At 73.3% G+C, this 55,442-nt stretch carries 52 protein-coding genes, 1 tRNA gene and 1 pseudogene (2 of these 54 only partly in view); 37 read left to right on the plus strand and 17 right to left on the minus strand.

Annotated features, from left to right (window positions below; translation table 11 throughout):
• Together DMP15_RS05800 and DMP15_RS05805 are read left to right on the plus strand one after the other, a co-directional pair.
• A protein-coding gene (locus DMP15_RS05800; protein WP_073576549.1) for an aldo/keto reductase crosses the window boundary here: on the plus strand, positions 1 to 206 show its 3' end. Its footprint begins 619 nt before the window's first position; only the last 206 of its 825 coding nucleotides appear in the window; its start codon lies beyond the left edge, outside the window; it ends in the stop codon at positions 204 to 206.
• A 187-nt stretch (positions 207 to 393) separates the two neighbouring features.
• On the plus strand, positions 394 to 711 hold the full coding sequence (locus DMP15_RS05805) for an adhesin (protein ID WP_073576881.1): 318 nt from the start codon (positions 394 to 396) through the stop codon (positions 709 to 711).
• Positions 712 to 765: 54 nt separating this feature from the next.
• On the opposite strand, the gene DMP15_RS05810 is transcribed toward DMP15_RS05805, so the two are convergent.
• The 3 genes from DMP15_RS05810 to DMP15_RS05820 form a co-directional block, all read right to left on the minus strand.
• Positions 766 to 2,412 (minus strand): ABC-F family ATP-binding cassette domain-containing protein, encoded by a 1,647-nt coding sequence (locus DMP15_RS05810; RefSeq protein ID WP_062398000.1) that lies wholly within the window; start codon positions 2,410 to 2,412, stop codon positions 766 to 768.
• Positions 2,413 to 2,432: 20 nt separating this feature from the next.
• Complete coding sequence (locus tag DMP15_RS05815; protein WP_073576548.1) at positions 2,433 to 3,167, minus strand: dienelactone hydrolase family protein; 735 nt, start codon at positions 3,165 to 3,167, stop codon at positions 2,433 to 2,435.
• Positions 3,168 to 3,268: 101 nt separating this feature from the next.
• Positions 3,269 to 4,546 (minus strand): MFS transporter, encoded by a 1,278-nt coding sequence (locus tag DMP15_RS05820; protein WP_167379090.1) that lies wholly within the window; start codon positions 4,544 to 4,546, stop codon positions 3,269 to 3,271.
• Positions 4,547 to 4,878: 332 nt separating this feature from the next.
• Between DMP15_RS05820 and menD the strand changes: the two genes are divergently transcribed.
• Entirely contained in the window at positions 4,879 to 6,567 is a 1,689-nt protein-coding gene (gene menD, locus DMP15_RS05825; RefSeq protein ID WP_073576546.1) for a 2-succinyl-5-enolpyruvyl-6-hydroxy-3-cyclohexene-1-carboxylic-acid synthase, read from the plus strand.
• Positions 6,568 to 6,648: 81 nt separating this feature from the next.
• Here menD and DMP15_RS05830 read toward each other — a convergent pair whose 3' ends face one another.
• Positions 6,649 to 7,905 (minus strand): isochorismate synthase, encoded by a 1,257-nt coding sequence (locus tag DMP15_RS05830; RefSeq protein ID WP_073576545.1) that lies wholly within the window; start codon positions 7,903 to 7,905, stop codon positions 6,649 to 6,651.
• Positions 7,906 to 8,001: 96 nt separating this feature from the next.
• On the opposite strand from DMP15_RS05830, the gene DMP15_RS05835 reads away from it, so the two are divergent.
• A complete protein-coding gene (locus tag DMP15_RS05835) occupies positions 8,002 to 8,496 on the plus strand; it encodes a DUF3592 domain-containing protein (RefSeq protein ID WP_139282884.1) in 495 nt (164 codons plus the stop codon).
• Between the two features lie 47 nt (positions 8,497 to 8,543).
• Here the strand turns inward: DMP15_RS05835 and DMP15_RS05840 are convergent, their stop codons facing one another.
• Positions 8,544 to 9,386 carry an inositol monophosphatase family protein gene (locus DMP15_RS05840; RefSeq protein ID WP_073576544.1) on the minus strand — a complete coding sequence of 281 codons (843 nt, stop codon included), beginning with the start codon at positions 9,384 to 9,386 and terminating at the stop codon, positions 8,544 to 8,546.
• A gap of 167 nt (positions 9,387 to 9,553) precedes the next feature.
• On the opposite strand from DMP15_RS05840, the gene DMP15_RS05845 reads away from it, so the two are divergent.
• The 18 genes from DMP15_RS05845 to DMP15_RS05930 all read left to right on the plus strand — a co-directional run bounded on the left by DMP15_RS05845 (position 9,554) and on the right by DMP15_RS05930 (position 29,948).
• Complete coding sequence (locus tag DMP15_RS05845; protein WP_073576543.1) at positions 9,554 to 10,714, plus strand: glycosyltransferase family 4 protein; 1,161 nt, start codon at positions 9,554 to 9,556, stop codon at positions 10,712 to 10,714.
• Between the two features lie 193 nt (positions 10,715 to 10,907).
• Entirely contained in the window at positions 10,908 to 11,483 is a 576-nt protein-coding gene (locus DMP15_RS05850) for a hypothetical protein (RefSeq protein WP_073576542.1), read from the plus strand.
• A 29-nt stretch (positions 11,484 to 11,512) separates the two neighbouring features.
• Positions 11,513 to 12,205 (plus strand): demethylmenaquinone methyltransferase, encoded by a 693-nt coding sequence (locus DMP15_RS05855; RefSeq protein ID WP_062403809.1) that lies wholly within the window; start codon positions 11,513 to 11,515, stop codon positions 12,203 to 12,205.
• Positions 12,206 to 12,890: 685 nt separating this feature from the next.
• Positions 12,891 to 13,256 carry an NADH-quinone oxidoreductase subunit A gene (locus tag DMP15_RS05860; protein WP_062397987.1) on the plus strand — a complete coding sequence of 122 codons (366 nt, stop codon included), beginning with the start codon at positions 12,891 to 12,893 and terminating at the stop codon, positions 13,254 to 13,256.
• A 7-nt stretch (positions 13,257 to 13,263) separates the two neighbouring features.
• Positions 13,264 to 13,971 (plus strand): NuoB/complex I 20 kDa subunit family protein, encoded by a 708-nt coding sequence (locus DMP15_RS05865; RefSeq protein ID WP_100878769.1) that lies wholly within the window; start codon positions 13,264 to 13,266, stop codon positions 13,969 to 13,971.
• On the plus strand, positions 13,968 to 14,828 hold the full coding sequence (locus tag DMP15_RS05870; RefSeq protein WP_374210206.1) for an NADH-quinone oxidoreductase subunit C: 861 nt from the start codon (positions 13,968 to 13,970) through the stop codon (positions 14,826 to 14,828). The genes DMP15_RS05865 and DMP15_RS05870 overlap by 4 nt, the downstream gene beginning before the upstream one ends.
• Entirely contained in the window at positions 14,825 to 16,180 is a 1,356-nt protein-coding gene (locus tag DMP15_RS05875) for an NADH-quinone oxidoreductase subunit D (RefSeq protein ID WP_073576541.1), read from the plus strand. Before DMP15_RS05870 ends, DMP15_RS05875 begins: the two co-directional genes overlap by 4 nt.
• Entirely contained in the window at positions 16,177 to 16,944 is a 768-nt protein-coding gene (nuoE, locus tag DMP15_RS05880; protein WP_073576540.1) for an NADH-quinone oxidoreductase subunit NuoE, read from the plus strand. The genes DMP15_RS05875 and nuoE overlap by 4 nt, the downstream gene beginning before the upstream one ends.
• A gap of 4 nt (positions 16,945 to 16,948) precedes the next feature.
• Entirely contained in the window at positions 16,949 to 18,298 is a 1,350-nt protein-coding gene (gene nuoF, locus DMP15_RS05885; RefSeq protein WP_073576539.1) for an NADH-quinone oxidoreductase subunit NuoF, read from the plus strand.
• Complete coding sequence (locus DMP15_RS05890) at positions 18,295 to 20,736, plus strand: NADH-quinone oxidoreductase subunit G (RefSeq protein WP_073576538.1); 2,442 nt, start codon at positions 18,295 to 18,297, stop codon at positions 20,734 to 20,736. The genes nuoF and DMP15_RS05890 overlap by 4 nt, the downstream gene beginning before the upstream one ends.
• Positions 20,737 to 20,771: 35 nt before the next feature.
• Complete coding sequence (nuoH, locus tag DMP15_RS05895; RefSeq protein WP_073576878.1) at positions 20,772 to 22,016, plus strand: NADH-quinone oxidoreductase subunit NuoH; 1,245 nt, start codon at positions 20,772 to 20,774, stop codon at positions 22,014 to 22,016.
• Positions 22,017 to 22,556: an NADH-quinone oxidoreductase subunit NuoI gene (gene nuoI, locus DMP15_RS05900; protein ID WP_020623091.1), complete on the plus strand. Its 540-nt coding sequence runs from the start codon at positions 22,017 to 22,019 to the stop codon at positions 22,554 to 22,556.
• Positions 22,553 to 23,404, plus strand: coding sequence for an NADH-quinone oxidoreductase subunit J (locus tag DMP15_RS05905; RefSeq protein ID WP_062397973.1), 852 nt, complete (start codon positions 22,553 to 22,555; stop codon positions 23,402 to 23,404). The genes nuoI and DMP15_RS05905 overlap by 4 nt, the downstream gene beginning before the upstream one ends.
• Entirely contained in the window at positions 23,401 to 23,700 is a 300-nt protein-coding gene (gene nuoK, locus DMP15_RS05910) for an NADH-quinone oxidoreductase subunit NuoK (protein ID WP_060710483.1), read from the plus strand. Before DMP15_RS05905 ends, nuoK begins: the two co-directional genes overlap by 4 nt.
• A gap of 7 nt (positions 23,701 to 23,707) precedes the next feature.
• Positions 23,708 to 25,660: an NADH-quinone oxidoreductase subunit L gene (gene nuoL / locus DMP15_RS05915; protein ID WP_202417482.1), complete on the plus strand. Its 1,953-nt coding sequence runs from the start codon at positions 23,708 to 23,710 to the stop codon at positions 25,658 to 25,660.
• Positions 25,657 to 27,312 carry an NADH-quinone oxidoreductase subunit M gene (locus DMP15_RS05920; RefSeq protein ID WP_073576536.1) on the plus strand — a complete coding sequence of 552 codons (1,656 nt, stop codon included), beginning with the start codon at positions 25,657 to 25,659 and terminating at the stop codon, positions 27,310 to 27,312. Before nuoL ends, DMP15_RS05920 begins: the two co-directional genes overlap by 4 nt.
• Complete coding sequence (gene nuoN, locus DMP15_RS05925) at positions 27,309 to 28,922, plus strand: NADH-quinone oxidoreductase subunit NuoN (RefSeq protein WP_073576535.1); 1,614 nt, start codon at positions 27,309 to 27,311, stop codon at positions 28,920 to 28,922. Before DMP15_RS05920 ends, nuoN begins: the two co-directional genes overlap by 4 nt.
• A 48-nt stretch (positions 28,923 to 28,970) precedes the next feature.
• Positions 28,971 to 29,948 (plus strand): polyprenyl synthetase family protein, encoded by a 978-nt coding sequence (locus tag DMP15_RS05930; RefSeq protein ID WP_073576877.1) that lies wholly within the window; start codon positions 28,971 to 28,973, stop codon positions 29,946 to 29,948.
• Here DMP15_RS05930 and rarD read toward each other — a convergent pair.
• Complete coding sequence (rarD, locus tag DMP15_RS05935; RefSeq protein WP_179761778.1) at positions 29,924 to 30,865, minus strand: EamA family transporter RarD; 942 nt, start codon at positions 30,863 to 30,865, stop codon at positions 29,924 to 29,926. The genes DMP15_RS05930 and rarD overlap by 25 nt on opposite strands.
• 143 nt (positions 30,866 to 31,008) lie before the next feature.
• Here rarD and DMP15_RS05940 point away from each other — a divergent pair, with 143 nt between their 5' ends.
• Positions 31,009 to 32,205, plus strand: a complete 1,197-nt coding sequence (locus DMP15_RS05940) for a sunset domain-containing protein (RefSeq protein WP_073576533.1) — start codon at positions 31,009 to 31,011, stop codon at positions 32,203 to 32,205.
• Positions 32,206 to 32,282: 77 nt separating this feature from the next.
• On the opposite strand, the gene DMP15_RS05945 is transcribed toward DMP15_RS05940, so the two are convergent.
• From DMP15_RS05945 to DMP15_RS05955, 3 genes are all read right to left on the minus strand, one after another.
• Positions 32,283 to 33,338 carry a 2-oxoacid:ferredoxin oxidoreductase subunit beta gene (locus DMP15_RS05945; RefSeq protein ID WP_073576532.1) on the minus strand — a complete coding sequence of 352 codons (1,056 nt, stop codon included), beginning with the start codon at positions 33,336 to 33,338 and terminating at the stop codon, positions 32,283 to 32,285.
• Positions 33,335 to 35,266, minus strand: a complete 1,932-nt coding sequence (locus DMP15_RS05950; protein ID WP_073576531.1) for a 2-oxoacid:acceptor oxidoreductase subunit alpha — start codon at positions 35,264 to 35,266, stop codon at positions 33,335 to 33,337. The genes DMP15_RS05945 and DMP15_RS05950 overlap by 4 nt, the downstream gene beginning before the upstream one ends.
• Positions 35,267 to 35,391: 125 nt before the next feature.
• Positions 35,392 to 36,165, minus strand: coding sequence for an enoyl-CoA hydratase (locus DMP15_RS05955; RefSeq protein ID WP_073576530.1), 774 nt, complete (start codon positions 36,163 to 36,165; stop codon positions 35,392 to 35,394).
• A gap of 37 nt (positions 36,166 to 36,202) precedes the next feature.
• On the opposite strand from DMP15_RS05955, the gene DMP15_RS05960 reads away from it, so the two are divergent.
• From DMP15_RS05960 to DMP15_RS05975, 4 genes are all read left to right on the plus strand, one after another.
• Positions 36,203 to 36,706 carry a PaaI family thioesterase gene (locus DMP15_RS05960; protein ID WP_161152418.1) on the plus strand — a complete coding sequence of 168 codons (504 nt, stop codon included), beginning with the start codon at positions 36,203 to 36,205 and terminating at the stop codon, positions 36,704 to 36,706.
• A gap of 97 nt (positions 36,707 to 36,803) precedes the next feature.
• Positions 36,804 to 37,664, plus strand: a complete 861-nt coding sequence (gene htpX, locus DMP15_RS05965; RefSeq protein ID WP_073576528.1) for a zinc metalloprotease HtpX — start codon at positions 36,804 to 36,806, stop codon at positions 37,662 to 37,664.
• Positions 37,665 to 37,776: 112 nt separating this feature from the next.
• Positions 37,777 to 38,604: a hypothetical protein gene (locus tag DMP15_RS05970; RefSeq protein WP_337825526.1), complete on the plus strand. Its 828-nt coding sequence runs from the start codon at positions 37,777 to 37,779 to the stop codon at positions 38,602 to 38,604.
• Positions 38,605 to 38,632: 28 nt separating this feature from the next.
• Complete coding sequence (locus tag DMP15_RS05975; RefSeq protein ID WP_073576876.1) at positions 38,633 to 40,120, plus strand: amidase; 1,488 nt, start codon at positions 38,633 to 38,635, stop codon at positions 40,118 to 40,120.
• 10 nt (positions 40,121 to 40,130) lie between these two features.
• Here the strand turns inward: DMP15_RS05975 and DMP15_RS05980 are convergent, their stop codons facing one another.
• The gene (locus DMP15_RS05980) at positions 40,131 to 40,622 is read right to left on the minus strand and encodes a YajQ family cyclic di-GMP-binding protein (protein ID WP_062397949.1); all 492 of its coding nucleotides are present in this window, start codon (positions 40,620 to 40,622) and stop codon (positions 40,131 to 40,133) included.
• 96 nt (positions 40,623 to 40,718) lie between these two features.
• Between DMP15_RS05980 and DMP15_RS05985 the strand changes: the two genes are divergently transcribed.
• Positions 40,719 to 40,800: transfer RNA gene (locus tag DMP15_RS05985), tRNA-Tyr, on the plus strand.
• Positions 40,801 to 41,083: 283 nt separating this feature from the next.
• Here DMP15_RS05985 and DMP15_RS05990 read toward each other — a convergent pair.
• On the minus strand, positions 41,084 to 43,024 hold the full coding sequence (locus DMP15_RS05990; RefSeq protein ID WP_073576517.1) for a GAF domain-containing SpoIIE family protein phosphatase: 1,941 nt from the start codon (positions 43,022 to 43,024) through the stop codon (positions 41,084 to 41,086).
• Positions 43,025 to 43,248: 224 nt separating this feature from the next.
• Here DMP15_RS05990 and DMP15_RS05995 point away from each other — a divergent pair, with 224 nt between their 5' ends.
• The 3 genes from DMP15_RS05995 to DMP15_RS06005 all read left to right on the plus strand — a co-directional run bounded on the left by DMP15_RS05995 (position 43,249) and on the right by DMP15_RS06005 (position 45,314).
• Positions 43,249 to 43,521 carry an ATP-binding protein gene (locus tag DMP15_RS05995; protein WP_139282882.1) on the plus strand — a complete coding sequence of 91 codons (273 nt, stop codon included), beginning with the start codon at positions 43,249 to 43,251 and terminating at the stop codon, positions 43,519 to 43,521.
• 510 nt (positions 43,522 to 44,031) lie between these two features.
• On the plus strand, positions 44,032 to 44,496 hold the full coding sequence (locus DMP15_RS06000) for an STAS domain-containing protein (protein ID WP_073576516.1): 465 nt from the start codon (positions 44,032 to 44,034) through the stop codon (positions 44,494 to 44,496).
• A gap of 215 nt (positions 44,497 to 44,711) precedes the next feature.
• Positions 44,712 to 45,314: a LuxR C-terminal-related transcriptional regulator gene (locus tag DMP15_RS06005; RefSeq protein WP_217266912.1), complete on the plus strand. Its 603-nt coding sequence runs from the start codon at positions 44,712 to 44,714 to the stop codon at positions 45,312 to 45,314.
• 62 nt (positions 45,315 to 45,376) lie between these two features.
• Here the strand turns inward: DMP15_RS06005 and DMP15_RS06010 are convergent, their stop codons facing one another.
• Together DMP15_RS06010 and DMP15_RS06015 are read right to left on the minus strand one after the other, a co-directional pair.
• Positions 45,377 to 45,898, minus strand: coding sequence for an ArsR/SmtB family transcription factor (locus DMP15_RS06010; protein ID WP_337825527.1), 522 nt, complete (start codon positions 45,896 to 45,898; stop codon positions 45,377 to 45,379).
• Positions 45,899 to 45,988: 90 nt separating this feature from the next.
• Positions 45,989 to 46,601: pseudogene (locus DMP15_RS06015) on the minus strand (FMN-binding negative transcriptional regulator).
• 734 nt (positions 46,602 to 47,335) lie between these two features.
• Between DMP15_RS06015 and DMP15_RS06025 the strand changes: the two are divergent.
• Complete coding sequence (locus tag DMP15_RS06025) at positions 47,336 to 47,701, plus strand: hypothetical protein (RefSeq protein ID WP_073576513.1); 366 nt, start codon at positions 47,336 to 47,338, stop codon at positions 47,699 to 47,701.
• Between the two features lie 149 nt (positions 47,702 to 47,850).
• On the opposite strand, the gene DMP15_RS06030 is transcribed toward DMP15_RS06025, so the two are convergent.
• Complete coding sequence (locus DMP15_RS06030) at positions 47,851 to 49,488, minus strand: CocE/NonD family hydrolase (protein ID WP_337825529.1); 1,638 nt, start codon at positions 49,486 to 49,488, stop codon at positions 47,851 to 47,853.
• Between the two features lie 91 nt (positions 49,489 to 49,579).
• Between DMP15_RS06030 and DMP15_RS06035 the strand changes: the two genes are divergently transcribed.
• Positions 49,580 to 50,746, plus strand: coding sequence for a GNAT family N-acetyltransferase (locus DMP15_RS06035; protein WP_337825530.1), 1,167 nt, complete (start codon positions 49,580 to 49,582; stop codon positions 50,744 to 50,746).
• A gap of 19 nt (positions 50,747 to 50,765) precedes the next feature.
• Positions 50,766 to 50,975 carry an FDXHR family putative zinc-binding protein gene (locus tag DMP15_RS06040; protein ID WP_202417011.1) on the plus strand — a complete coding sequence of 70 codons (210 nt, stop codon included), beginning with the start codon at positions 50,766 to 50,768 and terminating at the stop codon, positions 50,973 to 50,975.
• A gap of 63 nt (positions 50,976 to 51,038) precedes the next feature.
• Here DMP15_RS06040 and DMP15_RS06045 read toward each other — a convergent pair whose 3' ends face one another.
• Together DMP15_RS06045 and DMP15_RS06050 are read right to left on the minus strand one after the other, a co-directional pair.
• Entirely contained in the window at positions 51,039 to 51,302 is a 264-nt protein-coding gene (locus DMP15_RS06045; RefSeq protein WP_161151855.1) for a hypothetical protein, read from the minus strand.
• Positions 51,303 to 51,396: 94 nt separating this feature from the next.
• The gene (locus tag DMP15_RS06050) at positions 51,397 to 52,392 is read right to left on the minus strand and encodes a patatin-like phospholipase family protein (RefSeq protein ID WP_100878752.1); all 996 of its coding nucleotides are present in this window, start codon (positions 52,390 to 52,392) and stop codon (positions 51,397 to 51,399) included.
• Between the two features lie 209 nt (positions 52,393 to 52,601).
• On the opposite strand from DMP15_RS06050, the gene DMP15_RS06055 reads away from it, so the two are divergent.
• From DMP15_RS06055 to DMP15_RS06065, 3 genes are all read left to right on the plus strand, one after another.
• The gene (locus tag DMP15_RS06055; protein WP_157818348.1) at positions 52,602 to 53,402 is read left to right on the plus strand and encodes a class I SAM-dependent methyltransferase; all 801 of its coding nucleotides are present in this window, start codon (positions 52,602 to 52,604) and stop codon (positions 53,400 to 53,402) included.
• Between the two features lie 217 nt (positions 53,403 to 53,619).
• Positions 53,620 to 54,870, plus strand: coding sequence for a serine hydrolase domain-containing protein (locus DMP15_RS06060; protein ID WP_100880685.1), 1,251 nt, complete (start codon positions 53,620 to 53,622; stop codon positions 54,868 to 54,870).
• On the plus strand, positions 54,867 to 55,271 hold the full coding sequence (locus DMP15_RS06065; RefSeq protein ID WP_073576508.1) for a phage holin family protein: 405 nt from the start codon (positions 54,867 to 54,869) through the stop codon (positions 55,269 to 55,271). Before DMP15_RS06060 ends, DMP15_RS06065 begins: the two co-directional genes overlap by 4 nt.
• Before the next feature lie 15 nt (positions 55,272 to 55,286).
• On the opposite strand, the gene tenA is transcribed toward DMP15_RS06065, so the two are convergent.
• A protein-coding gene (gene tenA, locus DMP15_RS06070) for a thiaminase II (protein WP_100878750.1) crosses the window boundary here: on the minus strand, positions 55,287 to 55,442 show its 3' portion. It continues 513 nt past the right edge of the window; 156 of the gene's 669 nt are visible here — the last part of the coding sequence; the start codon falls outside the window, past its right edge; its stop codon occupies positions 55,287 to 55,289.

The raw sequence follows: 55,442 nt of genomic DNA on the forward strand, positions 1-55,442 counted from the left end.
AGCGGGTCGGAAAGTCCGCCGCGCAGGTCGTGCTCCGCTGGCACATCCAGCTCGGGAACATCGTGTTCCCCAAGTCGAACAACCCGGAGCGGATCAAGGAGAACTCCGAGATCTTCGACTTCGCCCTGAGCGAGGACGACATCGCCGCCGTCGAGAAGCTCCACACCGGCGAGCGCATCGGCCCGGACCCCGACGACTTCGGCTGATCCGCATCCCGCGCGCCACGGCCCGGCACCCCTTTCCGTGAGGGGCGCCGGGCCGTCGTCGTCGGTGGGAGTGACGGGTGTCACCGTGCGGCATGTGCGGAGGGCACAGCGCCACGGATCACCCGACAGGGGACGCGGACGGGCCGGCGCGGTGGACGTCCGCGCGTGCGTCCGTACGGTGGGGACGATGTTGGCGATCACCGAGAACGCCGCCGAGGCGATCAAGACCCTGAGCACCGACGCGGAGCTGCCCGACGACGGCGGCCTGCGCATCTCCGCGACCGACCCGGCGCAGGGCCTCGAACTGGCCCTCGCGCAGGAGGCCGACGCGCAGGACACCGTGCTGCGCGGGGAGGGCATCACCGTCTTCCTCGAGCCGGCCGCGGCGGAGCTCCTGGACGACAAGGTCCTCGACGTCCAGCCCGTGGCGACCGAGCAGGGCGAGCAGGAGCTGCGCTTCGCGATCGTCGAGCAGCCCGAGGCCCCGGACACCGTCCAGGCCTGACCCACCCGACGCACTGCGTGGCCCCGCCGGACACCCGGTGGGGCCACGGCCGTCTCAGAGCTCGGTGACGGTCCCGTCGCGGACGTCCCAGCGGCGGGTGGCGCGCACCGTGTCGAGCATCCGCCGGTCGTGGGTCACCAGCAGGACGGTCCCGTCGAAGTCCTCGACCGCCTGCTCCAGCTGCTCGATGGCGGGCAGGTCGAGGTGGTTGGTCGGCTCGTCGAGCACCAGCAGGTTCACCCCGCGCGCCTGCAGCAGCGCCAGCGCGGCGCGGGTCCGCTCGCCCGGCGAGAGCGACGACGCCGTCCGCAGCACCTGGTCCGCGCCGAGGGAGAACTTCGCGAGCAGCGTCCGCACCTCGGACTCGGGCCAGTCCGGCACCTGCTCGCCGAACGCGCGCAACAGCGTCGCGTCCCCGAGGAAGGCGCCGCGGGCCTGGTCGATCTCGCCGACCAGGACCCCCGACCCGAGCCCCGCCGAGCCCGAGTCCGGGGCGATCCGGCCGAGCAGCAGCCCGAGCAGCGTCGACTTGCCCGCCCCGTTCGCGCCGGTGACGACGACCCGGTCCGCCCAGCCCACCTGCACCGTGGCCGGGCCGAACGCGAAGTCCCCGCGCCGCACGGCGGCGGCGTCGGCCCGCGCGACGACCGACCCGGACCGGGGTGCGGAGGCGATCTCCATCCGCAGCTCCCACTCCTTGCGGGGCTCCTCCACGACCTCCAGCCGCTCGATCGCCCGCTCGGTCTGCCGGGCCTTCGCGGCCTGCTTCTCGCTGGACTCCTGGCGCTGCGCGCGGACGTTCTTGTCCGGGTCCTTCGTCTTGCGCCGGGCGTTGCGCACGCCCTGGGCCATCCAGTTGCGCTGCATGACGGCGCGCTGCTTGAGGCCACCCAGCTTGTCGGCGTACTCCTCGTAGTCCTCGCGGGCGTGCCGGCGGGCGACCTCGCGCTCGGCGAGGTAGGACTCGTAGCCGCCGTCGTATACGTCGATCCGCTGCTGGACCAGGTCCAGCTCGACGATCCGGTTCACCGTGCGTGCGAGGAACTCCCGGTCGTGGCTGACCAGCACCGTCGGCGTGCCCTGCCGGGCGAGGCCGCCCACGAACCGCTCCAGCCGCTCCAGGCCGTCGAGGTCGAGGTCGTTGGTGGGCTCGTCGAGCAGCAGCAGGTCGTAGCGGGACAGCAGCAGCGCCGCGAGGTTGGCCCGGGCTGCCTGCCCGCCGGACAGCCCGGTCATCGGGGCGTCCGGGCCGACCGCCAGCCCGACCTCGCGCAGCACCTCGCCGGAGCGCTCGTCGAGGTCGGCGCCGCCGAGGGCCAGCCAGCGGTCGAGCGCGGCGGCGTAGCGGTCGTCAGCGCCCGGGGTGCCCGACGCGAGCCCCTCCGCCTCGGCGTCCATCGTCGCCTGCGCGTCGGCGACGCCGGTCCGGCGCGCCAGGAACCCGGCGACCGTCTCCCCGGGACGCCGGTCGGGCTCCTGCGGCAGGTGCCCGACGGTCGCGTCGGGCGGGGCGAGGGTCAGCGACCCGTCGTCCGGGGGCCGCGAGCCGGCCAGCACCGTCAGCAGGGTGGACTTGCCGGCGCCGTTGGCACCGACCAGCCCGATGACGTCGCCGGGCGCGACGACGAGGTCCAGCCCGGAGAACAGGGGTCGGTCGCCGTGGCCGGCGGCCAGGCCCGTCACGTGAAGGGTCGCGCTCATCTCGAGCGCAGACGCTACCCCTACAGGTTCGCCCCGAAGAGCCGGTGCAGGGCGTCCCAGTGCCGCTGCTCGGCGTCGTCGTCGTGGGTGGGGGCGTCCGGCACCGCGAAACCGTGCGCCGCCGGGTAGGTCTCCAGGGTCGCCGACACCCCGGCCGCGGACAGCGCGTCGCCGAGGCGCTGCTTCTGCTCGTCGGGGAAGGAGTCGTCGTCGGTGGCACCGGCCACGTACACCTCGGCCCGGATGCGGTCGGCGAGCCGGTGCACGCTGGCCGGGTCGTCGGTGGCGAGGTTGCCCCCGTGGAACGACGCCGCGGCCGCGACCCGCTCCGGCTGCGTCGCGGCGGTGCGCAGGCTCATCACCCCGCCCATGCAGTAGCCGGTGGTGCCGACCGTGCTGCCGCCGACCTCGGGCCGTTCCAGCAGTGCGGTCACCCACGCCTCGGCGTCGACGGCGACGAACTCGGGCGTCAGCGAGCCCACCATCCCCATCAGCCGGGCCCGCTCGGGCCGGTCGGAGAACACGGTGGCGAAGTCGAACGGGGACCAGTCGCCGTGCCGGTGGTAGACGTCGGGCAGCAGCACCGCGTAGCCGAGCGACGCCAGGTGCGCGGCCATGTCGTGGATGGCCGTCCGGACACCGCCGGCGTCGGGGTAGAGGAGCACACCCGGCCACGGGCCGTCGCCGTCCGGGGTGTGCAGGGTGGCGGCGGCGTCGCCGTCGGGGGTGCTGATCGTGAAGTCGGTGCGCGGCACGGGTCCGGCCTCCCGGGGGTGATCGACGGGTCGCACCCGTTCTACGCCCCCGGGAGGCGTTCCGCCGGACCGCCGGCGCGGTTCGGGTGGTACGTACCGGATCAGGTCCTGGTCAGCGCGCCGTCGTCGTCGAGGCGCCGGGTGCGGGTCTCCGAGTAGCTCGCCACGGCGATGATCGTGACCACCGACGCGACCGCGATGTACACCGCGATCGAGTAGCCGGTACCCGTCGCGACCAGCAGCGACGCCGCGATCAGCGGGGCCAGGCCGCCCGCGAACACCGACGCCAGCTGGTAGCCGATCGAGATGCCCGAGTAGCGCACCCTGGTACCGAACAGCTCGGACAGGAACGCCGCCTGCGGGCCGTACATCGCGCCGTGCAGCACCAGCCCGACCGTCACCGCGACGGCGGTGAGGGCGAAGCTCTGCGTGTCCACCAGGAGGAAGAACACGAACGCCCAGATGCCGACGCCGGCGGCGCCGAACAGGTAGACCGGCTTGCGGCCGACCCGGTCGGAGACCGCACCCCACATCGGGGTGGTCACCAGGTGCACCGCGGCACCGATCAGCACCGCGCCCAGCACGAACGACGACGGCAGCCCGAACTGCTCCTTCACGTACGTCGAGATGACGATCGTGAAGATGTAGTACGAGACGTTCTCCGCGAACCGGGCGCCCATCGCGGTGAGGACCTCGCGTGGGTAGAGCCGCAGGACGTCCAGGATCGGCATGGTGTCCTTCTCGCCGGCCGCGGCCCGCGCGGCGGCCCTGGCCTGCGCCTCCCGGAAGACCGGCGACTCCTCGACGGCGAGGCGGACGTAGAGGCCGATCAGGACCAGCACCGCGGACAGCAGGAACGGGATCCGCCAGCCCCAGGCCAGGAACGCCTCCTCGGACTGCACCAGCGCCATGATCGCGAGCAGGCCGTTGGCCAGCAGCTGCCCGGCCGGGGCACCGGCCTGCGGCCAGCTCGCCCAGAACCCACGGTGCTCGGGCTTCCCGTGCTCGGACACGATGAGGACCGCGCCGCCCCACTCACCGCCCAGCGCGAAGCCCTGGACCAGCCGCAGCACGACGAGCAGCAGCGGCGCGGCGATCCCGATCGTGGCGTAGGCCGGCAGCAGGCCGATCGCGAACGTCGAGGCGCCCATCATCATCAGCGACAGGACCAGCAGCTTCTTGCGGCCGATCTTGTCGCCGTAGTGGCCGAAGACCAGGCCGCCCACCGGGCGCGCGATGAACCCGACCGCGAACGTGCCGAGCGAGAGCAGGGTCCCGGTCGCGCCGTCGGACTCGGGGAAGAACACCGCCGGGAACACCAGGGCGGCGGCGACGCCGTAGAGGAAGTAGTCGTACCACTCGACGGTCGTGCCCAGCATGCTCCCCGCGACGACCTTCGCGATCGGCGTGCGCGGCTGGTCGGACGCCGGTGGCGTCGGTGATCCCGGCGCGGTGGCGCCGGCGTGCGTGTCGGACACGGTCCCTCCCCGTCGACGGACATCTGCGGTGGCGTCACGGTAGGGCCGTGGTGCGCCGTTTTCACCGGTTCCGGCCACATCGGTACCCCGACCGTGACGTGCCCCGGCCACACCCGGTCGCGACTGCGCGGCAGACTGGGCCACATGGCGGACCTGCTGCCCCTGCCGGAGGACTTCGCCCGGGCGGGGATCGCGGGCAGTACGCCGGTACCGTCGTCGTGAGGGGTGATGGGGTGAACGGCTCGACCGCGCAGGCGCGCGTACTCGTCGACGAGCTGGCGCGGGCCGGTGTCACCGACGCGGTCCTGTGCCCCGGCTCCCGCAACGCGCCACCCGCGTTCGCGCTGGCCCGGGCCGACGAGCGGGGCACGGTCCGGCTGCACGTGCGCATCGACGAACGTGCCGCGGGCTTCCTCGCGCTCGGCCTGTCGCTGGCGTCGGGGCGCCCGGTCCCGGTCGTCGTCACGTCCGGGACGGCCGCGGCGAACCTGCACCCCGCGGTGCTGGAGGCGTCGCACTCGGGGGTCCCGCTGCTGGTCCTGACCGCGGACCGGCCGCCGGAGCTGGTCGGCACCGGCGCCAGCCAGACCGTCGACCAGGCCGGTCTGTACGGCGGCGCCGTGCGCTGGGCGGGCGCGCTGCCGGTGCCCGTGGGCACCACCGAGCCGGAGGCGCGGCGCTGGCGGGCGGTCGTCGCGCGGATGTTCGCCGCGGCCGCCGGTGCCGGCGCGGGCGCGCCCGGTCCGGTGCACCTGGACCTGCCCTACACCGACCCGCTCGTGCCCGACGACGACCCGGCCGGGCCGGACACCGGGCACCACGACGCCGGTCTCCCGGGCGCGGACCTCCCCGCCGGACGGCCCGGCGGTGCGCCGTGGACCGCGGTGTCCCGCCCGGTCCGCGCGCTGCCCCCGCTGGAGCTCGACCCGGGGGCGCGCACGCTCGTCGTCGCCGGGGCGGGCGGGCCCGCCGCGGACCCCGGCCTGCTCGGCGGGGCCCCACTGGTCGCGGAGCCGTCGTCGTGCTGGTGGGCGCACGCGCTGCGCACCGGGCCGTGGCTGCTCGACCGGCCGGAGCTGCGCCCCACCCAGGTCGTCGTGCTCGGCAGGCCCACCCTGCACCGGGGCGTCGCCGCGCTGCTCGCCGACCCGTCGGTGGCGGTGTTCGCCGACCCCGGTCCGGACGGCGCCCCGTGGACCGACGTCGCCGGCACGGTCCGGGCCGTCGGTGCGCTGCCCGCGCTGTCCCCGCCCGAGGACTGGGTGCGGTCCTGGCGCGACGCGGACCGGGCCGCGGCCACGTCCCTCGACACCGCGCTCGACGACGGCACCGCCGCCGGCGCACCCGGCCTGCGGCTGGCCCGCGACCTCGTCGCCGCCCAGCCCGACGGCGGCCAGCTCGTCCTCGGCTCGTCGAACCCGGTACGCGACGTCGCGCTGGCCGCCGTGCCCCGCTCCGGGCTCACCGTGCGGTCGAACCGCGGGGTCGCGGGCATCGACGGGACGGTGTCGACCGCCCTCGGCGCCGCGCTCGCCCACCCGGGCCCGACGGCGCTGCTGCTCGGCGACCTCACGCTGCTGCACGACACCACCGGACTGGTCGTCGGCCCGGGGGAGCCGTCCCCGGACCTGACCGTCACCGTCCTCGACGACGACGGCGGCGGCATCTTCCACCTGCTCGAACAGGGCGGTCCGTCGCACGCCCACGCCTTCGAGCGCATCTTCGGCACGCCGACCGGCGTCGACCTCGTGGCCCTGGCCCGGGCGGCGGGCTGGCGGGCGACCGACTGGGGCGGCGACGCGGGCGAACTCGCGGCCCGCCCCGGCTCGGGACGTCGGCTGGTCCGGGTCGCGGCTCACCGTGCCGGGCTGCGCGACGCGCACGCCGAGCTCCGCCGGGTGGTCGTCGCGGCGCTGGACTGAGCCGGTCCCGCCCGCGTCCGCGCCGCGGCAGGTGGTGCGGACGCCCCGGCGGACACGGCGTCCGTCCGGACCGTGCCGGGCTCAGCCCTCCAGGGACTCGCGGACCGCGCGCATCTTGGCGGCGGCCTCGCGCACCTCGCCGTCGGGCTCGGAGTCGGCGACGATCCCGCATCCGGCGAACAGCCGCGCCGTGCGTCCCTGCAGCTCGGCGCAGCGCAGCGCGATGCCCATCTCGCCCGCGCCCTCGGCGTCGACCCAGCCGACCGGGCCCGCGTAGCGGCCGCGGTCGAGACCCTCGATCTCGGAGATCAGCGCCGTCGCGTCCGGGGTCGGGGTGCCGCCCACGGCGGCCGTCGGGTGCACCGCCCCGATCAGCGTCAGCAGCGACGCGGGCCGGGCCGGGTCGAGGCGGGCGTGCACGTCGCTGGACAGGTGCGACACGTTCGGCAGGGTCAGCACCGACGGCGCGTCCGGCACGTGCAGCTCGGCCACCAGCGGGCGCAGCGACGCAGCGAGGGAGTCCACGGCGTAGGCGTGCTCGCGGCGGTCCTTCGACGAGCCGATCAGCGCGCCCGCGGTGTCGCCGTCCGGTCCGGAGCCGGGCCACATCGTGCCCGCCAGCACCCGCGACTCCACGGTCCGCCCACGCAGCCGCAACAGCAGCTCGGGGGTGGCGCCGACCAGGCCGTCGACGGCGTAGCTCCAGCACGTCGGGTAGCGCCGGGCGAGCCCGCGGAGCAGGAACCGGGGGTCCAGCGGGCGGTCGGCGACGGCGAGCAGGTCGTGCGCGAGCACCACCTTCTCCAGCTCCCCGTCGCGCATCCGCCCGACCGCCGCTGCGACGGCGGCCCGGTACCGGTGCGCGGACACCTGGCCGTCGGCGTAGCGCAGCCGTCCGCTCGGGCGCACCGGCGACGGGACCGGCAGCCTGCCCGGGGTCTCCGGGGCGTCGGCGGGGGTGATCTCGGTGATCCAGGCGCGGTGCCCGCGCCGCCCGACGATCACCTGCGGCACGACGAGCACCGAGCCCGGGCAGCCGTCGGCGAAGGTGAACGAGGCGAACGCGAGGGCGCCGGTACCGGGGAGGCGGACGTCGTCGTAGCCGGCGCCGGCGTCGAGCCGGTCGACCACGCGGCGCCACCAGCGGTCGGCCTCGGCGAAGCGCTCGGGTCCCGACGCGGTGAACCGCGCGACCTCGCCCCAGCCGACCACGCCCTCGCCGTCGCGCACCCAGGACAGCGCCCCGGCGTCGGCGGGCAGCACGTCCAGCAGCCGCCCGTCGAGCCGCAGCGGGCGTGTCCGGACGCGCAACGCGGTGCTGGCCGGTGCGACGGTCACCCTTCGAGAGTAGGCAACTTCCTCGGCCGGGGCGGGCGCCAGGGTGGGAGGCACCGGACACACCCGGGTGCCGGAGCGCTCCTAGAATCGGGTCCCGTGACCAGTCCGAGCGGCCGTCCCACCGGCGATGTGCTGACCGAGACCTCGGCCGTCGCGGCCCGTCTCATCGGCCGGACGCGGTACCACCTGCCCGAGATCGTCCTGGCCGTCGCACTGGCGTGGACGCTGGTCGCGCTGGTGGCCCTGGGCGGTGCGTTCCTGGAGGACGCGGCGATCGACGGCAACCGCGGCACCACCGCCGCGACCGTCCTCGACGGCTCGGACTACTGGCGCACCCTGGTCAGGTTCGTCGACGACGAGGGCCGGCTGCAGACCCCGGCCGCGGGCATCTCCTACCCGGTCGGGCTCACCCCGGGCGAGAACATCTACGTCGAGTACGACACCGCCGACCCGACGCACGTGCGCGTCGCGGGCCGCACCGCCGTCGACGGGATCCTCCCGGTCGCCGGGCTGATCGCGGGCGGCTGGGTGCTCCTCGGGCCGCTGTACGTGTGGCTGCGCCGCCGCCGGGCCCGCACCGGCACCGTCTGACGGCGCCCGGGCCGGACCGCACCGGACCGCGCCGCCCCGCACCGGGCTCAGCCCCGCCAGAGCGCCCCGACCTCGGCGGCGACCTGCGGTGCGGCGACGAGCAGCCCGCCCTCGGGCAGCGGCGTCGACCGGCCGTCGCGGCCCAGCACCAGCGCGCCGGCCTCGGTGGCCAGGCAGAGCGCCCCGGCGACGTCCCACTCGTGGTAACGGGTCAGCACCGCGGCGACGGCGTTGCCCAGCGCGACCTGGGTGATCGCCAGCGCGGCCGAGCCGAGCACCCGCACGCCGACGTGCGCGGCGCGGGCGCGTTCGACGAACCCGGGGTCGGGGTCCTCGGCGCAGATCAGCGACCCGGCAACCCGGGCGGTGCGCCGCGACGGCACCGGCACGCCGTTGGCCCGGAAGCCGCGCCCGCGGGCGGCGGCGTAGATCTGCCCACGGCCCGGGTCGGCGACGACACCCACGGCCGGGCCGTCGCCGTCGACCAGGGCCAGGCTGTAGGCGCACCACGGCAGGCCCGCGACGTAGTTCGCGGTCCCGTCGACCGGGTCGACGACCCAGCGCAGCGGTGCGGTGTCGGCACCGGCGTCGGCGCCGAACTCCTCGCCGACGACCGGGCAGCCGGGGAACTCCGCGGCCAGTACCCGGCGGGTGTGCCGCTCCAGGGTGCGGTCGGTGTCGGTGACCCAGTCGAACGGGTTGGCCTTGGCCGACGCGTCGAGCGATCCGGTGTGCTCGCGACCCAGCGTCGCGGTGATCACCTCGGCGGCGTCGTTGGCCAGCCGGCCCGCGGTCTCGAGCGCGCGGGAGAGCAGCGCCGGGTCCACCGGCCGGGGGGACGGCACCGGGGGTGGCGCCGTGTGTGGCGGGGTGTGGGGCACGGCCGTCATGCGACCCGAGTGTCCGGGCGGGTGATGTCCCGGCGACGACGTGCGGGTGTCCACCTTGTGCCGGACGTGCCAACTCGTGATCCGCCCACCCGATGTTCGCCCAGGGTTGGGTGGTTGATCACGCCAGGGACCCGGCCCGCTGTCCCGCCCCCGTCACCGTTCCGGCCGTGCGCGTCGCAATCGTCTCGGAATGCTTCCTGCCGGTGGTCAACGGCGTCACCAACTCGGTGCTGCGGGTGTGCGAGCACCTGCGGGCAGGGGGTCACGACGTCGTGGTGATCGCGCCGGGCACCGGGGAGCCGGACTCCCACGAGGGGATCCCGGTCGTGCGGATCCCGGCCGTCGAGCTGCCGGTGGTGAACTCGATGCCGGTCGGGGTGCCCAGCAGGCGGATCCTGACCGCGCTGCGCCGGTTCCGGCCGGACGTGGTGCACCTGGCGGCGCCGTTCGTCGTCGGGGCGCGGGGGCTGGCGGCGGCGCGGCGCCTCGGCGTGCCGACGGTCGCGATCTACCAGACCGACGTCGCCGGGTTCGCCTCCGCGTACGGGCTCGGGCTGACCGCGCGGGCCGCGTGGCGCTGGACCTGCCGGCTGCACGGCCTGGCCGACCGGACCCTCGCGCCGTCGAGCTGGGCGACCGGGGCCCTGCGCGAGCGCGGCGTCCCGCGGGTGCACCAGTGGGCGCGCGGCGTCGACACCCGCCGGTTCACCCCGTCCAGGCGCAGCGACGCACTGCGCGGCCGGCTCGCCCCGAACGGCGAGCGGCTCGTCGGCTTCGTCGGCCGCCTCGCCCCGGAGAAGCAGGTCGAGCGGCTCGCCGTGCTGGGGGAGCTGCCCGGGACACGGCTGGTCGTCGTCGGCGACGGCCCCAGCGCCGACGGGCTGCGCGAGCGGCTGCCCTCGGCGGCGTTCCTCGGGCACCGCGGCGGCGACGAGCTCGCGCAGATCTACGCCAGCCTCGACGTGTTCGTCCACACCGGCCAGGCCGAGACGTTCTGCCAGGCCGTGCAGGAGGCACTCGCCTCGGGCGTCCCGGTGGTCGCGCCCGACGCGGGCGGCCCGCGCGACCTCGTGCTGCCCGACCGCACCGGTTACCTCGTGGCACCCCGCCCCGACGGCGGGGAGCCCGGCGACCCGGCCACCGACGCCGCCGACCGCGAGCTGGTCGGGGCGGTCGCCGCACTGTGCGAGCCGCAGCGCAACCGGGAGTTCGGCCTGGCCGCCCGCCAGTCGGTGCTGCGCCGCACCTGGACCGCGGTCGGCGACGAGCTGCTCGCTCACTACGGCGACGTGCTCCGCGCCGCGGCCCCGGAGCGCCTCGCGGCCTGACCGGCCCGCCGCCGCCCTGCCGGACCCCCGCCCTGCCGGACCCCCGCCCTGCCGGACCTCCGCCCGACCGGACCTCCGCCCGACCGGACCCCCGCCTGGTCGGGCCGGTGCCCGGCCGGGCCGACGCGGCCGGGGAGGGTGCCTGCGTAGTCGTGCGGATCCGTGACCGCGGCCCGGCGGCGACGGTGGTCCCATGAGCCGCACCGTCGTCGTCGCGCCCCGTGGTGAGCTCGCCACGGTCGACACCTCCGCCACCGTCCGCCTGATGTCCCGGCTGCTCGACCCCGCGCCCGCGGCCCGTGCCGCCGCCCGTGCCGAGGTCCTCGACGCCCCGCACCGGCAGATGCCGCCGGTGCTGTTCGCGCTGTCGGAGAACCTCGTCGCCGACGGCGCGATGCCCGACGCCGCCCGCTGGTTCTACGCGGGCCAGCTGCGGGCCCGCTACGACGCCTGCCGCTGCACCGACACCACCGCCGCCCAGGCGCTGGCCGTGCTGCGCGACCGGTTCGGCGAGCCGGTGAACCGGTGGGCCTTCGCCGACCCGGCCCGGGTCCGCCGGGCCGCGGTCCGCGCCGTCGCCTGGGACCGGGCGGCGCCGTACGACTACGACCACCGCTGGATCGCCCTGCACGGCATGGGCGCCTTCACCGGCGACGGCAACGGCGTCAGCACGCCGTCGGCCGAGTGGGCGGGCGTCGCCGCCCGGGTCCGCGCCGACTACCTGAGCGGCCTGCGTGAGGTGCTGCGCGAGCAGTTCGGACAGCGGTGAGCCGGCCGCCGGGTCGGTAGGCTGTGCCCGTGTCCCGCGCCGAGCTCGACAAGAACCCGACCGACGTCGCCCGCATGTTCGACGGCGTCGCCCGGCGCTACGACCTGACCAACACCGCGCTGTCGGGCGGGCAGGACCGCTACTGGCGGATCCAGACCCGCCGGGCCCTCGGCCTGCGCCCGGGCGAGAAGGTCCTCGACCTCGCCGCGGGGACCGCGGTCTCGACCGTCGAGCTGGCGAAGGACGGCGCCTGGTGCGTCGCTGCGGACTTCTCCCTCGGCATGCTGCGTGCGGGCGCCCGCCGCGACGTCCCGAAGGCCGCCGCCGACGCGCTGCACCTGCCCTTCGCCGACGGCAGCTTCGACGCCGTCACCATCTCCTTCGGCCTGCGCAACGTGAACGACACCGTCGCCGGCCTGCGTGAGATGGCCCGCGTGACCCGCCCCGGCGGCCGCCTGGTGGTCTGCGAGTTCTCGACGCCGACTTGGGCCCCCTTCCGCGTGCTCTACCAGAACGCGGTGCTCGGCCACGCCCTCCCGGCGATCGCCCGGACGGTCTCCTCCAACCCCGAGGCCTACCTGTACCTGGCCGAGTCGATCCGGGACTGGCCCGACCAGCCCGCACTCGCCGGGAAGATCGCCGACGCCGGCTGGGAGCGCCCCGCCTGGCGGAACCTGACCTTCGGCGCCGTCGCGCTGCACCGGGCGTACAAGCCGGCCTGAGCCCCCGCCGCCCCGTCCCGCCACGGGTCCTCGTGGACGGGCCCTGCGGAGGCGGCCTGTGCCACAGGGGCCGACGCCGTGGCGGAGCCGCACGCGCTGCACGTGTGCGGTCTTCCTGCGCCGGGCCCGGCATCACCACACGACGACGTGGTCCCTTCTCGGAATTCGCTTACCGGGTAAGCGGATTCGGAGAAGGGAGGGTCCGGGGTCGCGCCCCTCATGCCACACGGCGATCAGCGGTGCAGCGGTCGGCGCTGTGGCGGTCGGTCACCCTGCGCCCGGTGGTCGGTGCCCGACTGCGTGGGAGGTCGACTGCGGGGTCGGCTGCGCGAGGGGTCGACGCCGCGATGCGCACCCCGGCACCAGCCGTCACCACCCCCTGACCCTGCGTCGAAGCGCGTTGCGCCGCAAGGACTCCCGCGTCGTCGCCCGATCCGCCCACGCGATCACGGCGGCGTCGTCCTACACTGCTCGCGCAGTTCGTGAACTTTTTCACAAGGGTGGTGGGAGACACGCGACCCGGAGCGCGCCGACCTGCACGGATGCGGATCACATGTGACCCGCACCCCGTCACAGGTAAGGCTCGCCTGGGTTCTTGGTCACAGGAGACCGGACATAGGGTCGCCGCGACCGGCTCGTCGATCACCACCAACGACGGTGGCGCCGCGACAACGAAGGTGTAGGAATGCTCGATCCCTATCTCCCGCTCGTCCTGCTGTTCGTGTTGGCGGCGGGTTTCGCGGTGTTCTCGGTCGCCTCCGCGCCGTTGATCGGTCCGCGCCGGTTCAACCGGGCCAAGCTGGACTCCTACGAGTGCGGCATCGAGCCCTCGCCGCAGCCGGTCGTCGGCGGCGGTCGCGTGCCGGTCGCCTACTACCTCACGGCGATGCTGTTCATCCTGTTCGACATCGAGCTGGTGTTCATGTACCCGTACGCCGTCGTCGCCGATGCGGTCGGCGTCTTCGGGTTCGTGGCCATCACGCTCTACATCGCCACGATCGCCTTCGCGTACGCCTACGAATGGCGTCGCGGCGGGCTCGAGTGGAGCTGAGGCCGTCATGGGACTCGAGGAGAACCTGCCCAGCGGCGTCCTGCTGACCAATGTGGAGAAACTGGTCAACTGGACCCGGAAGTCGTCGCTCTGGCCTGCCACGTTCGGCCTGGCCTGCTGCGCCATCGAGATGATGACCACCGGCGCCCCGCGCTACGACCTCGCCCGGTTCGGCATGGAGGTCTTCCGGGCCTCGCCGCGCCAGGCGGACCTGATGATCGTCGCGGGCCGCGTGAGCAACAAGATGGCGCCGGTCCTGCGCCAGATCTACGACCAGATGCCCGAGCCGCGCTGGGTGCTCGCGATGGGCGTGTGCGCCAGCTCCGGCGGCATGTTCAACAACTACGCGATCGTCCAGGGCGTGGACCACGTCGTCCCGGTCGACATGTACCTGCCCGGCTGCCCGCCGCGGCCGGAGATGCTGATCGACGCGATCCTGAAGATCCACGCCAAGATCATGGACGAGCCGCTCGGCCCGAAGCGGGCCGCCGAGCTCGCCGAGTCCGGGTACCGCACGCCGATGGTGCCGTCGTCGGTCAAGTACGCGCCGAAGCACAAGCAGCTCGGTGCGCTGAAGACCACGCACACCCCCGACGTACCGAACTACCTGGAGCCGGGCTCGCAGCCCAGGCCGGCCCCGAACGCGCTCGCGCCGGGGGAGACCCTGGAGCTGCCGTCGCTGGCCGACGCGGCCCGCGGAGGTGACGCGAAGTGACCGAGCCGACCGGCACCTCCAAGGACGGGTCCGAGCCCACCGGCGGTGCGCACTCGTCGTCGCAGGAGAGCGGCGCCGCTGCCGAGGAGCAGCGGATGGCGGGCGGCGAGGCCCCCGGCGACCTGGCCGCTCCCGGGGACGCGGCCACCCCCTCCGACGCGTTGGGCGGCGCCCGCCCCGCGCAGAGGATGACCGAGACCCGTACGCGCTCGGGCATGTTCGGCGTCCGCGGCTCCGGCGACACCTCCGGCTACGGCGGCCTGCGCCTGCAGGGCTGGGCCCCGGCCCCGGCCGAGCGGCCCTTCGGCGGCTGGTTCGACGAGTTCGCCGACGAGCTCGGCGCGGCCCTCGACGAGCGCGGCATCCCGCGCGCTGCGATCGAGCAGGTCACGATCGACCGCGACGAGATGACCCTCTACGTCGAGCCCGCCCGCCTGCACGAGGTCGCCCGCACCCTGCGCGACGACCCGGGCCTGCGCTTCGAGTTCTGCTCCGGCGTGTCCGGTGTGGACTACTCGGCGCCGGACGGCGCTCCGGTCGACCGGCCGCTGCACGTCGTCTACCACCTGCTGTCGATGACCTATCGGCGCCGGGTGCGCCTGGAGGTCGCGCTCGACATCGAGAACCCGCACGTCATGAGCGTCGTCGACGTCTACCCGACGGCCGACTGGCACGAGCGCGAGACCTGGGACATGTACGGCGTCGTCTTCGACGGCCACCCGGCGCTGACCCGGATCCTCATGCCGGACGACTGGGACGGCCACCCCCAGCGCAAGAGCTACCCGCTGGGCGGCATCCCCGTGGAGTACAAGGGCGCGGAGATCCCCCCGCCCGATGAGCGGAGGGCCTACTCGTGACGACTGACGCCGACCCCACCACCGCCGACGCCACCGCCGACCCGTACGCCGCGCCCGGCCGGGAGACCACCGAGGGCACGGTCTACACCGTCACCGGCGGCGACTGGGACGACCTGCTCGAGGTCGAGCACGACGACCGCATCGTCATCAACATGGGCCCGCAGCACCCGTCGACGCACGGGGTGCTGCGCCTGGTCCTGGAGCTGGAGGGCGAGACCGTCACCCAGGGCCGCGCGGTCATCGGCTACCTGCACACCGGTATCGAGAAGAACTGCGAGTACCGGACCTGGACCCAGGGCGTCACCTTCGTGACCCGCGCGGACTACCTGGCCCCGCTGTTCAACGAGGGCGCCTACTGCATGGCCGTCGAGAAGCTGCTGGGCGTCGAGGTCCCGCAGCGGGCCGAGCACCTGCGGGTGCTGCTCTGGGAGCTGAACCGGATCGGCTCGCACCTGGTCGCGCTGGCGACCGGCGGCATGGAGCTGGGCGCACTGACCGGCATGACCTCCGGCTTCCGCGAGCGCGAGGAGGTGCTCCACCTACTGGAGTTCCTCACCGGCCTGCGGATGAACCACGCGTTCATCCGGCCCGGCGGCCTCGCCCAGGACATGCCCGAGGGCTGGCAGGACAAGGTCCGCGACTTCCTGAAGGTCATGAACTCCCGGCTGCCGGACTACGACCGGCTGCTCACCGGGCAGCCGATCTGGCGCCAGCGCCTGGAGGGCGTCGGCTACCTGCCCGTCGACGGCTGCCTGGCCCTCGGCGCGTCCGGCCCGATCCTGCGCTCGGCGGGTCTGGCCTGGGACCTGCGCAAGCACATGCCGTACTCGGTCTACGACCAGTACGACTTCGAGGTCCCGACGGCCACCGAGGCCGACTGCTTCGCCCGCTACCGGATGCGCGTCGCCGAGATCCACGAGTCGCTCAAGATCATGGAGCAGGCGGTGACGAAGCTCGACGAGCTCGGCCCGGGCCGCGTCATGGTCGACGACCCGAAGGTCGCCTGGCCGGCGCAGCTGTCGGTCGGCAGCGACGGCATGGGCAACACCCTCGAGCACGTCCGCAAGATCATGGGTCAGTCGATGGAGTCGCTGATCCACCACTTCAAGCTGGTCACCGAGGGTTTCCACGTCCCGCCGGGGCAGGCCTACGCGGCCGTCGAGTCCCCGCGCGGCGAGCTCGCGGTGCACGCCGTGTCCGACGGCGGCACCCGCCCGGTCCGCATCCACGTCCGGGACCCCAGCTTCGTGAACCTGCAGACGATGCCCGCGATGAGCGAGGGCGGCCAGGTCGCCGACGTCATCGCGGCCGTCGCCTCGATCGATCCCGTGATGGGAGGTTGCGACCGATGACGGTCCCCCCGCAGGAGAAGAGCCCCGTCTCGCCGGTGTTCGACGAGCTGACCCGGCAGCGCACCACGGAGATCATCTCCCTCTACCCGGAGCCCCGGTCGGCGCTGCTGCCGCTGCTGCACCTGGTCCAGTCGGTCGAGGGGTACGTCAGCCCCGACGGCATCCGCTACTGCGCGGAGGCGCTGGAGCTGACCACCGCCGAGGTGTCGGCGGTCGCGACGTTCTACACGATGTACAAGCGCACCCCGTGCGGTGAGCACCTGGTCAGCGTGTGCACCAACACGCTGTGCGCGGCGCTGGGCGGCGACGACATCTACGCCCGCCTACGCACGCAGCTGGGTACCGAGGACCGTCCGCTGGGCCACGAGGAGACGGCGGGGGAGCCCGGCAGCACCGGCTCGGTCACCCTCGAGCACGCCGAGTGCCTCGCGGCCTGCGACCTCGCCCCGGTGCTGCAGGTCAACTACGAGTACTTCGACAACCAGACCGTCGAGTCCGCAGTGGAACTCGTCGACGCCCTGCGTCGCGGCGAGCGCCCGCAGCCGACCCGCGGGGCGCCGCTGACCGATCTGCGGACCGTCGAGTTGGAGCTGGCCGGGTTCACCGACGACGCCGGAGGCGTCGACACGACCGCCCGCGTCGAGGGCCCGTCCGGTGCGATCGAGTCGGTGCGTGGGGCCCGGATGGCGCAGGAGAACGGCTGGACCGCCCCGGCGCTGCCCGACGAGCCACCGGCGATGCCCGCGCTACCGGAGAAGAAGTGATCGCATGAGCACCACAGAGCCTGTGCGCAAGCCGGACCCGATCACGCCCGTCCTGACCAGGCGCTGGCTGTCGCCGCGGTCCTGGTCGATCGACACCTACGAGCAGCTGGAGGGCTACACCTCCCTGCGTACCGCGTTCGCCGCCCACCCCGACCAGCTCATCCAGCTGGTGAAGGACTCCGGGCTGCGCGGTCGCGGCGGTGCCGGGTTCCCCACCGGCATGAAGTGGGGGTTCATCCCGCAGGACGACGGCAGCGGCACGGGCCCCGGCGCGAAGCCGAAGTACCTGGTCATCAACGCCGACGAGGGCGAGCCGGGTACCTGCAAGGACATCCCGACGATGATGGCCGACCCGCACGCGCTCATCGAGGGCTGCATCGTCACCAGCTACGCGATCCGCGCCAACTTCTGCGCGATCTACGTCCGCGGCGAGGCGCTGCACTGCATCCGCAGGCTGCGCGCCGCCGTCCGCGAGGCGAAGGCGAAGGGCTACCTCGGCCGCGACATCCTCGGCTCCGGGTTCGACCTGGAGATCGTGGTGCACGCCGGTGCGGGCGCCTACATCTGTGGCGAGGAGACGGCGCTGCTCGACTCGCTCGAGGGCCGTCGCGGTCAACCCCGGCTCAAGCCGCCGTTCCCGGCGACCGCCGGGCTCTACGCCTGCCCGACGGTCGTCAACAACGTCGAGACCATCGCCAGCGTCCCCGCCATCGTCAACGGCGGGGCGGCCTGGTTCCGCTCGATGGGGCGCGAGAAGTCGCCCGGCCCGAAGATCTACTCGGTCTCCGGGCACGTCGAGCGTCCCGGCCAGTACGAGGCGCCGCTGGGCATCACGCTGCGGGAGCTCCTGGAGCTCGCCGGCGGGATGAAGGACGGGATCCCGCTGAAGTTCTGGACCCCGGGCGGCTCGTCGACACCGCTGTTCACCGCCGAGCACCTCGACGTCCCGCTGGACTTCGAGGGCGCGGCCGAGGCCGGCTCCATGCTGGGGACGACCGCGGTGCAGGTCTTCAACGAGACCGTCTCGGTGCCGTGGGCGGTCATGAAGTGGACCGAGTTCTACAAGCACGAGAGCTGCGGCAAGTGCACCCCGTGCCGCGAGGGCACGTACTGGCTGGTCCAGGTGCTGCAGCGGATGGTGCGCGGCGAGGGCACCTCGACCGACATCGACACCCTGGTCGACGTCTGCGACAACATCCTCGGCCGTTCCTTCTGCGCCCTCGGCGACGGCGCGACGAGCCCGATCACCAGCGCCGTGAAGTACTTCCGCCAGGAGTTCCTGGACCTGATCGCCGACCAGCCGGACGTCGAGCGCCCGGAGCAGCTGGCCGCACTCACCGGAGCGAGCGCATGACCCTCACACCGGAGCGGAACGCCACCGAGGACACACCCGTCCCCGAGGGGCACGTCCGCCTCACCATCGACGGCCAGGTCGTCGACGCCCCCAAGGGCGAGCTGCTGATCCGCACCTGCGAGCGCCTCGGCATCGTGATCCCGCGGTTCTGCGACCACCCGCTCCTCGACCCGGCGGGCGCCTGCCGCCAGTGCCTGGTCGAGGTGGAGATGGGCGGCCGGCCGATGCCGAAGCCGCAGGCCAGCTGCACCATGACCGTCGCCGACGGGATGGTGGTGAAGACCCAGCACACCTCCGAGCGGGCCGACAAGGCGCAGCAGGGTGTCATGGAGCTGCTGCTCATCAATCACCCGCTGGACTGCCCGATCTGCGACAAGGGCGGCGAGTGCCCGCTGCAGAACCAGGCGATGGCGCACGGCCGGTCGGACTCCCGCTTCGTCGAGACCAAGCGCACCTTCCCGAAGCCGCTGCCGATCTCCAGCCAGGTGCTGCTCGACCGCGAGCGCTGCGTGCTCTGCCAGCGCTGCACCCGGTTCTCCGAGGAGATCGCCGGGGACCCGTTCATCGATCTGCTCGAACGCGGCGCGAACCAGCAGATCGGGATCGCCGAGGACCAGCCGTTCCAGTCCTACTTCTCCGGCAACACGATCCAGATCTGTCCGGTCGGCGCACTGACCAGCGCCGCGTACCGGTTCCGGTCGCGCCCGTTCGACCTGCGCTCGACCCCGGGCGTGTGCGAACACTGCAGCTCCGGCTGCGCCTCGCGTACCGACTCCCGTCGCGGGACCGTGCTGCGCCGGCTCGCCGGCAACGACCCGGAGGTCAACGAGGAGTGGCTCTGCGACAAGGGCCGGTTCGCGTTCCGCTACACCGGTAGCCAGGGCCGCATCACGCGGCCGCTGGTCCGGCGCGCGGACGGCACGCTGGAGGAGGTCTCCTGGACCGAGGCGCTGCAGGTCGCCGCGGACGGGCTGCTCGCGGCCCGTGCCGGAGGCGGTATCGGCGTCCTGCCCGGGGGACGGCTGACCGTCGAGGACGCCTACGCCTACGCCAAGTTCGCCCGCGTCGTCGCCGGCACCAACGACATCGACTTCCGAGCCCGCCCGCACTCGGGGGAGGAGCTGGAGTTCCTCGCCGCGCACGTCGCCGGCGGGACGGTCGAGGACTCGGTGACGTTCGAGCGGGTCGAGAACGCCCCGGCGGTGCTCACCGCCGGCACCGACCCCGAGGAGGAGTCGGGCATCGTCTTCCTCCGTCTGCGCAAGGCGTACCGGAAGCGCGGGCTGCGCCACTTCCAGGTCGGCCCGTTCACCAGCTACGGCGCCGAGAAGACCGGCGCCACCGTGCTGCACGCGGTGCCCGGTGCGGAGGCCGCGGTCGTCGCCGACCCGGGCGCCGACGTCGTCGCCGCGCTGGAGCAGCCGGGCGCGGTGATCCTGGTGGGGGACCGGGCCGCGGAGTCGCCGGGCCTGTACTCGGCGGTGTCCGCGCTCGCCGCCCGCACCGGTGCGGCGATCGGCTGGCTGCCGCGCCGGGCCGGGGACCGCGGTGCTGTCGAGGCGGGCGCGCTGCCCACCCTGCTGCCCGGCGGCCGGCTCGTCACCGATGCCGCCGCCCGCGCCGAGCTCGAGCAGGTCTGGGGCGCCCCCGTCCCGGCCGCCCCGGGCCGCGACGGCGACGCGATCCTCGCCGCCGCCGCGTCCGGCGAGCTGGCCGCACTGGTCGTGGGCGGGGTCGACCCGCAGGACATGGCCGACCCGACCGCGGCGATCACCGCGCTGCGGGAGGTGGGGTTCCTGGTCAGCCTGGAGATCCACACCTCGGCGGTCACCGAGCTCGCCGACGTCGTGCTCCCGGTCGCCCCGGACGCCCAGCGCTCCGGCGCCTACGTCAACTGGGAGGGCCGCCGCCGCGAGTTCGGCGTCGCGCTCGACGCGACCGGCGTGCTCCCGGACTGCCGGGTGCTCGACACCCTCGGCGTCGAGATGGACGCGGACCTGTTCACCCAGACCCCGGCCGCCGCGGCCGGGGAGCTGGAGCGGCTCGGCTCGCGTCGCGCCGGCGGCGTCGCACCGGACCACACGGCGGGCCGGGCCCGGCGTCCCGGCTACGGCCAGGCGGTCCTCGCCACCTCGCGCCAGATGATCGACGACGGCAGCCTCCAGATCGACGAGCCCGCGCTCGCCGGCACGGCACGGCGGCCCTACGTCAAGGTCAACGCGGCCACCGCGGAGCGGCTCGCGCTGGTCGAGGGCGCCGACGCGACGGTCCGCACCGACCGCGGGGCGATCACCCTGCCGGTCGCGCTGACCGACCTGCCCGACGGCGTCGTCTGGCTGCCGACCTGCTCGCCCGGCTCGCACGTCCGCCCCACACTCGGAGTGGGCCACGGTGACCTCGTGACGGTCGGTCCGGCCGGGAACGGAAGCGCGTCGTGAACCTGTCCCAGGTCCCGCCCACCCCGGTGGACCAGCTGACGCACACCCAGGCGCTGCTCGCCGACGACCCGATCTGGCTGATTCTGATCAAGGTCGTCGGGCTGTTCGCGCTCGGTGTCGTGCTGACCCTGTTCATGATCAACTGGGAGCGCAAGGTCGTCGGCCGGATGCAGCACCGTCCGGGCCCGAACCGGACCGGCCCCGGCGGCTGGCTGCAGAGCCTCGCCGACGGTCTGAAGCTGGCGTTCAAGGAAGACATCATGCCGGCGATGGCCGACAAGAAGGTCTACTTCATCGCCCCTGTCATCTCGACGATCCCGGCGTTCGTCGCCTTCTCCGTCATCCCGTTCGGCGGCGAGGTCACGATCTTCGGCGAGCAGACGGCGCTCCAGCTCGTCGACGTCCCGGTCGGCGTGCTCGTCGTGCTGGCCTGCTCCTCGATCGGCGTCTACGGCATCGTGCTCGGCGGCTGGGCTTCGGGCTCGCCGTACTCGCTGCTCGGCGCGCTGCGCTCGGCCGCCCAGGTCATCTCCTACGAGATCGCGCTGGGCCTGGCCGTCGTCGGCGTCGTCCTCTACTCCGGCTCGCTGTCCACCGCGACGATCGTCGGGGCGCAGGCGTCGGGCTGGTACTTCTGGCTCCTGCTGCCGAGCTTCGTGGTCTTCGTGATCGCGATGGTCGGCGAGACCAACCGGGCCCCGTTCGACCTCCCCGAGGCCGAGTCGGAGCTGGTCGGCGGCTTCCACACCGAGTACTCGTCGCTGAAGTTCGCGCTGTTCTTCCTCGCCGAGTACGTGAACATGGTGACCGTCTCGGCGATGGCGGTGACGCTGTTCCTCGGCGGCGGCATGTGGCCGTGGCCGCTGAGCTTCCTCAACGAGTACGGCTGGCTGCAGTTCGTCGCCTTCATCATCAAGGTGCTGCTGTTCCTGTTCGTGTTCATCTGGCTGCGCGGGACGCTGCCGCGGTTCCGCTACGACCAGTTCATGAAGCTGGGCTGGAAGGTCCTGGTCCCGGTCATGCTGGTCTGGATCGTCGCGATCTTCGGCATCCGGGCGTTCGTGAACACCGGCTCGGACAACTACGTGCTGCTGCTGTCGCTGATCGGCTTCGCGCTCGCCGTCGTGCTCGCGGTGGCGTTCCTGCTGCCCGACCGGCAGACCGAGGCGCCACCGGTCGAGCCGGCGTCGGACTATCCGGTGCCGCCGCTGGACCTGGTGGTCCCCGACTCACCCCCGAAGCGTCGGAAGGCCGTCACGGCCGGAAAGGACGCGCGCTAGATGTTCGACTTCTTCAAGGGATTCGGCGTCACCTTCTCGACGATGTTCAAGAAGGTCGTCACCGAGGAGTACCCCGAGGACTTCCCGCCCGCCGCGCCGCGCTACCACGGGCGCCACCAGCTCAACCGGCACCCGGACGGGCTGGAGAAGTGCGTCGGCTGCGAGCTGTGCGCCTGGGCCTGCCCGGCCGACGCCATCTACGTCGAGGGCGGGGACAACACCGAGGAGGCGCGGTACTCGCCCGGTGAACGCTACGGCGCGATCTACCAGATCAACTACCTGCGGTGCATCGGCTGCGGCCTGTGCATCGAGGCCTGCCCGACGCGCTCGCTCACGATGACGAACTTCTACGAGCTGGCCGACGACAACCGGCAGGACCTCATCTACACCAAGGAGCAGCTGATGGCCCCGCTGCTGCCGGGCATGGAGCAGCCGCCGCACCCGATGCGCCTGGGCGAGGACGAGCAGGACTACTACGTCTCCGGTCCGACGCTCGCGAAGGTGTCCGCCCAGGACCAGACCAAGGAGCAGGCGCGATGACCACGGCCGCGGTCCTGGCCCAGGCGGCCGGGGAGGTGAGCACCGGCGAGGCGGTCGCGTTCTGGATCCTCGGACCGGTGGCGCTGGCCGGTGCGCTCGGCCTGGTCTTCGCCCGGCACGCGGTGCACGCCGCGCTGCTGCTGGTCCTGACGATGTTCTCGATCGCGGTGCTGTACCTGGTGCAGTCCGCCCCGTTCCTCGGGTTCGTGCAGATCATCGTCTACACCGGTGCCGTGATGATGCTGTTCCTGTTCGTCCTCATGCTGGTCGGACGGGACTCCAAGGACTCGGTGATCGAGGTCCTGCGCGGGCAGCGGGCCGCAGCGCTGGTGTTCGGCGTCGCTCTGGCCGCGCTGCTGGTCGGCGGGCTGGCCCGCGGCCTGACCAGCGTCACCCCCGCGGGGCTGGCGCAGGGCGGGCTCGGGTGGAACGGCAACGTCCCCGGCCTCGGCCGGCTGATCTTCACCGACTACCTGCTGGCGTTCGAGCTGACCGCGGCCCTGCTGATGGTCGCCGCGCTCGGCGCGATGGTGCTGTCCGGCTCGCAGAGCAGCCAGCACACCAAGATCGGCCAGCGCGCGACGGTGCTGAAGCGGCTGCGCGGCGAGCACGCCCGCATCTCCCCGCTGCCCGGCCCCGGCGTCTACGCGACGGCGAACTCGGTCGCGGTCCCGGCGATCCTGCCCGACGGCTCGATCGCCCCGGAGTCGCTGTCGGAGATCATCGAGTCGGTCGCGGTCGACGTGCCGGACACGACGACCCCGGACGCGCACGCGCTGACCGGCCGCCCCGCACCCGACCGGACCGCCGCCTCCGGTGAGGCCGCCGACACCGGGGAGCACCGATGAGGCCCGAGTACTACCTGCTGCTCTCGGCGCTGCTGTTCACCATCGGCGCCGTCGGCGTCCTGGTGCGGCGCAACGCCGTGGTCGTGTTCATGTGCATCGAGCTCATGCTGAACGCGGTGAACCTGACCCTGGTCACGTTCTCGCGCATCAACGGCAACCTCGACGGCCAGGTGATGGCCCTGTTCGTGATGGTCGTCGCGGCCTGTGAGGTCGTCGTCGGGCTCGCGATCATCACGGCGATCTTCCGCACCCGCCAGTCGTCGTCGGTGGACGACGCGAACCTCTTGAAGTACTAGGAGCGCGCTGGTGACCGTCCTTCTCGCACAGGCCGCCCCGCAGGCGACCGGCGCCGCCTCGCTGGCCTGGTTGCTGATCGCGCTCCCCGCGGCCGGTGCACTCGTGCTCTTCCTCGCCGGACGGCGGGCCGACGCCTGGGGCCACTGGCTCGGCGTCGCGACCGTCGTCGGCGCGTTCGTCGTCGGTGTGACGATATTCCTGCAGACCCTCGGTCTGCCCGCCGACGAGCGGCTGCGCGAGCAGTCGCTGTGGTCCTGGATGTCCTCCGGCGCGCTGGAGGTCGACTTCGGGCTCCGGATCGACACGCTGTCGCTGACGTTCGTACTGCTGATCACCGGGGTCGGGGCGCTCATCCACCTCTACTCGGTCGGCTACATGAGCCACGACCCGAACCGGCGGCGGTTCTTCGCGCAGCTGAACCTGTTCGTCGCCGCGATGCTGGTGCTGGTCCTCGGCAACAACTTCGTGATGCTCTACCTCGGCTGGGAGGGCGTCGGTCTGGCGTCGTACCTGCTGATCGGCTTCTACCAGGACCGGCCCTCCGCGGCGACGGCGGCGAAGAAGGCCTTCCTGATGAACCGGGTCGGCGACGTCGGCCTGGCGATCGCGATCTTCCTGCTCTGGCTGGAGCTCGGGACCCTGCAGTACACCGAGGTCTTCGCCCGCATCGGCGAGGTCGGCGGCGGCACGGTCCTCGCGATCACGCTGCTGCTCCTGCTCGGCGCCTGCGGCAAGTCCGGCCAGTTCCCCCTGCAGTCCTGGCTCCCGGACGCGATGGAGGGCCCGACCCCGGTCTCGGCCCTCATCCACGCGGCCACGATGGTCACCGCGGGCGTCTACCTCATCGCCCGGGCGTCGCCGATCTACAACCTGTCCGAGACCGGACGGCTGGTCGTCGCGCTCATCGGTGTCATCACGCTGATGATCGGCGCGATCATCGGCTGCGCCTACGACGACATCAAGAAGGTCCTGGCCTACTCCACGGTCAGCCAGATCGGCTACATGATCCTCGCCGTCGGGCTCGGGCCGGCCGGCTACGCGCTGGGCATCCTGCACCTGCTGACGCACGGCTTCTTCAAGGCCGGGCTCTTCCTCGGCGCCGGTTCGGTCATGCACGCCATGAACGACGACGTCGACATGCGCCGCTTCGGCGGCCTGTGGCGGAAGATGCCGGTCACCTTCGTGACCTTCGGCCTCGGCTACCTCGCGCTGATCGGCTTCCCGTTCCTGTCCGGCTACTTCTCCAAGGACGCGATCATCGAGGCCGCGTTCGCACAGGAGGGCTGGCAGGGCTGGGTGTTCGGCGGGCTCGCGACGCTCGCGGCCGGTCTGACCGCCTTCTACATGACCCGCCTGATGATCATGACGTTCTTCGGTGCGGAGCGCTGGCGCACGGTGCAGTCCACCGACGGCCGCGACTACCACCCGCACGAGTCCCCGGCGACGATGACCGTCCCGATGATCGTGCTGGCCGTCGGCTCCGTCTTCGGCGGCGGCGTGCTCTACGGGATGGTCCCGGAGTGGCTCGCCCCGGTCGTGGGGGAGCGCCTCGAGCTCGAGGGCGGCGCCCTGCCGCACGCGGTGATCCCGTGGCTGGTCGTCGGCGTCTCGCTGCTCGGCGTGCTGGCGGGCTACCTGTTCGTCGGCCGCTCCCCGGTGCCGGTGGAGCGCCCGCAGCGGGTGTCGCCGGTCGTCGCCGCGGCCCGTGCCGACCTCGGCGCGAACGCCTTCAACGAGGCGTTCATCGAGCGGCCCGGCATCGTCCTCACGCGGGCGCTCGCCTGGTTCGACGACCGCGGGATCGACGGGGCCGTCAACGGCACCGCGTCGGCGTTCGGCGGCGGTTCCAGCCGCCTGCGCCGGCTCCAGACCGGCTTCGTCCGGTCCTACGCACTCTCGATGCTCGGCGGGGCGGTCATCGTCGTCGCCGCGATGCTGGCGGTGAGGTTCGTCTCATGACCCCCCTGGACACGGCTCCCATCGTCCCCGGCTCCGGGGGCAACCCCTTCCTGATCGTCCTGCTGCTGGTGCCGGTCGTCGGCGCGCTGGTCATGTACCCGCTGCGCGCCAACACCGGGCTCGCGAAGGCGGTCGCGATGGCGACGGCGCTGCTGGAGCTGGTACTCGTCGTCGTCGCGTGGGCGCTCTACTCCATCCCCGCGGCGCAGGCCGGCGCCCGGTTCCAGCTCGAGTTCTCGATGTCCTGGATCCCCGCGTTCGGTACGCACATCGCGTTCGGCGTCGACGGCATCGCGCTGGCGCTGATCGGGCTCACCGCGTTCCTGGTGCCCGGCCTGATGCTGTTCGCGTGGGCGGAGAAGCTGCCCGAGGGCCGCTCGGCCGCCGGATACTTCGCGCTGCTGCTGGCGACCCAGGCGACGCTGGTCGGTGTCTTCGCCGCCACCGACGTCTTCCTGTTCTACGTGTTCTTCGAGGCCATGCTGGTCCCGATGTACTTCCTGATCGGCCGCTTCGGCGGGCCGCGCCGGCAGTACGCGGCGGTGAAGTTCTTCCTGTACTCGCTGCTCGGCGGCCTCATCATGCTGGCGTCGCTGATCGGGCTGTTCGTGGTCAGCGAGCAGCAGCTGGGCCAGGGCACGTTCACCTGGGCCGACCTGCAGGCGATGGCGTCGAGCGTGCCGGAGTCGACCCAGATCTGGCTGTTCCTCGGCTTCTTCGTCGCGTTCGCGATCAAGGCGCCGCTCGTGCCGTTCCACACCTGGCTGCCCGACGCCGGTGCCGAGGCCCCGATCGTCGGCGCGGTGCTGCTGGTCGGCGTGCTGGACAAGGTCGGTACCTACGGCTTCCTGCGCTACCTGCTGCCGCTGTTCCCGCAGGCGTCGCAGACCCTGGCGCCGCTGGTGCTGGTGCTCGCCGTCGCCGGGATCGTCTACGCCGCGCTGCTCGCGGTCGCCCAGACCGACATGGGCCGGTTCGTCGCCTACACCTCGGTGGCGCACTTCGGCTTCATCGCGCTCGGGGTGTTCGCGTTCTCCTCGCAGGCCTTCGCCGGCGCGACGCTCTACATGGTCAACCACGGTCTCTCGACCGGCATGCTGTTCGTCATGGTCGGCGTGCTGATCAGCCGCGGCGGCTCGCGCCTGATCGCCGACTACGGCGGCGTCGCGAAGCTCGCCCCGGTGATGGCGGGCTGTCTGCTGCTGGCCGGGATGAGCTCGCTGGCGCTGCCCGGCACGAACTCGTTCGTCTCGGAGTTCCTGGTGCTGGTCGGCTCGTTCCCGAACCGGCCGGTGTTCACCGTGATAGCGACGATCGGCATCATCTTCGCCGCGCTCTACGTGCTGTGGTTCTACCAGCGCACGATGCAGGGCCCGGTGCGCGGCACCGCGGTCATGGCGGCACTGGAGCGCGGCGGCGCGGGTGGCCCGGGGTCGATGATCGACCCGGCGGTCGCCGCGCAGCGCAAGGGCTCCGGCTTCCCCGACCTCACGGGTCGCGAGATCGGCGTGCTCGTGCCGCTGATCGTCGCGATCGTGGTGCTCGGCTTCTACCCGGGCCCGGTGCTCGACCTGATCAACCCGTCGGTGACGGCGACGATGACCGAGCTCGGCCTGCCCGACCCGGTCGTCGCTGGAGGGATCGCTCGATGAGCTCGTTGGTTCTCCCCGCCCAGGTGGCTCCGATCGAGATGCCCGCGGTCGACTGGGCGGCCACCGCGCCGCTGTGGATCGTGTTCGCGGGTGCCTGCGTGTCGGTGCTGCTGGAGGCGTTCCTCCCGCGGCACCAGCGCTGGCCCGTCCAGGTCGTGCTGACCGGGCTGACCCTGGTCGCGGCGCTCGTCGCGCTGGCCGGGTACGCGCTCGGGTCCCCGGCGGCGGTGCTGACCTTCGGCACCGCGCTGTCGGTGGACGCGCCGTCGCTGTTCCTGTGGGGCACCCTGATCGTCCTCGCGATCCCCAGCCTGCTGCTGATCGCGGACCGGTCGGTGGAGCCGGGCGGGGTGTTCGTGGCCTCGGCCGCCGAGCGGGCCGCGGTCCGCTCCGGCGGCGGCCCTGCCACCCCGGCCGGCGGCGAGCACGTCGACCGCTCCTACGGGGCACCCGACGAGACACCGACGATGCAGACCGAGCCGTTCCCGTTCGTGCTGTTCGCGCTCGGCGGCATGATGGCGTTCGTCGCGGCGAACGACCTGCTCACGATGTTCATCGCCCTCGAGGTCCTGTCGCTGCCGCTGTACCTGATGTGCGGGCTGGCGCGGCGCCGCCGGCTGCTGTCGCAGGAGTCCGCGGTCAAGTACTTCCTGCTCGGCGCATTCGGCTCGGCGTTCTTCCTCTACGGCATCGCGCTGCTCTACGGCTACGCGGGCTCGGTGCGGCTCTCGGCGATCTCCCAGGCCGCCGCGGGCACCCTGGCGTCGGACACGCTGCTGTTCGCGGGCCTGGCGCTGCTGCTGGTGGGGCTGCTGTTCAAGGGCTCGGTCGCCCCGTTCCACACCTGGACCCCGGACGTCTACCAGGGCGCCCCGACGCCGGTCACGGCGTTCATGGCGGCCTGCACGAAGGTCGCCGCGTTCGGCGCGATCGCCCGGGTGCTCTACGTCGGCTTCGGCAGCACCGTCTGGGAGTGGCGCGGCGTGCTGTGGGTGGTCGCGGTCGTCTCGATGGTTGTCGGCGCGGTGCTGGGGCTCACCCAGACCGACGTGAAGCGCATGATCGCCTACTCCTCGATCGCGCACGCCGGGTTCATCCTGCTCGGCGCCATGGCGCTGACGCCGCAGGGCACGTCCGGGCTGATGTTCTACCTGCTGGCCTACGGCTTCACGACGGTCGCGGTCTTCGGGATCATCTCGCTGGTCCGCACCGGTGACGGCGAGGCCTCGGACCTGGCGGCCTGGGCGGGCCTGGCGAAGCGGTCGCCGCTCGTCGCCGGGATCATGACGTTCCTGCTGCTCGCGCTCGCCGGCATCCCGCTGACCAGCGGGTTCACCGCCAAGTTCGCGGTGTTCTCGGCGGCGTCGGCGGACGGCATGGTGCCGCTGGTGGTGATCGCGCTGGTCGCGTCCGCGGTGGCCGCGTTCTTCTACCTGCGCATCGTGGTGCTCATGTACTTCCGGGAGCCCGCCGAGGACGGTCCGGCCGTCGTCGTGCCCGGGGCGTTCACCACCGTGGCCATCACCCTGGGCACGCTGGCGACCCTCGTTCTCGGGATTCTTCCCACACCCGTCCTCGAATGGGCCGCCAGCGGCGCGTTCTCGGGCTGACGTTCGTAGGCTGTGGGGGTGGAGACACAGAGTGTGGCCGGGATCCGGATGGCCGATCCGGTCCTGGCCGAGGCCACCGCTGACGGGCTCAAGCGGGTCGAGGACCTGCTGCACCGCGAGGTGCACAGCGACTACGAGTTCGTCACCGAGACCTCGTTGCACCTGATCGACGCGGGGGGCAAGCGGTTCCGTCCGCTGTTCACGCTGCTCGCGGCGCAGGTGGGACCGCATCCCGAACGCGACGAGGTGATCACGGCGGCCGCCGTGGTGGAGCTGATCCACCTGGCGACGCTGTACCACGACGACGTGATGGACGAGGCGTCCATGCGGCGGGGCGCGGAGTCCGCGAACTCGCGCTGGGACAACTCGATCGCGATCCTGACCGGGGACTTCCTGTTCGCGCACGCGTCGCGGCTGGTCGCCGACCTGGGGCCGGACGCGGTGCGGATCATCGCCGAGACGTTCGCGCTGCTCGTGACCGGTCAGATGCGCGAGACCCGCGGCCCCAAGGCGTCCGACGACCCGGTGCAGCACTACCTGCGGGTGGTCGCGGAGAAGACCGGGTCGCTCATCGCGACCTCGGGCCGCTACGGCGGCATGTTCTCCGGCGCACCCGCCGAGCACGTCGAGGCGCTGCGGACCTTCGGCGAGGTCATCGGGGCGGCGTTCCAGATCTCCGACGACATCATCGACATCGCGTCGCCGTCGGACGACTCGGGCAAGACGCCCGGCACCGACCTGCGCGAGGGCGTGCACACCCTGCCGATGCTCTACGCCCTGCGCGACGGCGACGACTCCGCCGACGCGCGCAGGCTGCGTCAGCTGCTGGCCGCTCCGATCAGCGGCGACGACGAGGTGGCCGAGGCGCTGGAGCTGCTCCGCTCCGGTGACGCGCTGGTCAAGGCCCGCGAGACCGTCGCCGGGTACGCCGACCGGGCGCGCGCCGAGCTGGCGGTGCTGCCGCCGTGCCCGGCGATCGAGGCGCTGCGGACGCTGACCGACTACACGGTGGAGCGGGTGGGCTGAGGTGCCGGTGGGCGTCGCCGTCGCAGCAGGTCGACGGTGAAGACCACCAGCGCCAGCCAGACGAGGGCGAACCCGGCCCAGCGGGCCGGGGCCATCGGCTGGCCGACCACCAGCACACCCCACAGGAACTGCAGTGTGGGGTTGATGTAGAGCAGCACCCCGAGGGTCGTCAGCGGCAGCCGTCGCGCCGCGGAGCCGTAGAGCAGCAGCGGCAGCGCCGTCGCCGGGCCCGCGGACAGCATGAGCAGCAGGTGCCACGGGCCGTGCCCGGTGAACGTGCCGCCGCCGGAGAGCGCCACGACGACCAGGAACACCGCGGCCGGCACGACGAGTACGAGGCCCTCCGCGGTCAGCCCGGCTGCGGCGGGCAGCGGCGCGGTCGCCTTGAACAGTCCGTAGATCCCGAACGAGCAGGCCAGCGCCATCGACAGCCACGGCACCGTCCCGTTCCCGACGGCGATGACGACGACGGCCGTCGCCGCCAGCCCCAGCGCCACCCACTGCGCGGGCCGCAGCCGCTCCCGCAGGACGAGGACGCCGAACAGCACCCCGACCAGCGGGGTCATGTAGTAGCCGAGCGCGGACTCGACGATCAGCCCCACCGACACGCCCCAGATGAACAGGCCCCAGTTCACCGCGATGAACACCGCGGCGGCGGCGGTCGCGAGCCATCCCCGGACACCGAGCCCGCGCACGTCGCCCCAGCCGCGGAGCACGGTCAGCACCAGCGACATCAGCACCGCGGTCCACAGCACGCGGTGGGCGAGCACCTCCAGCGGCGCCGCGGGGTCCAGCAGCGGCCAGAACGCCGGGAACAGGCCCCACAGGACGTACGCGCCGACGCCCGCGGTGAGCCCGGCGGGGTTCCGCTCACTCCGTTCGGGTGTGGTTCGTTCGGGGGAACGAGCGGTGGTCATGGTCGCTTCGGGTGGTCGGTCACGGGCACGATGATCCGGTACGGGTGGGCTCCCGCGCGAGACGACGGCGGGGCGGGCACGATCCGTGATACCAAGCACGGCGACAGCGGTCCGGGACGGTCCCGGGCGGACGGAGGTCCGGCATGGGCTGGATGTGGGTACTGCTGGCGGTGCTCGTGGTCCTGGTGGCGGCGGGGGTACTGGTGTCCCGTCGCCGCGGAGGGACCGTCGAGGGCGGTCCGGAGGCCACGGGGACGCCCGACACGGCGGAGGTGCCCGACGGGCCGGGCCCGGGGCGCGACCCCGGGACCGTGGGGCTGTTCGACACCGCGGGGGCGGTCGACCCGTCCGCCGCGGCGGCCGGGGCGCACACGCCCTCGCCGGACGTCGCACCGTCGCCCTCCTCGGCGGACGTCGCGACCGGAGTCACGGCGACGGCCCCGGACCTGTCCGGTCCGGAGGCGTCGAGTCGCGGTGCCGACGGGGACGGAGCCGACGGGGACGGTGTCACCGCGGGCGGGACCGGCCCGGGCGACGACGACAGAACCACGACCGACGGTGTCGCTGCCCTGTCCCAGGACGGTGCGGACCACGACGGCGCAGCCGCGGACGGTGAGTCCCACGACGGCGCAGCCGCGGACGGTGCGGTCCACGACGGTCCGGCGGATGACGGTGCTGCCGGCTCCGTCCCGGTCCCGTTGGAGCCGAGCAGTGCCGCCACGACCACGGACGCCGCCACGACCACGGACGTCGCCACGACCACGGACGTCGCCACGACCACGGACGTCGCCACGACCACGGACGTCGCCACGACCACGGACGTCGCCACGACCGCGGACGCGGCCACGGCCCCCGCGGTCCCCCTCCCGCGCCCCGAGAGCGACCCTGCGCCGCCGGACGGGCCGGCCGAGGACGACGAGCCGGCCGGCCGCCACGCCCTGCGCGACGACGTCGAACCGGCCCCGCTGCCCGAGCCGGGCCCCGCGCCGGTCGACGACGGCCCGCCCGCACCGCTGTCGATCCCGTCGCGGCCGCGACAGGACGCCGGTGGCTCAGCGCTGGCGGCGCTCGATTCCATGATCATCGGCCCGTCCGCGGCGTCCGCGCCGCTGCCCCCGGGGGTGCGTCCGGGGCCGTACCCGGACTCGGTGCTCGCCCCCACCGACGGTGCCGACCCGCCCGAGACGCACCGGGTGAAGGTGCACAGCGGTTCGCGGAGGTTCCACCCGCCCGAGTCGCCGTACTACGTCCGCACCCGCGCGGACCTGTACTTCACCGCGGAGGGCGCGGCGCGGGCGGCCGGGTTCATCGCCTGGCACGAACGCCCCGGGGCCCGCTGAGCCCCAGCGCCTCCGGACACACGACGGCCCCGGTACTCCTCGGAGTATCGGGGCCGCGGTGTGGCGCGGGCCGGGACCTAGACGATGGTCCAGGTGTCGCGGCCGTTGAGCAGGGCCTGCAGGTCCGCGTCGGGCTTGGCGTCGCGGGCCGCCTGCACCTGGGCGCGGGCGGCGTCGTCGTAGGTGGTGCGGTCGGTGTTGCGGAAGACCCCGGTGACGGTGTGGGTGAGGTCCTGGTCCGAGAGCCGGGACAGGGCGAAGGCCAGCTCGTGGTCGGCGGCGTCGTGCACGACGATCTGTGCGGCGTCGACCGAGGCGGTCTCGACGACCTTGAGCTTGAACCCGTCCTGCACCACGGCGTGTGAGCCCTCGGCGCCGAAGACGATCGGCTCACCGTGGACGACGGGGATGAGCCGGTTGTCGGTGTCGCCCTTGCGGAGCACGTCGAAGCTGCCGTCGTTGAAGATGGGGCAGTCCTGGAAGATCTCGACCAGGGCGGAGCCGCGGTGCTCGGCGGCGGCCTGGAGCACGGCGGTGAGGCTCTTGCGGTCGGAGTCCAGGGCCCGTCCGACGAAGCTCGCCTCGGCCCCGAGGGCCAGCGAGATCGGGTTGAACGGGTGGTCCAGTGATCCCATCGGGGTGGACTTGGTGACCTTCCCGACCTCGGAGGTCGGGGAGTACTGGCCCTTGGTCAGCCCGTAGATCCGGTTGTTGAACAGCAGGATCTTGATGTTGACGTTGCGGCGCAGCGCGTGGATCAGGTGGTTGCCACCGATGGAGAGCGCGTCGCCGTCGCCGGTCACGACCCAGACGCTGAGGTCCTCGCGGCTGGTCGCGAGACCGGTCGCGATGGTCGGGGCGCGGCCGTGGATGGAGTGCATCCCGTAGGTGTTGAGGTAGTACGGGAATCGCGAGCTGCAGCCGATGCCGGACACGAACACGGTGTTCTCGCGCTTGATGCCCAGGGTGGGGAGGAACTGGCGGACGGCGGCGAGGACGGCGTAGTCGCCGCAGCCGGGGCACCAGCGGACCTCCTGGTCGGAGGTGTAGTCCTTCGCGGTCTGCTTCGCGTCCGTGGTCGGGACGCCGTCGAGGCCGCCGATGGACGGCAGGCCCAGGTCGGTGGCGGTCATGCCTGCGCTCCAGTGGTCTCGTTGGCGATGTCGGACGCCGACTCCGGGTGCTTGCCGGTGAGGTAGTCCAGGAACACGTCCTGGAGCTCCTCGGCGCCGAACGGGAGCCCGGCGACCTTGGTGTAGCTCTTGACGTCGACCAGGTGCTCGGCGCGCAGCAGCATGGCGAGCTGACCGAGGTTCATCTCGGGGCAGAGCACCGTGCGGTAGCCGCCCAGGATCTCGCCGAGGTTGGCCGGCATCGGGTTGAGGTTGCGCAGGTGCACCGTGGCGACCGAGTGGCCCAGCTTGCGCACGCGCCGCGCCGCCGCGTTGATCGGGCCGTAGGTCGAGCCCCAGCCGATGACGAGGAAGTCCGCGTCGCCGTCGGGGTCGTCGACCACGAGGTCGGGGACGTCGATGCCGTCGATCTTGGCCTGGCGCAGGCGGACCATGCGGTCGTGGTTGTCGGGGTCGTAGGAGATCGAGCCGCGTCCGTCGGCCTTCTCCAGCCCACCGACCCGGTGCTCCAGCCCGGCGGTGCCCGGGACCGCCCACGGCCGGGCGAGGGTCTCGGGGTCACGCAGATACGGCCAGAACTCGCCGGACCCGTCGGGGGCGTTGGGTTCGGTCGCGAACCCCGGGTCCACCGTCGGCAACGACTCGACGTCGGGGATCTTCCACGGCTCGGAGCCGTTGGCCAGCGCCCCGTCGGAGAGCAGCATGACCGGGGTGCGGTACTTGACCGCGATCGCGGCGGCCTCGACCGCGGCGATGAAGCAGTCCCCCGGCGTGCAGGGGGCGATCACCGGCAGCGGCGCCTCCCCGTTGCGCCCGTGCAGGGCCTGGAGCAGGTCGGCCTGCTCGGTCTTGGTCGGCAACCCCGTCGAGGGCCCACCACGCTGCACGTCGATGACCAGCAGCGGCAGTTCCAGGGCGACGGCCAGGCCGACGGTCTCGGCCTTGAGCGCGATCCCCGGCCCCGACGTGGTGGTCACGCCGAGTGCCCCGCCGAAGGCTGCGCCGAGGGCGGCGCCGACACCGGAGATCTCGTCCTCGGCCTGGAACGTGGTCACGCCGAAGGCCTTGTGCTTGGACAGCTCGTGGAGGATGTCCGAGGCCGGGGTGATCGGGTAGGTCCCCAGGAACACCGGCAGGCTCGTCGTCCGCCCCGCGGCGATGAGCCCGTAGGCCAGTGCGACGTTCCCGGTGATCTGCCGGTAGGTCCCCGGCGCCAGGCGGGCCGGCGCGACCTCGTAGGTCACCGCGAACGCCTCGGTCGTCTCCCCGTAGGCGTGCCCCGCACGGAACGCCAGGATGTTGGCCTCGGCGATGTCGGGCTTCTTCGCGAACTTCTCCCGCAGGAACCGCTCGGTCGACTCGCTGGGGCGGTGGTACATCCAGGACAGCAGACCCAGGGCGAACATGTTCTTCGCCCGCTCGGCGTCCTTCTTCGACAGCCCGGTCTCCTCCAGGGCGCCGCGGGTCAGGGTCGCCATCGCGACCCCGTGTACCGCGTAGGGCTCGAGCGAGCCGTCCTCCAGCGGGTTCGCCGCGTAACCGACCTTGGTCAGGTTCCGCTTCGTGAACTCGTCGGTGTTGACGATCAGCACCCCGCCCTGGGGAAGGTCGCCGATATTGGCCTTCAGTGCCGCCGGGTTCATCGCGACCAGCACGTCGGGGCGGTCACCGGGGGTGAGGATGTCGTAGTTCGCGAAGTGCAGCTGGAACGACGAGACGCCCGGCAGGGTCCCGGCAGGTGCCCGGATCTCCGCGGGGAAGTTCGGCAGTGTCGACAGGTCGTTGCCGAAGTTCGCGGTCTCGGAGGTGAAGCGGTCCCCGGTCAGCTGCATGCCGTCACCGGAGTCGCCGGCGAACCGGATGACCACCCGGTCGCGCTGGACGACCTCGGAGTCGCGTGCCTCGACGGGGGTGTCGCTGGTCGTCATGGGCTGATGGTCCCCAGTTCGGCGTCGAAATGTGCCTCGATACGTCGAGGTTAACTCCCGGTTCGGGCCCCTGTCCGGAGACCCGGAGCCACGTCACATAACCTGGGTTACGTTCGTGGTGACGGTCACTTCCTGCTGATCTTCTTCTGCAGTGCGGCGACACGTTCCGCGAACGCCTCGGAGTGCACCGTCTCGGCCTGCGCGCGGACCTCGACGTCGGTGGCGTCGGCGTGCGCGGCGAGCCGCGAGGTGATCCGCATCGTCGCCTTGGTGGTGACGATCAGGTCCCGCGGTGCGGCGGCCGCCCGGCCCGCGAGCTCGCGGGCGCCGGCCATCAGGTCCTCGTCGCTGTCGTAGGCACGCCAGGCCAGGCCGATGCGCTCGGCCTCGCGGGCGTCGAGGACGTCGCCGAACAGGGTCATCGCCGCGGTGCCCTGGGCGCCGAGAGCGCGCTGGGCCATCCACGTGTAGCCGCCGCCGGGGTGCAGGCCCAGCTGCATGAAGCGGACGTCGAACCTCGCGCTCGGGCCGGCCAGCCGGACGTCGCAGGCCAGGGCCAGGTTGATCCCGGCGCCGACGGCGGCGCCGTTGACCGCGGCCAGGGTCGGCAGCGGGGACGAGGCGATGGCGAGGAATCCGGAGTAGACGCGCTTGAGCGTCGCCGGGTCGGCCTCCTGCAGCTCGGCGAGGTCACCGCCCGCGCAGAAGGCGGGTGCCTGCCCGGTGACGACGATCGCGCCGACCGAGTCGTCGGCGTTCGCGGCCTCGACGGCGGCGACGAGCTTCTGCGAGAGGTCCAGGTTCAGCGCGTTGCGTCGTGCCGGGTTGGACACGGTGAGCACCGCGACACCGTCGGTGACCTCGGTGCGGACCTCTGTCGTGACATCGCCGTCGTTCATGGGCCCGACTCTTCCACGCCGGGTTAGCCTTCCGCACGTGACGGGTGCACAGGTGACCGGGCGGGCCGAGCTGCCCCGCCACCACGCCGGCTGCTTCGCCTGCGGTGACGGTCCCGGCGGGCTGCGGATGCGCTTCGCCGATCCCGGCCCCGACTCCGACGGGCGGGCCCGGGTGACGGGGGCGGTCGTCGTCGCCGACACGCACGAGGGCGCGCCCGGGCTGGCGCACGGCGGCGTACTGGCCACGGCGATGGACGAGCTGTTCGGCGCGCTCCAGCACCACCTCGACGGCCACTTCGTGACCGCGGAGCTGACCACCCGCTACCGGGCGCCGGTGCCGCTCGGCACGACGCTGCACCTCGACGCGGTGATCGAGTCGGTCGACGGGCGCAAGCTGTGGGTCCGCGGCACGGGCAGGCTCGACGCCCCGGACGGCACCGTCGCGGTGTCGGCGACGGCGCTCTTCCTCGGCGTCACGCTCGACCACTTCCGCCGCTACGCCCCCGAGGGCACCCGCTTCCGGGAGCGGCACGCGCGCTGAGCCGCGGTCGGGGCGGGTCACACCCGGGAACGCACTGCCCGGTTCGTCCGTTGACCCGGATGACCCCCGAAGGACCGCACGGAAAGGCGACCCCGGCGTGCACAGCCACATGAACGGTCTGAAGACGGCCGTCCTCCTCGGCGCGATGAGCGCCCTGATCCTCGCGATCGGCGGGGTCCTGGGCGGGCGCGGCGGACTGGTCATCGCGCTCGTCATCGCGTTCGCGGTGAACGGGTGGGCCTACTTCAACTCGGCGAAGACGGCGCTGCGGTCCATGCACGCCCAGCCGATCACCGAGGCCGAGTACCCGCAGCTGTTCCGGATCGTCCGCGAGCTGAGCCAGCGGGCCCGCCAGCCCATGCCGTCGCTGCACATCAGCCCGACCGACGCGCCGAACGCGTTCGCCACGGGCCGCAACCCGCGGCACGCCGCGGTCTGCGTGACCACCGGTCTGCTGCACCTGCTCGACGAGCGCGAGCTGCGCGCCGTCATCGGCCACGAGCTCAGCCACGTCTACAACCGCGACATCCTGATCTCCTCGATCGCCGGTGCGCTCGCCTCGGCGGTGTCGTTCCTCGCGAACTTCGCGATGTTCGCCTCGATCTTCGGCGGCGGCGACGAGGACCGCCCGAACCCGATCGCGATCATCCTGGTCGCGATGCTGGGGCCGATCGCGGCCGGCGTCGTGCAGATGGCCGTCAGCCGGTCCCGGGAGTACCAGGCCGATGCGTCGGGTGCCGAGCTCACCGGGGACCCGCTGGGCCTGGCCTCGGCGCTGCACAAGCTCAAGTACGGCACCGCGGCCGCTCCGCTGCCCCCGGACCCGCGGCTCACCGCGCAGTCGCACCTGATGATCGCCAACCCGTTCCGGCCCGGGGAGAAGATGGCGAGGTGGTTCTCCACCCATCCGCCGATCGAGGACCGGATCGCGCGGCTCCAGCAGATGGCCCGCCGCTGACCGGACCGTTCCGGGGGTGGTTGCGTGTCCCCGGGTCGCTGTTCCGTAACGGTTCGGGGTACCGCGAGCGATGGAACTCTCAGAGCAGAGCTCCCCCTGCGGAAGAGGACCCATGAGCGAGACCCCGTCCCAGAAGCCCCGCCACGCACTCACCGACACCGGTGGGACGCCGTCGGTGCCGCTCCAGGACGGCCCGGTCGAGGTGCCGTCACCGGCGCGTCCGGGGGACGACGTGGTCACCTGGGCCGGCCCGGGGGAGCAGGTCGCGCTGCCGACGGCCCGGTCGTCCTCGGACGCCGACGCACCGGTCGCGCCGACCGCCGATGCGGACGTCCCGGCCCCCTCCGCCCCGGACGCCGACACGGACACACCGGTCGCGCCCACCCCGGACGCGGAGCCGCAGCCCCGTGCCCCTCGGGCGGCCGCGCCGGACACGATGCCCGACGGCGGGTCCTCCGACGACGCGCCCACCACCGCGCTGCCCGTCGTCCCGCGTCCCCGCGACGCGGCCGGTCCCGGTCGGCAGCGGCCGGTCGGCGGCCCGTCCCGGCAGGCCCCGGGCGCCTACGTCCCCGGGCAGTACGCCGCGGCGGCCCCGCGACACCCGTCCCGACCGATGGCGCCCCGGCACCCCGCGGAGGGCCGGCCCCCGGCGATGCAGCGCCGGCCCGCGCGATTCCCGTCGGGACCCGCAGCACAGGCCCCGGCCGTCCAGCGGCTCCCCGAGCCGTTCCGCGCGGCCCCGCTGCCCGAGGGCGGCGGTACCCGGACCTCCGGTGGCTTCCGGCTGCCCGACTTCCCGGCCCGCACCCGACCGGTACTGCCCGCCGTCCTGGGCGCGGCGGCCGCGGTCGTCCTGGCCCTCGGTGTCGTCGCCGGGGTCACCGGCACGTCGGACGCGTCGCCGGCGCCCGCGCCCGCCCCCGTGTCCACTCCCTGACCGATCTGCTTGTATCCCCGCCGTGGGGATCTCCTGGGACGACTACCGCAGCCACGACGCCGTCGGGCTGGCCGCACTCGTCGCCGCGGGTGAGGTGAGCGCGGCCGACCTGCTGGAGGCCGCCGTCGCCCGCGCCGACGCCGTCGAGCCGGGCCTCAACGCCATCCGACTGCGCCTCGACGACGCCGCCCGCTCCCGCGCACGCGGCCCGCTGACCGGGCCGTTCGCGGGCGTCCCGTTCCTGGTGAAGGACCTCGCCCAGCACCTCGCCGGGGTCCCGACGGCGTCCGGCTCCCGTCCGCTCGCCGACCATCCGCGCCCCGAGACGTCGACGGTGGTCCGGCGCTGGACCGAGGCCGGTCTCGTCGTGTTCGGACGGACCGCCACCCCCGAGTTCGGTGCCCGCGCCGTCACCGAGCCCGCGCTCGGCGGCCCGACCCGCAACCCGTGGGACCCCGGCCGCACTCCCGGCGGCAGCTCCGGCGGGTCCGCCGCGGCCGTCGCCGCCGGGATCGTCCCCGCGGCCGGCGCGAGCGACGGCGGCGGCTCCATCCGCATCCCGGCCGCCGCCTGCGGGCTGTTCGGGCTCAAGCCGGGCCGCGGCGTGACGCCGTCCGGGCCGGACGTCGCCGAGGGTTTCCACGGCGCGGCGGTGCAGGGCGTGCTGTCGCGGACCGTGCGGGACTCGGCGGCCCTGCTCGACGTGTCGGCCGGGCCGGAGCCGGAGGGCCCCTACATCGTGCGTCCGCCGGAGCGCCCCTACGCCGACGCCGTCCGGGACGACCCGGCGCCGCTGCGGATCGGGCTGGCCACCGCCTCGCCGCTGGGCACCGACGTCGACCCCGAGGCGGTCGCCGCGGCCACCGACGCCGCCGAGCTGCTGACCTCCCTCGGGCACGTCGTGGAGGAGTCCGCCCCCGCCCTCGACGGCCGGGCGCTGGCCACCGACTTCCTCACCACCTGGTTCTCCACGATCTCGGCCCAGGTGGCGGCGGCGCGGGCGCTGACCGGCTGCGGCGACGACGCCTTCGAGATCGAGACCCGGGTCATGGCCGCGATCGGCCGCGCCACCCCCGCGCCGGACTACCTCGCCGCGCTCGCCCGCCGCCAGGACCACACCCGCGCGCTGGCCGCATTCCACGAGCGCTACGACCTGCTCCTCACCCCGACCCTGGCCCGGCCGCCGTGGCCGATCGGGGAGCTGGCGCTGCCCGCCCCGGCCCGGATCGGCGCGCAGGCGCTGCTGCGGGCCGGCGCGTCCGGCCTGTTCGGACGGCTCGGCCTGGTCGAGAGCCTGGTCGACGCCAACTTCGCCCCGGTGCCCTACACCCAGCTGGCGAACCTGACCGGGCGGCCCGCGTCGTCGGTGCCGCTGTACCGGACGGCGTCCGGGCTGCCGCTGGGCGTGCAGTTCGTCGGGCGGCCGGGGTCCGAGCCGCTGCTGCTCGCCCTGGCGGCGCAGCTGGAGCGGGCGCGGCCGTGGGCGCACCTGCGGCCCGCGGTCCGGGGCCGGTGAGCCGGTCCGGCTACCGGTAGTTCGTGAACTGCAGCGCGATGCCGAAGTCCTTGGACTTGAGCAGCGCGATGACGGCCTGCAGGTCGTCCTTCTTCTTGCCCGAGACGCGCAGCTGGTCGCCCTGGATCTGGGCCTGGACGCCCTTGAGCTTCTCGTCGCGGATGGCCTTGCTGATCTCCTTGGCCTTGTCCTGCGCGATGCCCTGCAGGATCTTGCCGCCGGCCTTGTAGGCCTTGCCCGACAGCTGGGGCTCGTCCACCTCGAGGGCCTTCAGGCTGATCGAGCGCTTGATCAGCTTCTCCTTGAACACCTCGATCCCGGCGAGCAGCCGCTCCTCGGTGTCGGACTCGAAGGTCACGGCCTCCTCGCCGGCCCATGCGACTGTCGTGTTGGTGCCGCGGAAGTCGAAGCGCTGCGACAGCTCCTTGGCGGCCTGGTTCAGGGCGTTGTCCACCTCCTGCCGCTCCACCTTGCTCACGACGTCGAACGACGGGTCGGCCATCGGTCACTCCCTCGGGTCGGTCGGGGCCCCCTCGTCGGGGGCCGTCGGTCGTGTCGTATCCTCGTTCACGCACTCAGCAAGAGCGACGTGCACCCCGGCTGGTTGCCCGAGCGGCCAAAGGGAGCGGACTGTAAATCCGTCGGCGTAGCCTTCCCAGGTTCGAATCCTGGACCAGCCACAGCAGGTGAAAGAGACCCCCGACCAGCGGAAACGCCGGAACCGGGGGTCTTTTTCGTTGTCCCGGTGTGTCCGGCCCAGGACGGGACCTGCGGGGCGGGGACACGGCCGTCGAACCAGGTGGGCACCGCGGCGTGCGGGCCACCCCGGGCACCGCGGAACAGCCGGCCTTCGGTGGTGGTGTCGTGCTCGTCGCGGCGGCGCGGGGCCGGCCACGCCTGCCCCGTCGCTCGCCCACTACACCCCCGGCCCGTTCGCCGCGCCGTGTCCGGCCACCCGGCCCCTCAGCGCGGAGTGGGGGCTCTCTCCCATGGAGGAGCAACGGCATCTGATGCGACCGCTGGGGCCGGGGCGTCGAAGTGGATCGCGAGTGCGACGGCGTCGTCGTGGGCGGGGTCGGAGAGCGTCGCCATCACGGCATCGACGATGTCATCGGGTGTCCCAGGAGATACCTGCTCGATGGTGGCGAGCAGTGCGTCGGTGGCGGTGTCGACATCGAGGCCGGGGCCGTCGACCAGGCCGTCGGTGTGCAGCAGCAGTGTGGAGCCGGGCTCGACGACACGTTCGTGGTCCGCGCGCTCCTGGCCGATGGTGAAGTCGAACCCGAACAGGGCGTCGTGGTCGGTGAGCAGTTCGGTGCTGCCGTCGGGGTGGATCAGGATCGGCGGCGGGTGGCCGGCGTTGGTCCAGCGCAGGAGCCACCGGCCGTCGGCGGTGCGGTGGGTGTAGGCGAGCACGGCGGTGCCTGCGGCGCCGAGGCGGAGTTCGTGGTTCGCGGTCTCGAAGGCCGAGAGCACGGTCGAGGGCGGTCGGCCGGAGTGGTCCCACGCTGCTTGGCGCAGCATGGACCGGGTCTGTCCCATCAGCGTGACGGCGGGGAGGTCGTGGCCGACGATGTCGCCCACCGAGATCCCGACCATCGGGACGTCCGGGCGCCCGGGGTGGGTCATCACCGTGGCGTCGTACCAGTCCCCGCCGACGTTGAGTCGGGCGTCGGCCGGGATGTAGCGGGCGGCCATGGTGAGTCCGTCGATGTCGGGGAGCACCGTCAGCATGGCGTTCTGCATCTCGTGGGCCACGGAGGTGCGGTGGTGCAGGTCCCGGGCACGTTCGAGTGCCTGCCCGGCGTAACCGGCGATGGTGGCGATCGTGAGCAGGTCCGCGGTCTCCACCGCATCGGGCCGGTCCCAGCCGAGCAGGATCGCACCGGCGGGAGCACCGCGGCCCGGGACCGGGGCAGCGACGACGGTGTGCACGCCACGGCGTCGCATCGCCTCGGCCGCCTCGGCCGGGTGTGCTGCGGCGAGGTCGTCCTGGTTCCCGTAGTGCACGACGCGCTGTTCCCGGATCGCGATCGCCGCTGGGGTGCGCACGCGGAGCGTCGTGGTCAGTCGCTGGTCCACAGTCGGATCGATGTCGACGGCACCATCGAGATCCCCGGCTTCTGCCGGTGAACGGGCATCGGCAGGCAGGCTGTGCAGACGACCTGTCCTGTCGCGCAGGACGGTCTCGACGTAGGAGGGGGCCAGCTCGCCCCCGAGCAGTTCGTCGATGCGCGCTCGGACGCCGGGCACGGTGCTCGTGTCGGTGAAGGACTGCGAGGCTCGCAACAGCATCTGGCCACGCAGGTGCGCGCGCCGTTGGACGGAATCGGCCTCGGCGCGGAGGATGGTCTCGGTGCTGGTGTCGTACCGGGCCAGGCGGAGGCGCAGCTCGGTCGAGCACGATCGGGCGATCTCGCCGAGGGCGATGGTCTCCTCCGCCGTCCACCGGCGGGGCTCGTTGTCGATGGCGCAGAGCGATCCGAGGACACGGCCGTGCTCGTCGGTCAGCGGCATCCCGGCGTAGGCGATGACGCCGAGGTCCGGGATCGCCAGGTTGTCCCTGAACCGAGGGTCCATCCGGGCGTCAGCGATGACCAGGGACTGCCCTGAGGTGACCACGTACTGGCAGAACGAGTGCGTCAACGGGGTCGACCGGGCGATGGCGGCAGGCCCGGTCAACCCCGCCATCCCGGGGAACACCTGCCGGTCGGGTTGCACCAGAGTCACCAGAGCGATCGGGGTCGCCAGCGCGCGACGGACCCAGGCGGCGAAGCGTTCCATCTCCGGATCCGACTCCGACCCGAGCCCCGAGCGCCGTAGAGCCGTCAGCCGCTCCGGGCTGTAGAGGGCAGCGCACTCGGGAGCCGGCTCCATCGTGCCGCTCGTGATGTCCTCGGGCATCCTGCTCCTGGGCGTCCGGCTCACACCAGTCGTCGGGTGGTCTGCGAATGATGACGCAGGGTCGTGGGTACTGCTTACCGATGGTCGGATCGGACGTCCAGTTCGTGACACTCGACCGAGGGGGCAGGATGACCCGGTCGTTGTCCCACCCGTACCTCGATCACTCGTGCCTGCCGTTGTTGCGCCGGTGGATCCGTGAGCACCTCCCTGCGGTCGACGACCTGGTGTTCCGCGCCGAGGTGGTCTGCACGGAGCTGGTGGCCAACGCGGTCGATCACGTCGGTGGTGGCGGCGACGTCCGGATCCGCCCCACGCCGGGTGGATGGCTGATCGAGGTCGACGACACCGACCCCGAGGGTGTGCTCACCCCAGGACGATCCCGCCTCGGCAGCAATCGCGGTAGGGGGCTGACGCTCATCAGCGCCTTCGCCTCGTGGGGCGTGCGACGGACCCGCGACGGCAAGACAGTGTGGGCTGTCATCGACATCGCGGAGTGACCCCTCGGCCGGGAAGGTCCGCGCCGCGGCGCCGGCCGCACGGGCTCGCGCGCACCGCTCTCACAGCGTGCGCCGGTGCCACCGGTGACGAGATCCGCCGAACGGTGCTAGCCAAGGTCGGGCACGGCGGTCACGCTCGTCCGACTGCCCTGGAACCCGGAGACGACCCGTTCGCGACTGTGCGAGTGCGCCGTTCCGCAGGAGTGGCGGTGGCATGCCGGCTTCGAGAGCCGCGCGAGCGCGCGATTCTCGATCGGCGTGGCTGTTCCACCGTTCGGCATGTATGCGGGTGGCGCTACGACTCGACGGTCGGCGCGCTCCTCCCGGTCCGGCGACGTCCACCGGCCCGTCGTGGAAGCGCTGGATGCTACCGAAATCCTCGGACACAGGGTCGGACCGGAGTGGTCGTCCACTCCGTTCACCGACTCACGCAGACCCGGATCGGACACGTGAGTCAGGTGTCGGCTCCGGCCCCGGGACACTCCGATCGAGCAAGGAGCGCAACCCTCCATGTCAGGTATCGCCGTCAAGGCCTCGTCGGACCGGCCCGTCACATCCGCATTCGACCCCGACGGATCGACGCATCCCCGGTTGTGGTTCATCTACGTGGCCGGTCGGCTCGATGCGGGCCTGGCAGTTCGGGTCCTGCGCCTGCTCGACGCCCAGCTGGAACTCATCCAGGCCGGTCTCGCCGACAAGACGCACGTGGTCATCGATCTGGCTGCGACCACGACCATCGACGCGGGCGGCGTCGCGACGCTGCGACATGCACCGTTCGAGGCCGCACGACTCGGGGTCACCGTCTGGCTCTCCGGTGTGACCGGACGGACCGATCGGCTGCCGACGCGGAGCCGGAGCATGCTCGACCGGATCCGGATGTTCCCCGACGAGGAGGCCGCCGTCCTGGCCTACACCACGGGGACGACCACCGCCGACGTGGCGGGCCGGCGGGCCGGTCGCGGCGTGGCGACGTGACGACCGGGGTGGACGAAGGGCCGGTGGGCGCCGAGGGCGCGCCGCGGTCGACGGCGTCCCGGCCCGCGCCCCCGGTTGCCCCTCCCGTCATCCCGCCCGACGGGACGGGCGAGGGCCACGGCTGCACGACCGTGCTGGTCATCGACGGACACGACCTGGTCGGCACGGCACTGTGCCTGGCACTGCGGCGGGCTGGGAACGAGGCACACCAGATCGTGCTCGGTCCGCACGACGTCATGCTGGCGGCCGCCGGCGCGTATCCGCCAGGAGTCGTGCTGATGGAGCCGGCGATCGGCTCGGCGACGAGCGGGTGGGACGTCCGCGTTCCGGATCTGGTCGCCGCGCTGACCCGGACGGGGTGTCGGGTGGTGGCTCTGGCGGGACGCCACGACGGCCCGATGCTGGGGGCGATGATCATGGCAGGTGCACTCGGTGCGGTTCCGAAGTCGGCGCCGCTGGAGACCTTGCTCACTGTCGTGGCCGCGGTCGCCGGCCACCAGTTGGTGATGAGTGGTGGCGACCGGGCTCGGTGGCTGGACGACTACGCCCGGTACTGCTGGCGGGTGGAGGTGCGGTCGGGCCACGTGCGGAGGTTGTCTCCACGCGAACTGCAGGTTCTCCGGCTGCTGGCCACCGGCCATCGGGCTGCGGTGATCTCCCGGGTCCTGTCGATCTCGCTGTCGACGGTCCGCACGCAGATCAGTTCTCTCCTGGCCAAACTCGAGGTCGCCTCCCAGCTCGAGGCGGTCGCCTTCTTCCATGACGCGATCGCCGACGCGGGCTCGATCGCACCGGATCGGAGACCGTCGGAGCCGTGACGTCGTCCTGACGTCGGCATGTTCGTGTCCGGCGGCGACCGGACGACGGGTCGGACGGCCCGTCAGCGACAGCGGTCGGCCGGACACGCGTCGGCCCCCGCGACGGCGCCGACCTGAGGGGCGCAGCAGCCCTCACCCCGCCACGCGTTCCCGCCCTCGCGCACGGCCACGGCCGCGAGCACCAGCGCTGCCACGGGATCGGCCCACCACCGGCCGAGGGTGGCGGTGAGGACGAGCCCGACGAGCACGGCGGCCGACAGGTAGGTGCACAACAGCGCCTGCCGGGAGTCGGCCACGGCTCCGGCCGAGCCGAGCACCGTCTCGGCGCTGCGCAGGAGGTCGAGCAGCTCCGGGCGCACGAGGCGGTGGTAGGACTGGCGTCCCTCGGCCCGGGAGTCGATCAGACAGCAGTCCCGCAGGCAGGCCAGGTGCTCCGACACCGTCGACTGGGCGAGACCCAGCCGGCGGGTCAGGTCGACCACGCGGGCCTCGCCCCGGCCGAGCCGCAGCATGATGGCCAGCCGTGCCGGGTCGACCAGCGACCGGAACAGCGCCACCGCCGGGCCGACGTCAGGGCAATTCATCGCCATGAGGCGATGCCAGTTCAGAGAACACGATGAGGGAACACCGCGAGCCCGTCGCGGCGGACGGGCCCGGTGTCCGGTCGTCGTCCGTCACCGGCGGTGTGCCGCCACCGCCCGGGCGCCCGCGTGGTCCCCGGCGGCCTCGAGCCCGCCCACCACGCCGTCGACGTCGGCGGCCGGCCGGTTCTGGCTCAGCTTGAGCTTCGCCTCGATCCTCTCGATCCGCAGCTCGACGCCCACGATCGCGCGCAGCTGCCCCCGCACGAACGCCTCCGGGGCGTCGTCGACGCTCCAGGGCGCGGGCCGGCCGGCCTCGTGCAGGTCGGTCAGGCGCCGCACGACGGCGTCGAGCCAGTCGACGTCGTCGTGGACGACCACGGTGCCGCGGACGTGGGCGGTCACGTAGTTCCAGGTGGGCACGACCCGGCCGTGCTCGGCCGTCGACGCGTACCAGGACGGGCTGACGTAGGAGTCCGGCCCGCGGACGATGACGAGCCCCTGTCTGCCGTCGACGCGGGTCCAGTGGTCGTTGTTCCGGGCGAGGTGACCGAGCAGGGCGCCGCCGGTCGGGGTCGTGGACGAACGGCAGCAGCGTCGCGTCGAGTCCCTCCGGGCCGGCCGTGACCAGGTCCGCGGCACCGGGGCGGGCGAGGAGCTGCCGGACGTCCTCGTCGGTGTGGGCGAAGTGGGCGGGGACGTACACGGCGGGTCCTCTCCTCCGGGCGTGGTCGGCCCCCCAGGGTGCCCGGCGCCGCGGCGTTCCCGGAGGGCCGTTCCCGGGCCGTTCTCAGGGGCCACTCGTCGTGGCCGGCCGGTCCGGGCCGTGCGGGACGCCGACCTCGCGCAGCAGCAGCTCCTGGCTCGCGCCCAGAGGTCGCGGGGTGCTCGACCGCATCGATCGTGTGACGGGTGAACGGGTGGTCGAGGAACGCCGCGGTGAGCAGTTCCGCGGCGGGGGGGGGGGGCGTCGCAGGTCGGGCGATCCGGGCGGTGCGTGTCATCGGCGTCGACAGCAGACGGCGGCACGCCGCTGCTCGAGCGGGTTCCAACCCACTCTTCCGGGGTGGATTCGTCCGTCGGAGAGTGCGATCCGGTGTCGCGATACCCCGCATGTCACTACGACAGGGTGACGCGGCGACACGGCCGTGCGGATGGTGCATCACGGAGCGTGTTCCGAGAAAAGGGTACGCGTCCGTTCGGGTCCACTGTGGTGACGATCCGTCGCGGACGGCGTCCGGAAGCGACGCCCACGCCGATTCCCGGCTGCCGGAAGAGAGCAATAACCTCGCGGTCAGTAATGCCCATCGTCCGATAGTGGTAGAAAGTTCGTTGGATCGGGGACGGACCGGATAGCGTTCTGTGCATCGGCGGGGCTCCCGAACCCACGCCGAACACGCCGGTCCGACATCGGACCCCGTACACAACGGAGAAATAACTGTGCTGAAGAAGGCTGGAATCCTGACCGCCGGCGTCACCGCTGGTCTGCTCGCCATCTCCCCGCTCGCCTTCGCGGGTGACGGCGGCTGGGACAAGGGCCACGGGCACGGCCACGGCGGCGACCGCATCAACGCCGACCAGATCAACAACCTGGAGAACGACCGCAACAGCGTCCAGTCCGGTCTGGTCAACGTCGGCGACGTCAACGCCCTCAACAACGCCAACGTGCTCAGCTGCTCGCTGAACAGCGCCGACGTCGCCGCCAGCGTCCTCGGCATCCTGGGTGGCCAGGCCACCAACGGTGAGGACGCCCCGTCCTTCAGCGACTGCTCGCAGGGCGACAGCCAGACCAACATCCAGGACTGAGTGCACCTGCACCACCGGGCACGATGACGGGACCGTCTTCCCGTCATCCGTGACTCTGCACTTCCGGAGATCCCCCGCTCTTCCGACCGGAGCGGGGGATCTCCGCATTTCCGGGGACAGCCGGAAAAGGTGGATGGTGGGCCCCGAATTCAGGGGTGGTGCGGCAACACCACGTGCGAGGGATGCTCGGAATCGTGCAGGAGCTCGTAGGAGATCCGTTCCCCGTCGACCGCGGTCGCCGTCCGCTCTCCCGTTCCCGGGTTGCGGGCGAAGCGCGGGAACGCCGCGCCGGCGACCTGCACCCGGAGCCGGTGCCCGGCCCGCACGCGGTACCCGGTCGGGCTCAGCGTCATCCGGACGACCGTCGTGCCGTCCGGGGCGGTCGCCTCGCGGTCGGGCACCAGCCGGTGCATCGCGTCGGTGATGTTCATCGAGGTCCCGTCGGGGCCGACATCGCACAGGCGTACGAACACGTCGCCGATCCCCGTCCCGGTACGCACGTAGACCACGGCCGACACCGGACCGAGCAGGTCCAGGTCGGACTCCAGCGGCGGGCCGGTCCAGACGCGCACGTCGTCGCGGGCCTCCACGGCGCGGTTGTCCAGCTGCTTGGACGGCGGCTGGAGCATCGGGCCCCCGACCGTCGGTGTCGGGTCGGCGGGGTCGTAGACGAACCGTGACGGCGGGGGTGTCCCGGCCGGCCGGTCCGGGCCCAGCTCGCCGTCGGCGTCGAGGTACCACTCGGTCGGGCGGGCCTCCGGCGGCGGCCAGCACGGCAGGTCGGTCCAGCGGTCGGCGTGCTGCACGTACACCCGGACCGGCGCGCGCTCGTCGTGCTCGCCGTCGTGCAGGTGCACGCCCAGCCAGTGGACCATCTCGTGGGCGATGGTCGACAGCGAGCCGCGGTCGCCGTGGGTCCACGGGCCGATCGTGATCCGCGCCGTCGCCCCGCCGCGCTGCAGCGCGGTGAAGTCCACCAGCTGACGGTCCAGGAACAGGTCCCACCAGCCGGTCACCATGCAGACCGGCGGCATCGCGGCGGCGTCGAAACCGTCGTGCTCGGCGGGCGCCCAGAACTCGCGCGGCTGCTCGGCGTGCTCGACGAAGTCCCGCCAGAACACCACCGGCGCCCCGGTCAGCGCGACGTCCGCGGCCTGCAGCGGCTGGGAGGTCACCGCGCGGCGCTTGCGACGGCTGAACACCGGCGTCGCGAGGAAGCCGGTGACCGCGCCGATGCGCTCCTGGCGGCCGATCTGGTTCACCCAGGTCGCGAGGTTGAGCAGGCCGGGCGCGCCGCCCGGGTAGAAGGTACTGGTGAACTCCGACGCGGTGATGTCGGCGTTCATCGAGCACAGACCCGGGTCGGCGTAGGGGGCGACCGCCCACTGGGTGTGCCCGACGTAGCTGGGGCCGACCATCGAGATGCGGCCGTCGCACCAGGTCTGCCCGCGCACCCAGGCGAGCGTGTCCAGACCGTCGGAGCTCTCGTGCAGGAACGGGCGGAACTGCCCGCCCGAGCCGAAGGTGCCGCGGGTGGACTGCACCAGCACCTGGAAGCCGCGGCGCGCCAGCAGCGAACCGATGATCGACCCGAGGCCGTCGCGGCCGTAGGGGGTGCGCATCAGCACCGTCGGACGCGGCCGGAGCGGGCCGGGGGCCCGGTAGAGGTCGGCGAGCAGGACGACACCGTCGGAGAGCGGGACCCGCAGGTCACGCTCGCGCACGTACGGCTCGTCGGCACCGAAGCCCAGCCTGCGGTCGACCAGTCGCTCCGTGAGCCCGGCCATGACACCTCCCCCTCGCCCGCCCCCTGCGGACAGGTCCGATCGTAGGAGAACCCGGTTGCCCCGACCGGGCGTGGCCGGTGACGGTGTCGCCGTGACCGTCCCTCCCGTACTCACCGACGGGGTCGTGACCCTGCGCGCGCACACCGGATCCGACGTCCCCGGGATGCTCGAGGTGTACCGCGATCCCGTCGTGCACCGCTGGACCTCGCTCGATCCGACCTCCGGCGAGGGCCGGGCCCGGGAGTGGATCGACCTCGCCCGTCGCCGGTGGGCCACCGGCCGTCACCACGTGTGGGCGGTGGAGGCCGCGTGCGACCGCCGCCCGCGCTACGCGGGCTCGATCGACCTGCGCCGCGACCCGCTGCCGTCGGTCGGCTACCTGCTCGCGCCGTGGGCGCGCGGACGGGGGCTCGCGAGCCGTGCGCTGCGGCTGGCCGCCGACTGTGGCTTCGACGTCGCCGGGTTCGCCGCCCTGCACTGGGACTGCCGTGCCGGGCACGTCGCGTCCTGGCGCGTGGCACACGCCTGCGGGTTCCGCTTCGAGGGTGTCCGCACCCGGGCGCTGCGGGCCGGCGACGACCTCGTCGACGCCTGGACCGCCGTGCTGCTGCCCGGCACACCCGTCGCCGACCGGCCCCCGGCGACGACGTGGTGGCCGCACCCGGTGCTCGACGGCGAGAGCGTCCGGCTCCGCCCGCCCGCCGGGGCCGACCTCGCCCGGCACGTCGAGGCGGGCAACGACCCCCTCGCCCGCTGGTGGAGCGCCACCCTCCCGGTGCCCTACACCGACGACGACGCACGTCGCTGGCTGCGCGACCACCCGCTGAAACGCTCCCTGGGCTCCGGTGTCGGCTGGGTGATCGCCGACCCGGACGACGACCGCTACCTCGGCACCGTCTCGGTGTTCGGCACCGACCGGGCCTACACCCCGACCGGTGGCGAGGTCGGCTACCGCGCCCACCCCGACGCCCGCGGCCGCGGCGTGGTGTCCGCCGCGGTCCGACGGGTCGTGCGGCACGCGTTCACCCCGGTCGCCGACGGCGGGATGGGCCGGCACCGGCTGCAGCTCGGCGCCGCGGCGGACAACACCGCCAGCCGCCGCGTCGCCGAGCGCGCCGGGTTCCGGCTGTGGGGCCGCCCGCGGGCCGACGGTGTGCACGGCACGGAGAACGAGATCGTCGACGACGGGGTCTGGTACGACCTGCTCGCCACCGACCCGATCCCGGCGCCCACCGGAACTGTCGGGGGTGCCCCGTAGCCTGCCCGCCGTGCGGATCATGCGGATGTCCTGTTGCGGTACCGAGTGGGTGGGACCGGACCGGGCGCACTGCTGCCGCCGGTTCGGCGGCTGCGGAGCCGTCTTCGACGACGCGCAGCTGTGGGACACCCACCGCCCCCGTGGCGTGTGCGTGACCGACCCGCGCGAGCTCGGCCTCGTCGCCACGCGCAACGGGATCTGGCAGCGGGCGCTGGACGCGGCGGGCTGACCCGAGGCGGCGGGCACTCGACGCGGCGGGCCGCTCGACACGGCGGGCCGAGGGGGACCGGGGTCAGGGCGGCCCGCGGGTGATGCCGCGGAACACCGCCTCGTCCCGCCCGGGGTTGCGGACCCGGACCAGGTTCAGCCCGGTGAACCACAGCACCGACCCGGTACCGAAGGTCCGGCTCCCGCCCGCGGCGCAGCAGAGCTCGATCCGGCCGGCGTCGACCACGACGACGGCGCCCCGCCACTCGTCCTCGACGTGCGGGTGGACCTCGCCGGGGGCGAGCACGACGGTGCGGGTCCGCACCCGCGACGGCGCGTCGTCGCGCATGGGCCACCCCCCGGGTCCGGTACGGGCACGGTGCCCACACCAGCTCCGACCGCCCGGCCGCGCCGAAGTCATCGGCGCACGGGCGGGAGGGGGCTCAGGCCGCGGCGGCCGGGGCCGTCGCGGACAGCACCGTCTCGTAGCCGATCCGGGCCGCGGCGGCGACCCGCCCGGGGTCGGTGGACAGGCCGTGGACGCCGGCGGGGGAGTGCGGACTCAGCGTCAGCAGGTGCGCCCCGGCCCGGTCCGGGTGCGCGGCGTCGGCGAGCAGGGGCAGGCACTCGCCGTGCCGGGCGGCGTCCTGCGCCATCCGGCCCAGGCCCGGCGCGAGCCGGTCCAGTGAGCGGGCCCACAGCGGGGTGCGGGCGTCCGGCGGGATGCCGGTGAGGTCGTCGGCGGTGCGCGTGAGCAGGGCCAGGACGTGCGTGGCGCCGTCGCGCAGGGCCCGTGCGACCGGGAGCGGGTCGCCGACCGAGCCGTCGATGAAGTCCTCGGCGTCCTCGCCCGTGCCGACCCGTACCGGGGGGCCCGCCAGCAGCGGGATCGCGGCCGTCGCCCGCATCGCGGCCCTCCACGTGGCCCCGTCGGGCAGCGCGGTCAGCACCCGCGGGCGCAGGTCGACCGCACCGGTGACCACGACGTTCAGCGGGACCGGCGGGTCCACCAGCCGCGACCAGTCGGTGGGGAGGGAGTCGACCAGGATCCGGTCGAACAGGTGGTCCAACGACACCATCGGGCGACGGGTGCCGAACCGGCGCGGGTCGATGAACTCGCGGCACGCCATGTCCCGTTCGAACACCCGGGACACCTCGGCTCCGTGCCCCATGACCAGCGCCGTCCCGACGAACGCCCCGGCCGAGCTGCCCCACACCTCGTCGACGCCGGCGGCGAGCCCGAGGTCGGACAGCGCGTGCACCATCCCGGCCGCGTAGGAGCCGCGCATCCCGCCCCCGCCGACGACCAGCGCGATCCGTGCCCCGTCGGCGTGCCGGCCGGGGCGGCGCCCGGTGTCGCGGCGGCGCTCGAGCAGGCGCAGGACCTCGGTGTCGCCGTGCGCGGCGGAGGTGAGGAGGGCGGGAGGCACGCCCCCCATCATGGAGGTCCGCGGCCCCGCGGCCCCGCGGCGGCGGCGCCCCGGTGTCCGGGGACCGCTCACGAGCCACCGACCGCGGACCGTCCACCGCCCGCGGACCGTCCACCGCCCGGCGCCTCCCGGCTCGGGTGCCTCGTCGCGCAACTAGTACGTTCGCGCGACCAGCGCCGACGCCCTCGCGGAGGCCCGCTGGAGGGGGGAAGGACACCGTGACGCAACGACGCCGTCCGCGGTTGCAGGCGCTCGAGGCGACGTCGCTGCCCGCGGCACACGCCAGGGCCCGCGACGCCCGTCGCCGCCATCCGGTGGTCGGGGACCACGCCGCCGCCGTCGTCGCGGACGACCTCGACCTGGGCTCGGCGCCCGGGCGGGCCGACACGCTCTCCACGCTGCTGCGGGTCGCGGTCCTCGACGAGTGGGTGCGCGGATTCGCACGACGGCACCCGGGCGGGACCGTCGTCGAGCTGGGACCGGGGCTGGGTGACCGCGCGGGACGGCTCGGCGACGACGGCCCGGCGCACTGGGTCGACGTCGAGTTGCCCGGGGTGGCCGAGCTGCGCCGCGAGCTGCTGGCGGGCCCGGCGCACCTGGTGGCCGGGTCCGCGCTCGACGAGGACTGGCTGGAGCTGGCCCGCGACCTGCCCGGCCCGCACCTGGTCGTCTCCGACCGGGTGCTGACGCTGCTGCCCGAGCAGGGCGTGCAGCGGATCGTGTTCACCGCCGCGCGGATGCTCCCGGGCGCCGAGCTCGTCACCGACCTGCTGTCCCGGGGCGCGGCCGGGCGGCTCGCCGCGGGCCCGCTGCGCGAGCTGGAGGTCGACTGGACCTGCGAGGACCCGCGCGAGCTGGAGCCGTGGGGGCTGCGCCTGGCCGCCTCCTGCGACGCCGCGACCCCACCCGCCGAGATCGCGGCCCGGCTGCCGCGGGCGTCGCGGGCACTGGCCGCGGCGCTGCGGGCGACCGCGCTGCGCGGCGAGCGCCTGGCCCGCTACGAGATCGTGCCGGTCTGAGCCGCTCGGGTCCGCGTCGCTCCGGCCCGGCCGCGCCGTGGCCCGCCCGGGCTCCCCGTTCGGACCGGCCACGACGCGTGGGCGGGCACCGGCCCCCGCCGGTGTCCGCGTGCCCCGCAGGGCACTTCCGGTAGTACGAGCGGGCGTCCGCCGGGTGACGCGCCGGGCCGCAGGATCGTCAGAACTGTGGACGCGGCCCGCGGGTAGGGTCGTGATCGTGACCTCCCCGACCTTCGGCACGCTCGAGGCGGACCCGGCGGAGGTCGGCCTCGACCCCGCCCGGCTGGCCCGGATCGACAGCCACTTCCGCCGCTACGTCGACGACGGCCGCCTCGCCGGCGCGACGATCGCCGTCGCCCGGCACGACCGGCTCGCGCACCTGACCCACCTCGGCGTCCGCGACCTCGACTCCGCCGCTCCGGTGACCGACGACACGCTCTGGCGCATCTACTCGATGACCAAGCCGATCACCTCGGTCGCGGTCCTGATGCTCGCCGAGCGAGGCGCCCTGGAGCTCACCGACCCGGTGTCGCGCTACATCCCGGCGTTCGCCGAGCAGCGCGTCTACCGCGGCGGCTCGGCGCTCAATCCGGGGACCGACGCGGCCGTCGAGCCGATGCGGGTGCACCATCTGCTGACCCACACCGCGGGCCTGACCTACGGCTTCCACCACGCCCACCCCGTCGACGAGATGTACCGCTCCAAGGGCTTCGAGTTCGGCGCCCCGTCCGGGATGGACCTCGCGGCCGCGAGCGAGCACTTCGCGTCGTTTCCGCTGCTGTTCCAGCCGGGCCGCGAGTGGAACTACTCGGTGGCCACCGACGTGCTCGGCCGTATCGTCGAGGTCGCGTCCGGACGCCGGCTCGACGAGTTCCTCCGCGAGGAGATCACCGGCCCGCTCGGGATGACCGACACCGCGTTCTGGGTGCCGGAGGGGTCCGCGCAGGCCGGCAGGCTCGCGACGCTCTACAACGCCCGCCCCGGCGGCGGTCTGGTCGAGAACAAGGTGCTCGCCCGGTCCGCGACCCGCGAGCCCACCTTCCTCTCCGGCGGCGGCGGACTGCTGTCCACCACCGGCGACTACCTGCGGTTCGCCCGGATGCTCGCCCGCGGCGGCGAGCTCGACGGCGCTCGCATCCTCGGCCCGCGCACCCTGGCCCGGGCCACCCGCAACCACCTGCCCGGCGGCGCCGACCTCGACACCGTCGGGCGGCCCATCTTCTCCGAGTCGGCGTTCGCCGGTGTCGGTTTCGGGCTCGGCTTCTCCGTCGTCGTCGACGGGGCGGCGACGAAGGGCTTCGCCAACGAGGGCACCTTCGCCTGGGGCGGGCTGGCCTCCACCGCGTTCTGGGTGGACCCCGTCGACGACCTGGTGGTCGTCTTCATGACCCAGCTCGTCCCCTCCAGCACCTATCCGATCCGATCCCAGCTCCAGACGCTGGTCCAGCAGGCGGTGACCGACCGATGACCCCACCGAGCCCCGTGCTCACCTTCACCATCCGCACGCTCGTCGTCGCCGCCTCGTTGTGGGTGGCGACGGTGCTGGTCGGCGGCATCCGGCTGGACAGCGCCGGCACCTCCACCTCGATCCTCACGTTGATCGGCGTGGCCCTGGTGTTCGGCCTGGTCAACGCCGTGGTCAAGCCGATCGTGGCGACGCTGGGCTGCCCGCTCTACATCCTCACGCTGGGTCTGTTCGCGCTCGTGGTGAACGCGCTCATGTTCCTGCTGACGGGCTGGCTGTCGTCGGTGCTGAACCTGCCGTTCACCGTCGACGGGTTCTGGGCGGCGTTCTGGGGCGCGATCGTCGTCGGGATCGTGTCGTTCTTCCTGCACCTGGTGATCCCGGACCGGCTCGACAACCGCTGAGGCGACCGGCCGGGCTCAGACCGGCCAGGTCTCCCGGCGGTACGCGCCGTCCCAGAACATCCACTCGTAGCGCGAGGTCGTCGTGAAGTGCTCGCGCATGCGGGCGAACTCCCCCGTCGACGCGGCGGCGCCGACCCGGTCGGTCGCGTCCAGCACGGCCTCGACGACGGC

It is taken from the genome of Pseudonocardia sp. UM4_GMWB1 (genome assembly GCF_017312155.1).
Taxonomy (GTDB): Bacteria; Actinomycetota; Actinomycetes; order Mycobacteriales; family Pseudonocardiaceae; genus Pseudonocardia; species Pseudonocardia alni.

What these genes read in the sequence shown, in the direction of transcription:
- DMP15_RS05905 (WP_062397973.1), top strand. Translation starts at nt 22,553, where the DNA reads ATGACCACGGCCGCGGTCCTGGCCCAGGCGGCCGGGGAGGTGAGCACC.
- nuoN (WP_073576535.1), top strand. Translation starts at nt 27,309, where the DNA reads ATGAGCTCGTTGGTTCTCCCCGCCCAGGTGGCTCCGATCGAGATGCCC.
- DMP15_RS05890 (WP_073576538.1), top strand. Translation starts at nt 18,295, where the DNA reads ATGACCCTCACACCGGAGCGGAACGCCACCGAGGACACACCCGTCCCC.
- DMP15_RS06040 (WP_202417011.1), top strand. Translation starts at nt 50,766, where the DNA reads ATGCGGATGTCCTGTTGCGGTACCGAGTGGGTGGGACCGGACCGGGCG.
- DMP15_RS06050 (WP_100878752.1), bottom strand. Translation starts at nt 52,392, where the DNA reads ATGGGGGGCGTGCCTCCCGCCCTCCTCACCTCCGCCGCGCACGGCGAC.
- DMP15_RS06065 (WP_073576508.1), top strand. Translation starts at nt 54,867, where the DNA reads ATGACCCCACCGAGCCCCGTGCTCACCTTCACCATCCGCACGCTCGTC.
- DMP15_RS05945 (WP_073576532.1), bottom strand. Translation starts at nt 33,338, where the DNA reads ATGACCGCCACCGACCTGGGCCTGCCGTCCATCGGCGGCCTCGACGGC.
- nuoE (WP_073576540.1), top strand. Translation starts at nt 16,177, where the DNA reads ATGACGGTCCCCCCGCAGGAGAAGAGCCCCGTCTCGCCGGTGTTCGAC.
- nuoK (WP_060710483.1), top strand. Translation starts at nt 23,401, where the DNA reads ATGAGGCCCGAGTACTACCTGCTGCTCTCGGCGCTGCTGTTCACCATC.
- DMP15_RS05920 (WP_073576536.1), top strand. Translation starts at nt 25,657, where the DNA reads ATGACCCCCCTGGACACGGCTCCCATCGTCCCCGGCTCCGGGGGCAAC.
- DMP15_RS06000 (WP_073576516.1), top strand. Translation starts at nt 44,032, where the DNA reads ATGTCAGGTATCGCCGTCAAGGCCTCGTCGGACCGGCCCGTCACATCC.
- DMP15_RS05840 (WP_073576544.1), bottom strand. Translation starts at nt 9,386, where the DNA reads ATGACGGCCGTGCCCCACACCCCGCCACACACGGCGCCACCCCCGGTG.
- DMP15_RS05810 (WP_062398000.1), bottom strand. Translation starts at nt 2,412, where the DNA reads ATGAGCGCGACCCTTCACGTGACGGGCCTGGCCGCCGGCCACGGCGAC.
- DMP15_RS05820 (WP_167379090.1), bottom strand. Translation starts at nt 4,546, where the DNA reads ATGCTGGGCACGACCGTCGAGTGGTACGACTACTTCCTCTACGGCGTC.
- DMP15_RS05940 (WP_073576533.1), top strand. Translation starts at nt 31,009, where the DNA reads ATGGGCTGGATGTGGGTACTGCTGGCGGTGCTCGTGGTCCTGGTGGCG.
- rarD (WP_179761778.1), bottom strand. Translation starts at nt 30,865, where the DNA reads ATGACCACCGCTCGTTCCCCCGAACGAACCACACCCGAACGGAGTGAG.
- DMP15_RS05955 (WP_073576530.1), bottom strand. Translation starts at nt 36,165, where the DNA reads ATGAACGACGGCGATGTCACGACAGAGGTCCGCACCGAGGTCACCGAC.
- DMP15_RS05970 (WP_337825526.1), top strand. Translation starts at nt 37,777, where the DNA reads ATGAGCGAGACCCCGTCCCAGAAGCCCCGCCACGCACTCACCGACACC.
- DMP15_RS05805 (WP_073576881.1), top strand. Translation starts at nt 394, where the DNA reads ATGTTGGCGATCACCGAGAACGCCGCCGAGGCGATCAAGACCCTGAGC.
- DMP15_RS06010 (WP_337825527.1), bottom strand. Translation starts at nt 45,898, where the DNA reads ATGAATTGCCCTGACGTCGGCCCGGCGGTGGCGCTGTTCCGGTCGCTG.
- DMP15_RS05990 (WP_073576517.1), bottom strand. Translation starts at nt 43,024, where the DNA reads ATGCCCGAGGACATCACGAGCGGCACGATGGAGCCGGCTCCCGAGTGC.
- nuoF (WP_073576539.1), top strand. Translation starts at nt 16,949, where the DNA reads ATGAGCACCACAGAGCCTGTGCGCAAGCCGGACCCGATCACGCCCGTC.
- DMP15_RS06045 (WP_161151855.1), bottom strand. Translation starts at nt 51,302, where the DNA reads ATGCGCGACGACGCGCCGTCGCGGGTGCGGACCCGCACCGTCGTGCTC.
- nuoI (WP_020623091.1), top strand. Translation starts at nt 22,017, where the DNA reads ATGTTCGACTTCTTCAAGGGATTCGGCGTCACCTTCTCGACGATGTTC.
- DMP15_RS05950 (WP_073576531.1), bottom strand. Translation starts at nt 35,266, where the DNA reads ATGACGACCAGCGACACCCCCGTCGAGGCACGCGACTCCGAGGTCGTC.
- DMP15_RS05980 (WP_062397949.1), bottom strand. Translation starts at nt 40,622, where the DNA reads ATGGCCGACCCGTCGTTCGACGTCGTGAGCAAGGTGGAGCGGCAGGAG.
- DMP15_RS05930 (WP_073576877.1), top strand. Translation starts at nt 28,971, where the DNA reads ATGGCCGATCCGGTCCTGGCCGAGGCCACCGCTGACGGGCTCAAGCGG.
- DMP15_RS05865 (WP_100878769.1), top strand. Translation starts at nt 13,264, where the DNA reads ATGGGACTCGAGGAGAACCTGCCCAGCGGCGTCCTGCTGACCAATGTG.
- DMP15_RS05860 (WP_062397987.1), top strand. Translation starts at nt 12,891, where the DNA reads ATGCTCGATCCCTATCTCCCGCTCGTCCTGCTGTTCGTGTTGGCGGCG.
- DMP15_RS06030 (WP_337825529.1), bottom strand. Translation starts at nt 49,488, where the DNA reads ATGGCCGGGCTCACGGAGCGACTGGTCGACCGCAGGCTGGGCTTCGGT.
- DMP15_RS05850 (WP_073576542.1), top strand. Translation starts at nt 10,908, where the DNA reads ATGAGCCGCACCGTCGTCGTCGCGCCCCGTGGTGAGCTCGCCACGGTC.